The sequence below is a fragment of the Micromonospora sp. NPDC005367 genome, assembly GCF_040606825.1.
GTDB lineage: Bacteria > Actinomycetota > Actinomycetes > Mycobacteriales > Micromonosporaceae > Micromonospora.
This window is the reverse complement of sequence record NZ_JBEXFP010000034.1, coordinates 1-57671: the sequence shown is the minus strand read 5'-3', so window position 1 is coordinate 57671 and position 57671 is coordinate 1. Positions and strand designations below refer to the sequence as shown.

Below are 57671 nucleotides of genomic sequence, written 5' to 3'. Positions count from 1 at the left end.
CCTTCGCGTAGAGCTTGTCGAGTGTGAAGTCGTACGACCCCGTCACGTAGTTCGGCGCCTCGACGGTCATCGTGTAGTCGGCGACCGGCAGCTGGCGGTGCACGACGCCCGTGCCGTCGGTCGTGACGCTCTCCACGAGGCCGTGCTGGTCGGTGAAGGAGACCTTGGCCCCGGACACGGGCAGCCCGTCGTTCTTGTCGACGACGGTCGCGTCGAGGTAGCCCCAGTCCGGAAGGTCGTAGGTGACGACCATCCCGTCGTGGAGCACCGGGACGTTGTCGGAGAACCGGATGCCGTCCACGCCGGCCCAGCCCTGGATGCCGGTGATGGTGCGGGCGCCGCCGGTCACCGGGTCGTCGGTGCCGATGCCGTCGCCGTACCCGAAGATCACCTTGCCGGAGCGGGTGAGCGTGGCCGAGAAGTTGACCGGCTCCGAGTACTCGGACCGGATCGGATAGGACCAGATCTTGGCGTTGCGGTACTCGACGACGAACGCGTCCTCACCGTCGACCTTGGTGGCCGCCGTGAACACTCCGCCGCCCGGGGCGAACTCGACGGGGGACGTCACCCAGAACGGGAAGATGCCCGCACCGCCGCTGCCGGGTCCGGTGGAGGTGTCCGGGGAGATCACGCCGCGCAGGCCGATGCCGAGGGTGTCGTGGCTGCCGTTGTAGAGCGCGATCGGGAACGGCAGTTTCACCGTCGCCCAGACGCCGCTGGTGAACGCGACCTGGTCGGTGCCGCGCAGGTACTCGCCTTCGGAGACGGTGCAGCTGTAGCCGCCCTTGTCGACGACGAGCCCGACCGGGATCTCCAGCGAATTGTTCTCGGCGCCGACGGTCAGCGGGAGGGACGTCGGCGAGAAGCAGGCGTTGGGCGTGACGGCGAGACCGTACTGGCCCTCCGGCACACCGGTGATCGTGAACGCGCCGTTGGCGTCCGTGCGCACGGCGTCCAGCGGGGTGTCCTTGAGGGACACGCCGGCGTTCGGGACCGGCTGCTTCTTGTCGTCGACGACCTTGCCGCTGATGTCGTGCCTCGCGGCGGCCGTGAGCGGCAGCTTGACGGAGGTGTCCTCGCCGAGGGCGATCGTGACGTCGGCGGTAGCGGTCAGGTAGCCGAAGACCTTGGTGGTGATCCGGTAGTCGCCGACCGGAAGGTTCGTGGTGAACCGGCCGTCCTTGTCGGTCCCGATCGACCGGCTGAACGGTCCACTGATCGTCACGTCGGCGGCGGCGACCGGAGCGCCGTCGGCGGTGACGACACCGGTGAGGGTGCCGCCCTGCCGGGGCGCCAGCTCGAGCAGGCGGACGAGGTCGAGCCGCCCCTCGCCGTACTTGTTGTTGAAGTCGGCGGTGCCGCCGCACTCGGTGTCGTCGACGTCGACGGCCGAATCGGCGAGCAGACGGCGGGTCTGTTCGACCTGCCCGATGAGGGTCGGGTCGTAGCTCCACAGGTCGGCGACGGCGCCGGCCACGTGGGGAGCCGCCATCGACGTACCGGCCATCTCGACGTAACTGTTGTTCGGGTAGGACGAACGTACCGCGACACCCGGAGCGGAGATCTCGGGCTTGATCCGGCCACCCTCACCCTCACCCTTGCGGGAGAACAACGCGAGCGTGCCGTCCGAGTCGTACGCGCCTACCGAGTAGGCGCTCTCGGCGGAGCCCGGCGAGGAGACGGTGTCACAGTCCGCGTACGGCGTGGTGTTGCCCGACGACCAGACGCTGAAGATGCCCGCGGCACTCCAGGCCTCGTCGATGGCCTGGAAGAAGTCGTCGTAGCTGTGCTCGAGGGTCTGACCCCACGAGTTGTTGATGACGTGGGGGCGCTTGGACGGGTCGGGGTTGTTCCCTTGGAGGTCGGTCGGCGCGAGCAGCCACCAGCCGGACTTGAGCAGCGACTCGACGCCGGTGCTGTCGCAGCAGCCGTTCGTCGCGATCCACTGCGCGTCCGGTGCGACGCCGACGTGGTTGGTGCCGTCGTCGCCGACCATGGTGCCCATGGTGTGCGTGCCGTGTCCGTTGTCGTCGCACGGCGCAGCGGTGCACGTGCCCCGAGCGGCCATCCAGTTGTAATTGTGGTCCACCGTGCCGTCGGGCTTGGTGCCGCGGTACTGGTGCATCAGCGCGGGGTGGTCGAACTGGACGCCCGAGTCGAGGTTGGACACGGTGATGCCCGCACCGGTGGCGCCCATGGCCCACGCTTCCGGGGCGTGAATGGCGTCCAGACCCCACGAGACGACGCCGTCCTCGGCGTCGGCCTTCGGGGCGGCGGGGCGGGCGGCCTGGTCCGCCGGGGCCTTCTCGTCCACGGGCTCCACGAGCGCGACCTGCGGCGCCGCGTGGATCTCGGCGACGTGCCCGATCGAGGCGACGTCGAGCGCGAGCTGCTGCGTGCCGCCCTTGACGAGCACGGCGTTGACGAGCGGGTAGGACGTGTACTTCACGCCGGCCGCGTCGAGTTCGGCGGAGACGGACGCCGCGGAGCTCTTCGCTGCCGCCTTCAGCGCGTCGTACACGAACTGACCGCGAGCGGTCCAGTCCGCGATCTTCTTGGCGGGGGCAAGGTCGGCCTTGGTGTCGAACGTGATCAGGAAGTCGGAGACCGGCTCCGTACGGAAGCGGTCCTTCAGCTCCGACGCGACCTTGTCGGCGGCCGCGCCGGAATCCGGCTCGGCCGCCGACGCCGGTGTCGGCTGCATCACGCTCAGGCCGACCGCTGCGGCCAGCGCAGCGGTGAGGGCTTTGAGTCTCATGTGGGGTCCTTCGGCCTACAGGGGTTGGTAGGGGTCGTGACTCTCGTGCTCGTCGTGATCGTCGGTGACGCCGACGCCGGGGGTGTCGGGGGCGCTGACGCGCGGCTCGCGCGACAACTCGAGTGGCGGCTGGTCCTCGATGACGGAGTCGTCACGCTCGACAGGTCGCTCAGGCATGAACTGCCCTAGGGCCATGGATCATGAAGCCATGCTCGGGGCGACGAGCGGCCTTAGCTATCCGGCGGATACGTCAATTTTCACGATCGGTCGCCGAGAGTTTCCTCTTCGGCGAACACTCCGGCCTCCACGGCCTTGACCGCGAGCGCGGTCCGGGAGCTCACCTTCAACTTACGCATCGCCGCCCGCAGCTGTTGGTCCACGGTGGCCGGCGACTTGGCCAGAATCCGGCTGATCTCCCGGTTCGTCTTGCCGGCGACAACCAGTCGGACCACGTCGAGCTCGCGAGGCGAGAGCCGGTCACCGTACCCCCGTCGCCCGCCGCGCCACAGTCGCGGCACCTCGGCACCGTGTTCGCGAAGCCGCTGCGCTACCCGGTCCGCATCGCCGCGGGCGCCGAGCCTGAACAGCTGCTCGTACTGTGCGGCCAGCAGCTCCCGGCCCTGCTCGAGCCGGCCCTGCGCCACGAACGCCTCGGCTTGCCGCTCGCGGGCGAGCATGGCGTCGTACGGGCGTGGCAACGCGCTCCAGGCGCGCGCCGCACGGTCGTACGCCGTCGCCGCACGGGCGTGATCTCCGGCTGCGGCGGCGAGCATGGCACGGCATGCGGTGAGCGCGGCGCGAGGCGCAGGCGCCGAACGGCCACGCAGTCCCCTGGCGAACTGATCGACCAGACGGGTCGCGGCCTGGTGGTCGCCGGCGGCGAGGTGCGCCTCGATCCGGGCGGGGACGAGGTCGGTCGCCCAGACCCAGATGCCTTTTCTCCGGACCGTGTCCATCGGCTCGTTGGTGATCTGCAACGCCCGGCCGCTGTTGCCGTCCGTCAGCCAGAGTCTGGCCAGCGCGGCTGCGGCCTCCATCGTGTCGTCGACCGCGCCGAGACGGGCGGACTCCTCGAGGACCAGCCGGAACTGCTCCTCCGCGGCGCGCCGCCGGCCGGCCGCGGCCGCCAGCCGGGCCGCGAGCCGCACGGTGCCGAGGTAGAGCGCCGGCCGGTCCCGGTCGGCGTCGGCGAGTGCCGCGCTTCGCTCCGCGAGGCCCTCCCATCGACCGGTGAACCACGCCAGGTTGGCCTGTTCGAGTCGGACGTTGTATTGCAACCGGGACGCCTGCTCGGCCTCGGCAAGCCGCAGGGCCACGACGAGATGTTCCTCCGCCTCGGCGTACCGGCCCCAGATCAGTGCGCCGGTTCCGACATTCGCGTGGATGCGGGCCACGTCGAGGCGCTCCGTCGAGGTCGCTCCGTCGATCGGCAGCTCGGCGACGACGTCCCAGGCCTCCTCTTCGCCGAGCATGAGCAACGCGGCGGCCCGGTTGCCGGCCAGGTTCAGCCGCTGGGCGGGAGAATCGATTTCAGCGGTGAGCTCAGCGGCGCGATCCAGCCATCGGCGATGAGTCGACGCCGGCCACGGGCCCGCATAGGCCCAGCCCAGATAGGTCATCGCCCGAGCCGCCTCGACCGGGTCATGGTCGAGGTTGACCACCGCCTGCTCGAGCTCACTGAGTGCGGCCTGCGCCTCTCCCCCGAGAATCAGGAGCCGACCCAGGGGGTTGCGGATCTCGGCCTGCTGGCGTGCGGATAGGCCGGGGCTCTCCAGCACCGAACGCAAGGTACGGATCACGCGGTGGTAGACGTCGTCGACCGGTTCACGACGGCCCAGCGCGGCCACTCCGGCGATCCGCGCGACCCGCGCCCGATCCGACGGCGGCAACCCGGGCCACGACAACAGATCGACCAGCAAGGCGACCGCCTTGGTGTGGTCACCGGAGGCCATGGCCAGCTCGGCGCCCTGCTCGGCGTACCGCGCCCAGGACTCCGTCTCGCCCGCCTCACGGAAGTGGCGGGCAAGGCGTGCGACAGGCGGCGGCTGGATCTCCTCCAACGCCCGGCCGGCCAGCAGGTGGAAGTGTCTGCGATCGGTCAACGGAATCGCTTCGTAGACAGCCGTGGCGGCCAGCACGTGCCGGAATCGCCACTGGCCGCGGTCGTCTCCGTCGAGGATGCCGGCAGCGGCCGCCTCCGCGATGGCGCCTCGACACGCGTCTGGTGACAAGCCGGCGGTCACCGCGATCGTGGCGACCGACGACCGCTGAGCCAACGTCGCCGCGGCTCGCAGCACCTGCTGCGCCGTCGGCGACAGACGGCCCACCCGCTCCCGGGTGGAGTCACGCACCGTCGGCGGCACCTGCAGTTCGCGTAGCTTCAGCCGGACCCACTGCCCGTCGCGGAAGACGAGGTCGGCACGGTCGCACATGAGGCGAACCGACTCCTCAAGCGCCAGCGGAACACCACCGGTCCGCTCGTGCATGAACGTCGTGAACTCCTGCGATATCGGGTTACCGTCCAGCATCGAGGACACCAGCGCCGCTGTGCCGTCGGGTCGCATCGGCGCCAGGGCGATCCTCAGCTGGGTCACGCCGGCAGGCAGCCGGGACGTCAGCCGCAGCAGCAGTGATCCGGCGTCCACCTCCTCGGGGCGATAGGAGATCACCAGACTCGGCCCGTCCGACTGTTGTCGGGAGGTGACGTACAGCAGGAACTCCAAGGTCACCTCGTCGGCCCAATGCGCGTCCTCGAGTACGAGGACGTCGACACGCAGAGCCCGGAGCAGCTCGTCCAGGGCGCGGAACAGGCGGTGCCGTGCCGCCTTCGCGTCGTCCAGGGGCTCCAACGCGGGCGGCAGGTCCGAGGACCATTGCGGGAACAAGGGCCGTAACGCACCCGCAAGCTCGGTGAGCCGCAGTCGCGACGCCGGCCGGTCGATCACCCGGAACGCGTCGACGATCGGCCCCAGCGTCAGTGACTCTCGAAGCGGCGGGCACACCGAGACCAGGGCGGTGCTCTGGTGCGGCGCGGCCAACCACTCTCGCAGCAGCCGGCTCTTCCCGATCCCCGCCTCGCCCTCCACCAGCACGATCGCCGGTGGCCGGGCCAAGGCACCGGTGAGCGCCGCCATCTCGCGATCACGACCTACGAAATCCGGCGTGGAAACTGTTGGTGAAGTCCTGTCGTCCTCGGGCGAGGGGTCGAGCATGCGTGATGATCTCGTTTTTCGATGCTCGGGCGCAAGTACATCCCAACAACTCGCGTCGCGGGAGCCTCGGCCGCAGTGAGCGACGTCCACCGGCTACCGTGACGGTCGCCGCGCCCTGCGTGATCATGCCGGAGCACGGTGGCAGCGGTCATCGATCGAGCCGGGTCGGCGGCCGCGGATCGTGCGGTCGCGGCGACGCCGGCTCACCGAGGTCGACGAGATCTCTTCTGTCGTTCCCCGCTCCGACCAGCGGTCATCGAACGTGATGACGAAGGCGTTGCCGGCCGACCTCCGTCGCACCGCCGGCGAGGACGGTGAACGCGGTGGCCAGGACCGCGAATGCGGCGTACCCGATCGCGATGCGCGGCACCGAGAAGACGCCGGAGAGTTGAGCGGCGATGAGGCTGGGAACGGTCGCGCCGCTGTAGCTGAGGAGATACACGACGGCGAAGAGCGGTGCCCGGTCGCGCGGAGCGCTGCCGTAGAGCAGCCCGCGGGTGGCGGCGCTGATGGCGATGCCCTGGGCAGCTCCCGCAACGACAGTCGCGGCGATGAACAGCGGCAGCGCGCCAGTGATGATCGCTGTGATGATGCCGAGCCATCCGGCCACGAAGGCGATCATGCCGATGCGTTGAGCTGCTGCCGGTGAGAACCGGCCGCCGAGGGGGGCTCCCAGAGCGCTGGGGCCCATGTATGCGGCGAACACCAGCCCGATGACGAGCGAGCTGCTGGTGTGCAATTGTTCCTCGACCAGTGCGGGCACGAAGGCCTGGTAGAAGGCCCCGGTTGCCCAGGTGGCCAGGATCACCGCGGCCGCAACGGGGAGCAGATGCCGGATCCGGACCGGTACCCGGACGCTGGGGCGCAGCGAACGCCAACCACCCGGCGACGGAGTCACCGTCTCGGGGCTGATGGCGACGAGCGCGGCAGACAGTAGGAGCAGACCGATGACAACCAGGTAGATGAGGTCACGTGGCCAGGGGCCGAACTGGACCAGGGCGCCGGAGGTGATGGCGCCCACGGCGAGACCGAGCATGACGGTTTGGCTGGAAGCGACCGAAGCCAGCCAGGTCGGCCGGCTGGGTGCGGCGTCGACGATGTAGGCGGTGAGGCTGCTGCTGGCCAGCCCAGCGCCGAGGCCCATCAGGAGCCGACCGGCGATGAGGATGCCGATGTGGTGCACGTTCAACAGCAGCAGACAGCCCAGTACCAGCAGGCCGAGGCTGGCGATCGCCGCAGGCCGTCGGCCCACGTGGTTGGACAGTCGTCCCAGCACCAGCAGTGTGCCGAGGGTCGCGGCGGAGTAGGCGACGACGGTCAGCGAGATCCCGGCGTTGGTGAACCCGTCCTCGGCCCGGTAGATGTTGAACAGAGGGATCGTCGAGCCCACTGCGGCGAACACGGCCACCAGTGAGACCACCGCTGATAGGAACGCAAGCCGCAGCGGCCTGTCCCGGCGGCCCAGATCGGTCGCTGGGGTCACGTGTTGCATAGAGCCGTCTTTCTCTTGTTGTGGATCATGCTTGCGCTTTGCGGGCTTCGGGGTGCGCACGCGCGCGTGCCCGGCCACCCTTCACTTCGTCGCGGTGCCCTCACTGCCTCCGGGCGAGGGTCACGAGCCGTGCCGCCACCGCGGCGAGCAGGGCGGCGGCAAGGACCATGAAGCCCGCCACGAGGAACACCGTCTGCAAGGTTGCCGATGACACGAGGACCGCGCCGAGGCCGGAACCCGCCGCCAGGGCTATCTGGAGGTTCGTCACGTTCACCGCGGACGCTGCCTCTGGGGTCTCCGGGGCCGCGTCGAGTATCCAGACCAGGGTTCCCGGGTTCACGATTCCCCAGAACAGGCCCCACAGCACGAGCAACAGACCAGCCAGCCAGGGCACGGAGCCCACGCACGCCAGCCCGATGAGCAATGCGGCCACCACTGTCGCCGCCCCGGCGAAGCTGCCGATCACGCCGCGCTTGAACAGCGATCCGGCGACGATCGAGCCGACGATGCCACCGCCGCCGTAGATGACGTAGAGCAGGGAGATCACGCCGCTGGACAGTTGTGTGTGGTCCGTCAGGAACGGGGTGATGTACGTCCAGGCGGTGAATTGTCCGATGAACACGACCGCGCCCGCCGCCATCCCGAAGCGGGCGGCCCGTCGCCGCACGACGGCTACGAGATCACGCAGGTGCGTACGCCCGTCCGGGGGGACAGCCGGCAGCACGAGCGCCTGCACGACCACGACAAGCAGTGTCGCCGCCGCCGCGATGGCGAACGTGAGACGCCAGCCGACGAGGTTGCCGAGGAACTGTCCCGCAGGCAGCCCGACCACCGTCCCGCCCGAGATGCCCGCCGCGATGATGGTGATGGCGCGTGTGCCGCCGCCCCGGCCCACCAGCTTGGGTCCGACCGGTGAGACCACGGTCCAGAAGGCTCCGAGGGTCGCGCCGAAGAGCATGCGGGCGATCAGCACCAGGACGAAGTTCGGCGCCACGGCAACGACCACGTTCGACAGGAGCACCGCCAGACCCAGGACAAGGATGACCGAGCGCCGGTCGAAGCGGCCGGAACGGAGGAAGAACAACGGCGCGGACAGCGCGGCGCTAAAACCCGGTACGAGCACCATCAGCCCTGCGAGGCCCAGCGAGACATCCAGTCCGCCGGCGATCTGCGGCAGCAGCCCGACCGGGAGCGTCTCCGTCATGACGATGACGAACGCGCCGAGCGCGAGCGCGCCGACAGACGCCCAGCCTCGCCTACCGCCGGGCTCTGGGGCGGGGCGGACGGTCGCAGGCTCGATCGGGACGGCGGCGGCGCACGATGATGCCGTGACCACGCGTATCGGCGATGGGTGGTGGGTCACGACCTGTTCGTCGCGTGCCCGGGCGGAAATGTCAGACATGGCGGCGGGTCAGGCGCCCTGGGCGATCGCCCAGGCGGAAACGCCGACCCAGGTGCCCTCGCGACTCTGGTACCCGGGCGCGTACGGCGCTTCCTGCTGAATTCCTTCGGCAACCATGGTCTTGAATACCTTGACACGGCCGGCCTGACCCGAGTGGTTGTGGTCGAGGCGGAACTGTTCAAGGATCGCCAGATCTTCAACGGACTGTTTGGTGTCGTTCATTTCTTGCTCCTGCTCCGTGAAGTTCGGCTTTCGCTGAAGCTGGAAGATCGCTCCGTGCCGTACATGCGGTGCCGGCGAGCGGTTGTTCCGCTAGTTGGTGTCAGCTTCGTCGCGCCGCTTCGCCGACCACGTCGCATTCGCGGTCGATCCTCGACGCCCGCCACCCGCATTCGGTTCCGCGGCAGGTGACTCCCACCCGCTCCGTCCTCGATATGCGGCAATCCCGCCCGACGAGTTCGGCCACTCCCCCGATCATGGAATGACGGGACGATTTAGTCCAGCCTACGATGCCGCAGAACCACTCGCAAACGCGGCCGGCCATGCCAAGCCCAGGACTCGCCTCGGCCATGAGCAGGTGGAAGCGGGTATCCGGCGAGCCGACCCACTGGCGCCCGCGGCCACCCGGCGCTCTTCGGCAGCACCTCCGGGAAACCCAAACCCTGGACCCCATAGTCCTGTTGTCGGTTCGACTGTAGCAGCGCGCCCGCCCCACCTCGGCACAGCGGCGGCTACCTGCCGCCATCGGTCGCACAGGCGACGGCGGCAAGCTTCGATATTCGCTCCGGAGCCTCACCGGCTCGCGATAATCCAAGATGAGCCAATCTCCACCGTACGATCCGGCCAGATATCGCTGCGGCTGGCACCACCGACGGCCCCGCCGGCGCGGGGATCGACGACTGCGAAGGGAATCGGCCGGTCGCAACGAGCACCCGGACCGGGTCTCCAGACGCACATGGACTCTCCGGTCCAGCATGCGCGCTCTGGGGGACATACGCCAGATAGGGACACACCGTCATGATCCGCAGGTTCGCTGCTGTGTCGCAGACCACCGGCGGCCGGCCAGGCTTGGCGACCTGCGCCACGCATGTCTACGCTGGACGTAATGGTCCAGTTGATCCATCTCGGATTACGGACGACCAAATCGCCACCGTACAGAACCCCGCCCCTGGGGTACTCGCTGGCGATTACGTGACAGGCGGGTACCACGCCGACACCCACTGGCTCAGTGGAAGCACGGATGGCAGCGAGATCGCATCCGCCGGTCACACGGGAGGCGCGCATGGCAGTGATCACGCGCGGCCCCGGGTCGCTGACGAGAGGCGAGATTCAGGAGACGAAATGGCGGGCAACGCCGAGGGCATGATCACTTTGACCGGCGCGGCGCAGGATACGAGCGACTCGGATCTGTCGAGAGCCATCGCGCCCGACACCGAGGACCTGGTCATCACCGAAAACAGCGCGCTCGGCATCTACGAGGCCAAGATCAAGGACCGGACGGCCGCTGGGATCGTCTACGAAAAGGTCGGGAGCCGCGTCGTTCTGATGGCAACCTCGGTGCTTCCCGAGTTCCGGGGGAAGGGATTGGCCGCCAGGCTCGTCGGCGGCGTCCTCAACGAGCTGCGAATGCAGGGAAAGACCGCCACGATCACGTGCCCGTTCGCGGCATCATTCGTAAAGTCACACCCGGAGTATGCCGACGTTCTGGACCCGGAATTCCCCGGGTCGCACCTAGCCGGGCATGGGCGTTGAGCACCGGTCGTCGCACCTGAACCCGCGCTGTCCAGAAAAAGATGCAGGCCGCTGGACGAGGCCGCCCAGTTGGTTGCCGGACCGTTCAACCCACACGAACAGGGAGCCGACATGTCTGAGTCCTTTCCACTCGCCACTGAACCCGAAGGCGTCGTCGCATCGCTGATGGAGCGATTCAACTCCGGCAAGGTCAGCGCAATGATGGAGCAGTTCGAGCCGGGGATCGTGTTCGTCGCCCGGGACGGGCGAGCCATCACCGACCCCACTGAGATCGCTGCCCAGCTCGAGCGCGACATCAGTCTCGGCCTGCCGCTGAAGGCCAAGGCGCGCCACGTGTTCGTCGCCGGCGACATCGCCCAGATCGTCTTGGACTGGTCAATTGACGGCACCGGCCCCGACGGCGAGCACGTGCACCTCGAAGGCTCGGCGAGCGATGTCGTGCGCCGCGGCGCGGATGGACGCTGGCGATACCTGATCGACAATGCCCTTGGTACGGCCATGCGCGAGCCGGCCTGAACACTCCGCCGCCACGTGTTGAAAATGCTCGGATCACCGAAGATTGGGTCTCCGCTCCGGCCCCGGCTGAGCGGGTCACCGATCTCACCGGTCGAGAGCCCGGACCTGCGCGCATGAAATCCTCGCGAGACGACGGAATCCCAGGTGGTCCGGCGGCTCCGGCGGCTCGCGTACGACGGCGGTACCGCGACGGTGGTGCTTTCGATCGGATCCCAGCTGAAGGAACCAGGCGCGAAACGCCGTCCCCTCCGCGGGCTTCTCGCGCCGGCTCAGTTCACGACGCGGACGCCGGGCCAGCGTTCGGCGGGGCGGTGACGGGCGAGTCGCCGCCGGGAGATCTCCGGGCTGACCCTGGCCGGGTTGCGCCGCCACACCCCGTCGAGCAGGTCATCCAGGCCGTACGGTGCGCAGACCGCGACCTCCCCGTACGCGTCGAGGCGGACGGCCACGGCGGTGGCGTACTCGGGCCAGGTGGCGACCGCCTCGGCGATGGTCCGCAACGGCGGCACCTCGCCACCACCGAACTTCGCGGGGTACCAGGTGTGCACGGCGGCCTGGTTCTTCGCTTCCCACGGCGGCTCCGGCCAGGCCGCCAGCAGCCGTGCGGTGGCCCGCTCGTCGTTCTCGCGGCTCAGGTCCGCCGGGTCGAGGAAGACGACGTCGACGTCACGCACCAACGAGGGGTCGAACCCGTCGCCGTACCGCTCGCTCCAGACGAGGTCGCGGATGACGCCCGCGCCGATCCAGGCGTCCGGCAGGCCGGAGTCCCGAACGGCGCCCAGCGCCCGGAGCAGCCACGGGCTGTGCTCGACCAGGTCCCGCAGGTCGTCTTCCCTCATCGTCATCTCCGGGTCGCCACTGTTGGATTCCTGATCGGTCGAACAACCGGCCGACGAGGGCACCCCGGCCGGACCGCAGGACGTGTGCGGTCCATGAGGATATCCGGAAGCACTCGAACCGGCCCGGCCGCTGCTCGCGTCCACACCGAGCAGAAAATACCCGTCGGCGACCACAGTCGATGGCTCCGCCGGTGAACACAGCCGAAGGAACCGGCTCGCCACCGGTTCCGGTTCCGCCACCGGCGAATATTTGTTCAGGGCGCATGAGGCGGCACCCGGCAGGCGACTAATGAATGCCGATGAAATCTGCGCTCACCGCGATCATGGTCTCGACCACCACAAACATCACGCCAAGGCCGGCACGAGCTGATCGCCGCAACGTGGGTGACCGGAATCCCTGATACCGCGGTCGATTCTGACCGCCTCTCGGGACCCCTGGTTGTGATGGTGGCAACTCTTCTGAACCCCCCACTCGATGAGGCCGTTCGGCTGAACGGTGGGTTTTATCGGCACGTCGAATTTCGGTGTGCGACCACAGATTCCGATCGGAGAACAGGTGTGACTGTGGATGAACTGCGGGGCACGGTGAACGGTCCGGTGCTTCTGCCCGGCGACGATGGTTTCGCCGAGGAGGTGGCCGGGTTCAATCCGAACAATGTGATGGAGCCGGCCGTCGCGGTCGGTGTGACCAGTGCCGCCGATGTGCAGGCCGTGGTCCGCTACGCGGCTCGGAATCAGCTGCCCGTGGCGGTGCGGGCCACCGGGCATCAGGTCGTCAAGGACGCACGCGACGCCATCCTGATCAACACGTCCCGGATGCAGGACGTTCGCATCGATGCTGGCAACCGGAGCGCCCGGGTCGAGGCCGGTGTCGACTGGGCCAGGACGTTGTCCGAGACAGCCAAGCACGGGCTCGCACCGCTGAGCGGTTCCGCAGCGACGGTCAGCGTGATCGGCTACACCCTCGGCGGCGGGCAGGGCCCGGTGCTGGGGCGCTCGCAGGGGTACGCCGCCGACCATGTCCGGCGTATCGAGGTGGTGACCGCGGACGGCGAATTGCGGCAGGTCACCGCCGACAGTGAGCCGGACCTGTTCTGGGCGCTGCTCGGCGGCAAGGGCAACTTCGGCGTGGTGACCTCGATCGAGTTCGACCTGTTTCCGGTGACCGAGTTCTACGGCGGCGGACTGCACTTCGCCGGTGAGCGGATGGAAGATGTGCTGCGGGTCTGGAGCGCGTGGGCGCCCGAGCTCCCGGAGCAGGCAACCACCTCAGTCGCCGTGCAGCGGCTCCCACCCTTGCCCGAATTGCCGGAACCGTTGCGGGGTGCGTTCGTACTGCATTTCCGGTTCGCGTACCTCGGCTCGGCTGAAGACGGCGAACGCCTGCTGGCGCCGATCCGCGCGGTGGCACAGCCGCTGCTCGACGGAGTACGGATGCTGCCTTACGCGGACAGTCCGCTGATCCACCTGGACCCGCCCACACCCGTCCCGTACTACGATGCCACGACCACGCTGCGTGAGTTCTCCCCCGAAGTCCTCGACGCCCTGGTCGAGTTCGCCGGACCAGCGTCGGGCAATCCGCTGTCCAGCATCGAGATCCGCGCCCTTGGCGGCGCGTTCGACCGGGAACCCGCGGTACCGAACGCGGTGCCCACTCGTGGCGTCCCGTACGTGCTGTTCAGTGCCGGGATGGGCGGGCCCGACCAGGCTGAGCTGTTCCGGAGCTGGCTTGAGCGCATGGTTCAAACCTTCGAGCCCTGGTCGGTCGACGAGCGCCGGATGGTGAACTTCCTGTCCACGGACGAAGCCACCACGCCGGATCAGGTACGGCTCGCCTACGGTGTGGAGCGCTATGACCGGCTCGCCCGGATCAAGCGCCGCTTCGACCCGGACAACATGTTCCGGGTCAACCACAACATCCGGCCCGAGTAAGCAACCGGACGCGCGGACATGGGTCTCGATGGGCTACGGGGAACGTGGCCCATCGGGGCTCGACGTCGGCCGGGGGCTGGCGACAGCCCCCGAGGCGCGCTCCGGTACCCCGGAAGGTCCCTCCGGGGTGCGGACGGTCCCTCCGGCACCCCGGAGGGACCGTTCGGGTATCTGTCGACCGGCCCCGGTCTTCACTCAGTTGGTCACTCGCTTCCGGCCGGGACCTCGTACTCCCCACGCAAGCCGGTGACCTCGTCACCTTGCGGGTCGTAGACGACCAAGCCGTGTTGCTCCGCCAGGGTCAGGAAACATCTACGGCCGCCCCACCACGCGCCGGGTAGCTGATGCGCATGCCCATGCCCAACATCAGCTTGGGAATCAAGTTGATCTACGCACCGTGTAGCGACATCCTCAGGTCGGGCGCAAGCGGCGTGCCTACCGCGCGGTCGGGCGTCCCCCGTTGCCCCGCACCGACCGTTGGGGCGGGCACGCTACGGGCACGGTCATCGAGGAGAGTCGTCGTGGCGCTGGTCAAGAAGGGGTCCCGGCTCATCACGGTTGACGGGGTCACGTACAGATGGCGAGTGCGCGGCAGACCGACCTATGGGTCAGCATGCCCCAGGACCATCCGAGCAATTGGCTCGGCGGGTCGGCGGTGCCAGTTCTTCCGTCGACGGTCGCCGCGATTGTCCGGCAGGCGTTGGCCGAGGGATGGCAACCCACCCAGACAGGCGCGGCGTTCGACATGTCTGCTCCGGCAGGCTGATGACACGACGCTTCGGTGACCGGGCCACGTTCGCGGTGGAGATCGGCGAGGTCGAGCCGCACCAACTGCGCGTCGTCGACCTGTGGGCGGCCGGCAAACGGCTTACCACCGATGACAACTGGGCGTTCCTCCCGTTCTTCATCGGCGCCCTGCGCTCGGACGCGACGCAGGTGCGCCGACGCGACGTCAAACCCTGCCCCTTCCCCGGCCGCGCACCGGAGGAAGTCTTCCGGCTGCTCGACGCGGACGAGACGGAGTTCCGGGAGCGGTTCTGGTTCATGCAGTGGGGCGAGAGCGTCGACAACGTCTCCACGTACGCCTACCTCGACGAGGACCTGGTAATCGTCTTCGCGTTCTGGCGGGCAGACCATCCGATTCCCGGGGATCTGGGCAAGGTCTTCGTCGCCAGGATCCCGCCGGACGAATTCGTGGCCACCGTCGAGGAGGCGGCCGACCTGCTGGACGCCGAGTTCGTGAACGCCGGTCCGCCCCGGTGCGCGGGCGCGGCGGACGGTCGGCGGTCCGGCACCACCGGTTGACGAGCCGGCGGTCAGCGACTGCGCCACGCTGCGGCACCCACCGCCGCCGCGCCGACGCCGGCCGCGGTCAGTAGACGGCGATGGCGGGACAGCCACGCCTGGGGGCTGTGGCTGTGTGAGCGGCCGCTGAAGCTGCCGGACGTCCCGAAGTCCCTGCCGTGGGGCCCGTCCGCCGGCTGCCACAGGTTCGCCGGCCGGTTCGGGTCGGCCGGCTGAGCGGTCTGCTGACTGGAGTAGCCGGTACGGGCCAGGTAGCGGTCGAGCAGTGCAGGTGCGATCCGGTTGCCCAGGATGGTGAGCACGGTGCCGGCCCCTACCCAGTACTCCCTGCGGGTGGGCCGGTCGGCGGCGGCCACGATGGCGCGGGCGGCGACCACCGGCTCGTAGATCGGCGGTACCGGCTGGGCGTTGTGCGGCAGGCGGGACAGCAGCCAGTCGAACTGCGGTGTGTTGACCGCGGGCAGCTGCACCATGGTCAGCTTGACGTTGCTGCGGTCGTGCCGCAACTCGCAGCGCAGCGACTCGGTGAAACCGATGATGGCGTGCTTGGCTCCGCAGTAGGCGGCCTGCAGCGGGATGCCCCGGTACCCGAGCGCCGAGCCCACCTGCACGATGGTTCCCCGATCGCGCGGGGTCATGTGGGCCAGCGCCACCCGAGTGCCGTGTACGTAACCGAGGTAGGTGACCTCCATGGCTCGGCGGAACTCCTCGGGCCGGGTCTGCTGGAACGGCGCGAAAACGGAGCTGAACGCTGCGTTGATCCACAGGTCGATCGGGCCGAGGTCCGCCTCGACCTGCCGGCCGGCGTCGGCCACCGCCTCGTAATCGACCATGTCCACCTCGATCGGCAGGGCCCTGCCACCGGCTTCCCGCACCTCGTCGGCCGCCGCGGCGAGTCCGGTACGACCTCGGGCCAGCAGGGCGATGGCGGTCCCTCGCCGGGCGAGGAGGCGTGCCGTGGCCCGACCCACACCGGCACTGGCACCGGTGACCACGGCCACCCGTGCCCGCTCTCGGCTCCGGCTCATCATGCTGCCCCCACCGCTGTATAGGTTCCCGGCGCTGTACCCGCGCAGAGCCCGGATAATCGCCGCGGTGCCAGCCGTGCCGTCAGCCGCCACAGGCCGTCGAGGACTCGCAGTGGTGCGATTCGCGTCACCGCTGCCACCGGCCGGTCACAGGTACGACGAGGTCGCGGGAGCCGTCGACGCGAGCGGACCGGTGCCCGCCGATTCGCCTGCCGGATCGGGCGAGCTAAGTTGATCAGGCGTGGTGGCGGCCAGAACGGGAATCGAAGGGCCGCGAAGAGCACCGACGGAGGAGACGCGCCATGACGGACTCATCGCTCACCGGGTCGAACCGTGCCCACTCGTCGGATCTGCCGCCGCAGGCGCAGGACGCCACACCGGCCGGCGAGGGCTTCGCGATCGTGGAGCTGTTCACCTCCCAGGGCTGTTCGAGCTGCCCACCCGCGGAGGAGCTGCTGAGCGAGATCGAGCGCGACGCCCGGGAGCAGCGGCAGCGGATCTTCGCCCTCGGATTCCACGTCGACTACTGGGACGACCTGGGCTGGCCCGACCGGTTCGCCGACGCGGCGTACACCGCGCGGCAGCAGGCGTACGCGCGTGCCTTCGGCTCGGGGCACCTGTACACCCCGCAGATGGTCGTCAACGGCACCGTCGAGTTCGTGGGCTCCGACCGCCGACGGGCGACGAACGCGATCGCGTCCGCCCTGACGGCGGCAGCCACCACGCCGATCGCACTGTCGGTCGAGAACGCCTCCGGGGGCACGGGCGGCGGACGCCGGGTGGTGGTGGGCTACCAGACCGAGCGGCCGCTGGAGCGCGCGGTGTTGAACGTGGCGATCGTGGAACGTGGCCTGGTGAGCGAGGTTGCCCGGGGCGAGAACGCCGGGCGGACGCTGCGGCAGGACAACGTGGTACGCGCCTTCACCTCGGTGAGCCTGGACGCCGAGCGTGGGCGGGTGGAGTTGGAGGTGCCGTCAGACCTTGATCCTCGGCAGGCCTCGGTAGTCGGGTACGTGCAGAACGACGGCGACAAGGCCATCGTCGGTGCCGTGGCCATCGACGTGCCCGCCTTGGCTGGATGAGGGGTGCCGTTTCCCGGGTCGAAGCCAGGATGGTCGGGCGGGCGGCCGCGCAACGCCTCTCCCCGGCCGCCCGACGCCTCGCGCGTCAGCGATCGGAAGTGCAAGCTGCACCGAGCGTCGTCGTGACCTGGTCCCGCAGCACCGGGAGCAGATCAGTGACGAACCAGGGATTGCGTGCCTGCCAGCGGAAGTTCAGTGGGGACGGATGCACGAGCGGGATGATGTCGGGCAGGTAGTCGCGGAACGCGTACACGGTTTCGGTCAGGTTGCGTTTCGCCCGGCCGGCAAGATAGTGCTGTTGCGCGTAACTGCCGATGAGGATCGTCAGGGTGATCTCGGGCATCAGCTCGAGCAGGGGCTTGTGCCAGCGGGCGGCGAAGGACTTGCGCGGTGGCAGATCTCCACTGGCGCCCTTACCGGGGTAGTAAAAGTCCATCGGCAGGATTGCGAACAGGTTCGGGTCCCGGAACTGGGTTTCGGTGACGCCGAGCCAGTCGAACAGTTTCAGGCCGCTGGCATCGTTCCAGGCGATGCCGGATTCCTGGGCTTTGCGTCCGGGCGCTTGGCCGATGACCGCGATCCGGGCGTGCGGTCCGGCCGCGTACAACGGCAGATAGCCGAGGTCGCCGGCCCAGGCGTTGTCGGGGTCGGCGATGATTTCGGCCCGAATGGAGTTGAAGCTCACTTGCCGCCCCTGCAGTCGTCCGGCGTAGCGGACGAGCCGCTCAGGTGCTCAGGATACGGCAGCTGCCATCTGCTCAGCCGAGCAGGCCGTGGCGCCGCGGCTCACGAACGCGATCCGGGTGGCGGCCGGTGCACGTCGATCGTGGCGGTCGCGGGGTCGGCTCGCGCCCGCAGGGCCTCCTCCCCCGTCAACCACCCGGAGATGCGTAGCACGGTGGCTGCCACCCAGAGGTGACAGCCACCGTTCGACACCAGTTACCTACTCCTGAATCAGCGCCTGGACGCGGTACGCCTTCGCAGCCACCCGGTCGTACCGGCGGCGAACCCGAACGCGGCCAGGAGCAGCGCGACCTGCCACCAGAGCGGCGCTCCGTCGACCCCCGTGTACGACGCCGCCGTCCACGGTCCGGGCCCACCCGGCTTCCCAGGCTGGCCCGAATGTCCTGGCTGTCCCGGCTGAGCCGGGTGATCCGGGTGGCCCGGCTGGGCCGAGCCCGGCCTGTGGTCGTCGGCCGTACGGAAGAACGCCACCGTGTACCTGCGGCTGAACTGACCGTTCAGCGAGGTCACCGTCAGCGCCCGCGTCCCATCCTTGGCAGTCGAGACCGACACCTTCGCACCGTGCTCGGTCGGCTGCGCGACGACAGTGGGCAGGCGCCGGTTCCTGGGCCAGTCGACCATGTACGTCTGTGTGCCTGCGTCGAACCCGTCAACGGCCACCCCGCCGACCGTCAGCGACGAGGCGGTCGCCACGCTTGCCGTCGTGTCGTCGGGGTGGTTCGTGACGGTGACCGTGCCGTCATCGTTCACCTCGACCTGCGCGGTCATCGCCCTCGCGAGGTTGATGCGCTGCCAGCTGGGGTCGCCCGCAGCGGTCAGGTCGAGCGGGTACCCGGAGTCGAGCGCAGTCTGCTCCAGAATCTGCACCCGCTGCGCGTTGGTCAGGTCGGGAAACGCGGTCGTCAGCAGCGCGCCGGCCTCGTCAGGGATGTTCGCCGGAACACCGGGCTGCCCCACGCGTGGGAACCCATACGACAGCCGCTCCGTGTACAGCGACTCGGCATGGCCGGCGTCGAGCCCCCGGTACGGCTCGCCGGTGCAGGCGAGCAGGGAGTCGAAGCCCTCCTCGTGGCACTCGTCGAGCAACACGGACTCGATCTCGTCGTGCGCCTGCATCAGCAGGTCGTCGAACGCGGGATCCGCCCAGCGGTGCGCGACCGTGGCCTGCCCGGTCATCCGGGACCCCATCACGTCGAGCGGGTAGTGGAACCCGAGCACGATCCGGTTGTCGCCGTACTCCGAGGTCCGAGCGAGGATCTGTGGCGCGAGCTCCGGCAGCAGCGTGGCGAGGAAGGTGCCTGCCGTGTAGCCGCCGAAGGTGTGGCCGCTCGGGAACGACCCGTCGCCCGCGAGCCCACCGTACGAGCCGTTGCTCGAGTCGCGGACCAGACCACCCTCGCCGACGAGCCCCATCCGCACGTACGGGCGCTTGTAGGCGTAGGTGTCCTTCGCCGTGCCGGTACCGTCGAGACCCGACGTGATCCGGCCGAACAACGCGTCGGTCTTCGGCAGCTTGCCGTCGCCGCGAGCCCGCAGGTACAGCTCACCCAGGCGGGAGCCGAGCCCGTCCGCCATCGTCGTGTCCGAACCGTGGTCCGCGTCGTTCTCGGCACGCTTGACCTGTTCGCTCGAAGCCGAGCGGTTGATCTCCAGTGCCTTGGTGTCGTTGTACGCCGACACCGTGTCGAGGTCCGCGACCTTCTCGTTCGCGCCACGCACGTCGGTACCGAGCTGCGTGAAGCCGCGCAGCAGGTTGACGAAGTACGGGCTGCCGTCCGGCGTGGCCGGCCACGAGTCGGAGTCGTAGTGCGCGGACAACACGTCCGCCGGGAACGGCCCGGGCGCTGCCGCCGTCGACGCTTCGCCCGGGCTCTGCGCAGCCGCGGAAGCGGGCATCGCCGAGGTGCCTACGGCGTTGATCGCGACCACCCGCGCCGTGTGGGAGCCGCCGCCCGCGCCGGCGAACACGACCTCGCGGCCGCTGCCCGCGACGATCTGCGTGCGCTTCCGGTCGAGGGTCACGCGGTAGGCCAGGATCCGGGAGCCACCATCACCGTCCGGCGTCCACGAAACGCGTACGTCCTTGGCTGTGGCCCTGACCGCGGCCACCTTCGGTGCGGGCGGTGCGCTCGCCCCGACGATGACGGGTTCGGTGAACGGCGACCATGCGGATGCCCCGACCGTGTTCACGGCGCGTACCCGGGCACGTGCCGTGGTGCTGCGCTTGAGCAGGGTGAAGACGGCCGACGTCTGCCCGGCATCGTCGACGACGAGTTCGTGCCCGTCCTCCAGTGCGACCACGAAGCCCGTCACGGGCGAGCCGCCGTCGTCCTCGGGAGCCGACCAGCGCACGGTGACGCTGCTCGCGTCGCTGCCGAGAGAGATGGCCGCCGGTACCGCCGGGACCTCGTTCGGCTTGACCTTCAGGCCGGAGAGCGCCTTGTTCAGCGCCGCCTCCGCGTTGCTCAACGCCGCGTCGCCGGCCCCGGCGTCCGCAAGCGTGGCCTTGGCTGCGGTGAGCGCGCTGGTCAACGCCGCCCACGACGCGTCGGTGTACCGGCGTTTCTCGACCGATTCGGCCCGCCCGACGGTGTTCTCGAGCGACAGCCGGGCCCGCGGGATCAGCTGGCCGAACGCGAGCCGCAATGCCCGCGCCTGGGCGTCGACCTCGGACTGCGTCGCGGTCTCAGCCGCGGCGACTGCGCGGGCCTTCTCGAGTTCACGCTCGAACACCCCGAAGTCGATGCTGCCGTAACGAGCCTCGTCGCCGACGTAAGCCGCCGCCTCGGTGATCGCGGTGGTGAGGGCCGACTTGTCCACGGGGGTGTCGCCGCCAGGCGGTTCTTCGCTCACCGGAGCCGTCGCGAACGTCAGGTTGTCGATGTTCGCCACGTACGGGTGGCTGCCGTCGGGGGTGGTCCGCAGCCGCAGGAAGACCCGGTGCGACCCGGTCAGGCCATCAGGCAGCGCGACAGTCGTCGTCGCGGCGTTCTGCCACCCCGAGCCCGTCACCGGAAGCGGAATGGTGACGTACGGGTCACCGGGCGAGCCCGGGTCGAAGTGGTCGAGGTAGACGTCGATCGCCGAGTTCTGGCCGCACCGCGAGGAGTTGTTCACGTAGTGCGCCGAAACCTGCTCGAGCGCCTTGGACCCGAAGTCGATCGTGTCGTAGTCGAGCCACGCACCGTTGTAGGTGGCACCCAGGTTCGTGACCTGAGTTCCGTCGTCCCAGGTGCTCTGCTCACTCTTGAGACCGCTGCCGCTGTTTCCGACCCAGTTCTCCGCCTCGACCACCACGCTGCTCGGTACGGGTGCCGCCGCCGTGAACGTCAACGACGTCACGTTCGCCACGTACGGCTGCGCGTCGCTGTGGTCGGTGGAGCGGAACACCGCGACGACGTCCTGCACGCCCGCGAACACCGACGCGGGCACCCCCACCGTGGCCTTGCCCTCCGTGCCCCAGCCGTCACCGGTGTAGGGCAGCGGAATGTCGACCATGCGCTCGTCATCGGCCGCACCGAGGTGCAGTTCGATGTGCGAGTCCGACGCCGCGCGCGAGCGCGGCTTGTCGTACGACACGGTGACGCTCTCCACGCCGTTCCCGCCGAGGTCGACGCCGCTCCACCGCGCCCACGCGCCGTCGGTCACGTTCTCGAACAACCCGCGCGACAGGTTGAGGGGCAGCCGGCCGTTGCCGGTCTGAGAGGTGTTCGTCGCGGTGAGCGGCTCTAGCGTGGCACCGGGGTCGGGTGTTTCGCCGGGCGCGGTCGAGAGGAACTGGAACCAGTCGAAGTTCGACACCCAGGCCTGCCCGGCCGGGGCGTGGAGCACGAGCGTCACGTCGCGGGCCTTCATGAGCGCCTCGGGATCGGTGATCTCCGCCTGGGTGGTGACGTAGTTGCCCCAGTTACCGGTACCGGGTAGCGCCGCCGCACCGACGATCGGACCGTCCTGCGTCCCGGCGTGCACCTCGATAGCGCTGGGCGTGCCGGTGGGCGAGTACGTGCTGGCGTAACGGATCTTCAGCGTCTTCGGCGCGACACCGGCGAAGTCGAGGTTCCTGTACCGAACCCACGCGCCGTCACGCACGCCGCCGAGGTTGCCGTTGGAGGAGTTCGCCTCGTTCTTCAGCTCACCGCCCGACCACTCGTCGGACTGCTCAGCCTCCAACACGCGGTAGCCGCCCTGGTCGAGGACGAGCGCAGCGATCGCGCCGGTCAGCGACTCCGTCGCGTTGCGCAGCGTCGAGGTGGTCGACGAGGCGCCCGCGAGGACCGTCTGAGCACGCTCGAGAGCGCCGCGGAAAGCGTGGTACGAGGCGAAGGAGTAGTTCCCCTGACGTACCAGTACTGCCTCGTCGACGAGCTTGCGCAGCTTCGCGCGCTCCGCCGCGGCGACCGAGATCGACAGCGCGTTGCGCGATGACATGCCGTCGCCGGTCACCTGCCCGGCGGAGACGTGACCGGCGAACGCCGAGTCGGCGAAGGTGACGTAGAAGCGGGCACCCGCCGCGGTCGAACCCGACAGCACCACGCGGACCGTCGTCGGGTTGACGCCCACGACGTCCCCCGACACGCCGGCCGGCAGGCCGTGGATCGCAGCCGCACCGCTAGCGACGAGGCTCTTGCCGTGACCGCCGCGGAACTTGGCGCCCCCGCCGAGCGAGAGCTCGATCGTGCCGTCGACCCGGCCGTCGGCACGAGCGGCGATGGCCATCGGCGACGCGTGCACGGTGTAGCCGCTCGGGGTGCCGCCGCCGTTGTCATCGCCCGCGGTGCTCATCGAGTACGCCGGCTTGCCGTGGGCACCCCAGTCGGACGCCTTCGCGCCCATCCGCACGTCCAGCGAGCCGCCGTTGACGAGGGTGCGGTAGTCGAGCCAGGTGTTGCCGAACGCGGCGCCGTTGAGCGAGGCCGACTGGATGTAGTACGAGTCGCCGGAGACGCCGTCCGCCGAGACGGTGAACTTCCGCCCGTCGGCGTACGAGATCGTCGTGCGGTCGAAGAACGGCGAGCCGATCTGGTACTGGGACGAGCCGGCGGTCACCGGGAACAGACCGATGGCCGCGGCGACGAACATCGTCGACATCGTGCCGGCGTCGTTGTCCATCGTCGGCAGGAAGCCACGCGGGTCGAGCTGGTAGACCTTGGTCTTGACCGGCGGGCGGAGTTCACCGCTGCCACTGGGGTACTCGTCGGTGCTGCCCGTGGCGATGTAGCGGTTCCAGCTCTCCTTCGTGTAGATCGTGCGTACCCATTTCTGGGTCAGGCTCGGAAGCCCCACGTAGTTGAACAGGTACGGCGCCTGCAGGTCGATCTCGTTCGCGTTCGAGTGCAGCATGCCGAGACCGTTGTCGGGGTCGTCCTCGCCCATGAAGTGCACGGCCGCACGACGCGCGGCCTCCGGGCCGCCCATCGCCGCGACGACGCCGTCCATGTCGTACGCCGGATACCAGTTGTACTGCCAGAGCGTGCCCTGGTAGAGGTTCGCCGCCTCGAAGCGCGCGTAGTCGACGTCGCCCCAGTCACCTGCCGCGTCGCGCGGGGTGAGCAGTCCGACCTCGGTACCGTCGGCTGCCGTCCACGCACCCGGCTTGTACAGGTTCGCGATCGGCAGCGCGGCCTGCGCACGCAGCTGCTTCGCGTCGTCGGCCCGGCCGAGCGCGTCGGCGATGATCGCCAGCGCCCACTGGTCGTATCCGCGCTGCACCGAGTCACCGGGCCGGTTCTCGATGTATCCCTGGCGAAGCTGGTCGCCGTTGTAGAAGCCGACGTAGCTCTTCAGCGCCGGGTACGCCTGGTCGAGACGGTCGAAGCCGGTGAAACCCTTCGAGAGCGCGTCGGCGACGATGACCGCCGAACGCTCCCAGCGCACGGTGGGCACGGAGTGGGTGAGTCCGCCGATGCCCTTGCCGGTGCTCTGCACGTCGGCGAAGAGGTAGATGAGTGACTGGATCATGTCGCGGTACATCTCGGGGTCGACGTACGCGAAGACGGAGTACTTGCGGAAGTCGTCCCACGACGACCACGCGTCGTAGTAGGTGAAGTCGTCGACCTTGTGCACCACGCCGTCGACACCGCGGTAGGTACCGGACGTGCTCGTCGCGTTCATCGGGAGCGCGAACATGCGGTACAGGTGGGTGTAGAAGAGGCGTCGGAGCGTACCGTCGGGGTCGGCCTTCACCGAGGCCGAGACGTCGACCCGGCCGAGCCGCTCGTTCCAGACGCCCTTCGTCCCCGCTCGTACGTCGTCGAAGGAGTGGTCCCCGACCTCGACACCCTGGTCGATGCGCGCCTGGGCCGCGCTGATCGGTGACACCGTGATCCGGAGTCCGATCTGGCCCGCGTCCTCGGGTGCGAAAGTGAGGACGGCACCGGTGTCGGTGCCGCGCCGGGACGTCGCGTCGCCGAACTCGCCCGATCCCCACGTCTTGACCGACACGACCGGCTGCTCGGTCTCGGCGTAGTAGTGCAGTGCGTAGGACGCTCCGTTGAAGTTCCCGTTGATGTCGCCCGACAGCGCGACGCGGCCGTCGCCGAGACGCTCGACGTCGACGGATGAGCCGGTACGGCTCGTGAAGTTGTTGTTCAGATCGACGACGAGTTCAGGCTTGACGCCGTCGGTGAACGCGTACCGGTGCAATGCGGTACGCGTCGTCGCGGTCACCTCGGCGTTGATCGCGCCCGGACCGTTCCGCACGGCGCCGTCACGGCCCGAGATCTCACCCAGACGCACCTGGTAGTACCCCGGGCCGGCGGTCTCGTCGTCGTGGGTGAACGGATGGGAGTACGAACCCGTCGACGGCCGGGCGCTGTACTCGACCTCCGTCGGTACGACGAGGATGTCGCCGCCACCGCCGGAGCCACCGACCCCGTCAAGGTTCGTCTGCGTGAATCCGGCGATGTGGGTCTGGTGGTAGTCGTAGCCCGTGTGGTTACGACCCGGCACGGTGAGCGGGTTGACCTTCACGATGCCGTTCGGCGCCTGAGCGCCGGGCAGGTCGTTGCCGTCGTCACCCGCCGTCGACACGAACGGGTCGACGAACGACGTGTAGTCGACCGCCTTGGTCTTGTCCTCAGTCGGCTTGGCGGCAGCGGGCGTAACGACGACCCCGGTAGAGGCCGCGGCCACCAGCGCGGTGACCATGGTCGCCGCGGTGGTCCGCCACCGTCTGCGCCCGCGGTCGGCCGCACGCGCCTGCCCCGGTTGGCTTGAGATCCCGCTCCGGAGGCGTGATGAACTTGATGTCACTGAACAACTCCCAGATGCTCGGCGTGCCCGCCGAGTGCGATGTCCGCGTAGCAACGCGGCGGCAGTCTCCGTCCGGACCAGGGTGCCGTGGCAACAGGCTTCGCTGGCCGTCAGGTTGACGCCATGGCTATCGTGTTGATCTTAGTCACCGCGGGTATCGCGCCGGCGAACAGGCACACAGCCGAACGTGAACACCCGACATGGTCGGCACAGGTCGGAGCGGCCCGGCGCCCGTTGCTACGGCAACTCCAGGGACTCACGAAGCGCGGTTTCCACTGCATCCATAGTGTTTTTGTGGGAGGTGAAGCCGTGATGGCGAGCTCCTCATGCCCGGCCGACTTGGGGAATGCTGACAAGCTTTTTCAGGCAGGGGGTCGCCGGGACGTATGCCGACCGGTTACGGTCGGTGATGCCGGAGTGAGAGGCGCTGCGACGGACTGGATCCGCCACGCTCACCCGGTTCCATCTGATTGAAGGGCGCCTCCGACGAGGGAGGCGTGATGAGTGCATCCGCGACGACGTGGGCTGCGGGCGACTATCCGGCCATGGCTCGCCGGCTGATGCCGGTCGCCGAGGCGGTGGTGGCAACCGCCGCGATACAGCCGGACGACCGGGTGGTCGATGTGGCCACCGGTACGGGCAACGCGGCGATACTGGCCGCGCAGTGTGGAGCCCGTACCGTCGGGGTAGATCTGGAGCCCGCGCTGTTGGAGTTGGCCCGGCGGCGTGCCGCGGAGGACGGCCTGGCGGTCGACTGGCTGGTCGGCGACGCGAACCGGCTGCCTCTTCCAGACGACTCGGCCGACGTGGTCCTGTCCGTGTTCGGCGTCATGTACGCCGACGATCACGATGCGGCGGCCCGAGAGCTGAGCCGGGTGTGCGCCCCCTCAGGCCGGGTCCTGCTGACTGCCTGGACACCGGGCTGTCTGTTGCCGGCCATAGGGCAGGTCCTCGGCCGCTATCTACCGCCGCCTCCGGCCGCAGGCGCCCCGCCGAGCCGGTGGGGTGACCCCGAACAGGTCGGACGACTCCTGGCTGCCGCCGACCTGAAGATCACGTCGGCGGTCGTCCACCGGTTGGATCTGAGCTTCGCCGGCGCCGACGCGGCGACCAGCCTGCTCATCGACACCGCCGGACACGTCGTCGCCGAACGGGATCGGCTCGTGGCACAGCGCCGATGGGAGGCATTGCGCGCGGACCTGCGCTCGTTCGTGGCCGATCATGGGGTGGTCGATGGTGGTCGCTTCCAACTGGGGCTCGAGTACCTGCTCCTGACGGCCACGCCGGCATCAGCGGTGACAGCATGACGCGGGCGCAGCTGGACAAGCAGCCGCCAATGGTCGCCGCGATGTTCGACGGCGTCGCCGAACGGTACGACCTGGCCAACAGGATCATCTCGTTCGGTCAGGACGCCCGGTGGCGGCGAGCGACCAGAGCGGCACTGGGCCCGCCGCCCGAGCCGTCCGGGTCGTCCAGGCCTTCGGTCGTCGCCCAGGTGAACGTGTGCTCGACGTGGGCGCCGGCACCGGCGTCTCCACCGAAGAACTGGCCCGTTCCGGCGCGTTCGCAGTGGGAGTGGATCTTTCCACCGGCATGCTGAAGGTCGGCCGACGCGCCCGGCCCGCCGTGCCGCTGGCGGCAGGCGACGCGCTGCGCCTACCGTTCCCGGACGGTGCTTTCGATGCGGTAACCATCTCCTTCGCGCTGCGTAACGTGGTCGATCTCGATGCCGCGTTGCGCGAGTTCGCCCGGGTCGTCAGGCCAGGCGGCCGGCTTGTGATCTGCGAGTGCAGCCATCCGACGAACCCCGCTTTCCGTACGCTCTACCTCGCCCACCTGCTTCGGGCCGTACCCATGGTGACCCGATGGGTGTCCAGCAACCCCGACGCCTACGTCTACTTGATTGAATCCATCCGTGCCTGGCCGAATCAGCCGGATCTGGCGAAGCGGATCGCCACGTCCGGTTGGAAGCGGGTCGGTTGGCGCAACCTCAGCGGCGGTGTCGCCGCGTTGCACCGCGCCATCCGCTGTAGCAGCGCAGCGTACGCCACTTGAAGGAGCCGCAGCTGCACCTCGGCGGCCGCCGGCTGCTCGGCTGGAAGCGGGCGTTTGACGCACGCAAGCGCCTGTCCTGCAGGGAACTTCGGATCGCAGGATACCGGAAGATCCGAGGGGTCCCAGGCCGCGGACCGGCCACCCCGCCCAGTGGGTGAAGTGGCCGGTCGTGTCAGCCGGTGTGCTGGCCGGTCTAGAACCGGCGCGTGACTATAGCGAAGCGCACTGTCCATTCTTCTGACCGGTGACGATGTTGGCCCTGTCGTAGTTGGTCAGGCCCGGCTCGTTGGTCGAGCAGGACAACGAACCGCGCACGGTGTTGGCCGCCACGACGGACGCCACGCGCGTCTCGCTGCCCGTCACTGAGACCACCCCGCGCACCGAGTTCCCGGCGAGGATGAGCAACTCGTCGGCACCGGCGACGGAGAGACCACCGGCGACAGTGACTCCGGCGCAGTCGCTCGGGCCGCCGCCGATCCGGACGCGTTGCCCGTCAATGATCGCCACGTTCCCGTTGACGGAGCCTCCGCAGAGCGTGATGTCCTTCGCCCCGGTGGCCGAGACCCCGCCGTTCACCGTCGAGCCGAGGGACACGAGGCTCGCGCCCGGGTTGACGGTGATCCGCCCGTTGACCGTGGCCCCGTCGAGGCAAGTCACACCGGAGGTCACCTTCAGCGCACCCCGATGCGTGCCAGTGATCGTGCTCGAACACTCCGGCAGCGCCACTCGCATCGCCAGCGCGCGGTCGCCGTGGACATCGAGCGTCCGCTGGATCAGAGCCTGGCCTGAGGTCGCCTCAAACGTGCACGTCGCGTGCGGGAAGACCCCGACGAGACGGCCGGCCGCGTCGGTGGTGCCCACCGGTCGCCAGCCGTCGCCGCAGTTCGCCCGCACCGGTGTGTCGGACAGCTTGGCGCCGTCAGCACCAGTCGCGTTGATCGTCACGGTGTTGAGCGCGTTGTAGGCTGCGGCGCCCCCGACGATGTCGAGAGTGATCTGCAGTCGCTTCGCGCTGACGTTGTCCATCGTGTCGTCCGGCCGGTGGTACTGAGGCTCGGTCGTGTACGTGCCGCGGCTGATGCTCTCGCAGGTGGCGGGCGCCATGGGCATGTTGTAGTCGAGCCAGATGAACAGCGACGACGGAATCCCGAGGTCGAAGAACGCCTGGTGGTCACTCTGCCCGAGCTTGCAGTTCTGGAGGTTGACGTCGTCACGGCCGAGCCGGTCGATGTCCTCCGGGCTCAGCCGGGCCTGCGCGTCGTACGCCGACTGGACGACGGAGTTCGACTTCCCGTCTGGGGTCAGGGCAAAGAAGCCGGCCGGCTGGTACGTGGTGCCGACCATGTCCATCTGCCATTCGCCGACGAACCGGTTGATCTCGTCCGGGGTCAGCGTCTTGGAGTAGGCGCGCGACCCGAGCAGGCCACCTTCCTCACCACCGAAGCCGCCGATCCGGATCTCCTTGTCGAGTGGGTACTGGCTGATGACACGGGCGAATTCGAGCGAGACCCCGTTGCCGGAGGCGTCGTCGTGGGCGCCGGGTCCGCCGAGCACGGAGTCGATGTGTGCGCCGACCATGACGATCGGTGCCTTCGTACCCTGCGGGTCACCGACGGCATGCCGGGTCCCGACGACGTAGCTGCCATCGGGGTTGAGGTACTCGTGGGTTGAGATGTTCAGAGTGAGTGGCCCCTCGGCCAGCAGTCCCCGGATCCACTTGCTGTGGGCGGTGCCGCCGCCGAGCACCGGGATGGTGGGCTGCGCGGTCGTCAACGTGAAGGTCGGCGGGGCGGAGTTGCCGGTCGGGTAAGCCAGGATGACCGCCACCGCACCGGCCTTAACGGCATTGTCCACAATGGCGTTCCGGGTCGTGGCGGTCGTCGTGTAGTCCGCGAAGACGATCTTGCCGGCGGCGCCGTCGAAGGCGCCCGGGGTGAGGCCTGTCCCGGCATCGAGGACAGCGGCGCGAACGGCAGGACCAGCCTCGGTGAACTTGCCACTCGTCGAGGCGGACATCTGCCAGTTCGGTCCGCCGGGGAGCTTGGCGTTCGGCGAGGTCAGCGTGCCCACGCGCTTCGTCGAGACCGGTCCCCAGTGCCCGATCTTCGCCTCGAAGCCGTAGGAAGTGAGCACTGACCCGATGTACTCGGCGGCGAGCAGCTCCTGGGGCGTGCCGTTCAGACGCGGCCCGATGTCCTCGGCGAGGTGTCGGACGTGCTCGTAGGAGTTAGCCGAGTCGAACTTGCTGACGATCTCCTTGTCGTAGCTCGCGAGCGGTGTTGCCGGCGCCCTCGCGGGCGAGGCGGCGGCGTCGGAGGCGGCCATGGCTGGGTTCGCCACCCAGGCTGCTCCTGACATGAGCAGACCTGCAGCGGCAACCGGAGCGATCAGGCGCCGGCGCACTCTTGCGCGAGTCGACGAGTGAAGCTTGATGTCCATGCGAATGTCGCGCCTTCCGTCGGTCGGCGGACATCTCAGGCGGCGCCCCGAGATCGGTTCCGTCGAATCGTGTCGCTGAACGTATCCATCTGCGGCGCACGGGACAACGGGTTGACTCACGCGTCACGCACTGATAGTCGGGTGCGCGACGGAGCTGCCCCGGATCTCGGACGGGCTCGCAACTCCTGTATGCCGCTCACCCCGGTTCTCCAGGTCCGCTGGCTACCGTGCGCAGCAGTATGGGCTCTCAGAGCGGATGTTGCTGACGCGCGCTCCGCCTTGTCTCAGGTGGCGAAGCAGGTTCGAGACACAGGACGGTGGACGGCTCACCGATCCCAGAGTGGACAGACCTGATGCTCGATCTCCTCGAATCGCTGCCAGCCCGGCAGCTACAGCGCATCGTGCCCATGAAACCCGATGGAACGCCGTCCTGTGGAACGGTCCTCCCGTCCGTCACGTCAAGATGGCCTTGGCGCACGTACGGGCGCTGCCGGCACAGATGAAGCCGGCTCTCGTGCCACGGACCGTGCCCCCGACAGGCACCGCCGTAGCGGCGTAGATGGCCTAACCTCAACCGGCACGACCCCGGAACCCAAGGTCGGAGCTGGCCACCGGCGGCGGCCCTCCCCCTCCCAGGTGAGCAGTGGACCTAACCATGGCGGAAGCATGCGAGCCGGGGCGCTGAAAAATGCCTCTGCATCCCTGGGTTCGCCCGGCAGGGTCGCCAGGGCTGTACCGGTCGGCCAGCGTCATGACGCCGACGATCTACCCGCCGTCCTGCCTGCCGCACTAGACCGCCGGCCGACAAGGGCGCGACGCTCACCCAGATCCGGAGGATCCCGGCAATGGCCCGCAAGACATACCGAGTCATCGTGCGCGGCAAGTTCGCACCACTCGATGACGAGCAGCGGGCCGCCCTGCTCACCAAGGCTGACGAACACGACGTGTTCCGGGCGAAGTTCACCGAGGACGGCACCGTGACCTACGAGCGGTCCCTGATCGGGTTCACCTTCCGCTGCGTGGTTCCAGCCACCGAGGAGGAGAAGGAAGCAGCCGTAATCGGCAGGGCGGAGGCGCCTGCCGCGGCTGCCGTCCGGAGACTCGGTGCCGATCTCCGCGACCTTACGTCGGTGTCGACCGACCTCGACAACATCAAAATCTGCCGGCGCGGTCACTGACCACTTGCGACAAACCAGCGCGGCTCCCGGGCCGTGACGGCGTCGGCGCCCGCTGAACTCGTCGAGCCGGTTACCACTGCCCTACGCTGCCCCCAATCTGCTCTCAACGCAAGCCCCACCTGCTGCACTCGCTCGTCACGGTTTTGACCTGCCCACACTCCTCAACGTGTGGGTATAGGAAGCCGTTGACGTCCGTTCATAGCCACGAAACACATCGGGTGAGGTGCAGCTGTCCGGCCGTCATCTGGAGCACAACGCTCGCCTATGTCTGTTCCGCGCATACGCGTCCGCCCGGCTGCTCGGTGCGCCAGCGCCACTAGGCCGTGTTTCATAGCTCGGGTCAGAGCCACTCGTTGATAGCGGCGACGTGGAGTGTGGCCTGGTAGCGCACGGCGAGTTTGTCGAACCTGGTGGCCATGGCTCGGTGGCGTTTGAGCTGGTTGATGCCGCATTCGACGGCGTGACGCTGCCGGTAGGTGGTGGGGTCGAACGTCGGCGGTCGGCCGCCGTTGGAGCCCTTCCTGCGGCGACTGGCAGCTTGGTCGATCTTGATCGGGATCGTGGCCGGAATGCCACGTCGGCGCAGGTGCTGCCGGTTGGCGCGGGAGCTGTAGGCCTTGTCCGCCAGGACCCGGTCAGGTCGGGTGCGGGGTCGACCGCCGTCGGGCCGGGGCACGCGGATACGGGCCAGGACCCGGGTGAACTGCGGGCTGTCGCCGCGCTGCCCGCCGGTCAGCAGCATTGCCAGGGGCTTGCGGCCCTGCTCGCAGGCCAGGTGCAGCTTGGTGGTCCAGCCGCCCCGCGACCGGCCCAGAGCATGATCGGCCGGTTCGTCCTCCACCCCGCCGGGTGGTTCTTTCTGCAGCTCGGGTTGGGTGCGGGCGCCGGCGGCATGCTGATGCGCCCGTGTGATGGTCGAGTCGACGCTGACGTCCCAGGTGATCAGACCAGCGGCGTCGGCGCGAGTCTGCAGCCCGGTGACGATCCGCTGCCACACCCCGGCACGTTGCCACCGGCGGAACAGCCCGTAGACCGTCTGCCAGGGTCCGTAACACTCCGGCACGTCCCGCCAGGGTGAGCCCACCCGCACCCGCCACCGGATACCGTCGATGAGCTGCCGCTTGCTCCACTTCAGCGGTCGGCCTGGCTTCTTGCCCCTGGGCAGCAACGGCTCCAGCGCCGCCCACGCAGCGTCGGTCAGATCGTGCCGCCTCGTCACCGGTATGGTGGCCACGAGGTCTCCGGTTTTCAGGTTCTGCTTGGTCGCTGAACCATCTACCGGAGACCTCACTGCGTATCGATCACCGACACGCCGAGACCACTGGCCGGGCCGAGCGACCCACCCAAGCTATGAAACACGGCCTAGGACCGTCTGAAGGCGAACTTGCGGCCCACAGGATCTCGACTTCGGGTGGAAGAATTGCCGGCATGGCCGACCCGATCTCCATCGCCTATAGCCACGCCGGTCAACCACAACTTCCCAAACGATCGCCTCCGTGGTGCACCTAAGGGCACAGCATCGTGGCCTGGCACCTGGACCGGGTGACCCGCTCGATGTTGCGATCCTCGCCCGGCGCTGGCGCAGCCAGCCGCGCCCCTCGTCGATCCGGCCGGCACGGTCAACCAGGTTGCGATCCTCGCCCGGCCCGTGGGTCGAGCGCAGCAGCTCTCGAGCTAGGAATATCCATGCCGCATCGCTACTGCCGGGACAGGGCCTGGTTGTTCGTCTCCCACGGCAGCTCCGGCCAGGCCGCCACCAGCCGCCGGGTGGCCCGGTCGTCGTTGCCGCGGCTCAGGTCCGCCAAGTCGAGCAAGACAACATCGACTTCACGCACCAGCGAGGGATCGAAGCCGTCGCCGTCGCACCTGACGAGGTCGCGGATCGCGCCGGCGCCGACCCAGGCGTCCGGCAGTCCGCAGTCCCACACGACGCCGCGCTGGCGGCGGCGGTGACGAGGTCGACTCCTGCCTTGCCGTTGAGAAGCCCCTCGGGCTCGTTCGGGGTGGGGGCGGTCTGCTGGTGGAGATCTTCTACGGCAGCCAGAGGTATCGAGGTGAGGGCGTCGGAAGCGATCCGGCGGGCGGTAGCCACCAGTCCGGCGGTGCCGTGGCACAGGCTTCGGTCGGTGAGCCGCCGGAGCTGTTCGGGGTCGGTGACGCAGGTGGTGAAGGCAGTCTCGGCGAGGTGCTGGCGGGTGGTGTCATCCAGGGCTTGCGCGGCGAGTTGCTGAGCACGGGCGATGCCGGGGGTGCCGTAGCACCAGGACGGCCGCAGCGGGGCTCGCTGGGCCGGTGTTGCGCGGTGTAGGTCGGTGAGGGTGATGGTTTGCGGCCACCAGATCGTGCCGTCGGTGTGCTGCTGCCAGGTGTCCAGCCATCGGCTGATGCGGTTGATTGCCGTGGTGTGTCCGGCGACGGTGATGCCGTCGCGGAGGGTGAGGGCGAGCAGTGCCAGTGGGCCGGTGATGCCGTGGGCCATGCCGAAGTTCGCGTGACCGCCGACGGGCGGTGGCTGGCGGCGTTCGGACCCGTTCCAGCACCACCAGCCGGGCAGTTCGCCTTGCGGTTCGGTGAGCCGGACGAGGTAGTCCAGGACCTGGCGGAGCAGTTCGTGATCGCCGAGCCTGCGCAGGACGACGCCGAGTCCGGTCAGTCCGCGGATGAGGTCGTACTCGGCGTAGTGCGGCTGCTGGTGTTGGTCGATGCGGCGGTGGGCAGTGTCGAGTCGTCGGCGGGTCACCGTGGCGGTGCCGTCGGCGGTCGCCGCTCGTGCCTGGGCGAGCCCTGGATGGTCGGTGGTGGCGAGGACGAATGCGAGCGCGGGAGCGCCACGCCGCGGCTGGGCCCACATCCTGACCGGCCACGGCATCGCACGCGAACCAGCCCGCCACACACTCCGCTGCGCCCGGTTCGGGCCTGCCGGGCGTGCGGCCATCCGTGGCCCTGCGCTTCTGCCCGGCTACATCTGAAGGCCGAGTTCGCGCGTCAAGAGGCAACCCTGGCGATCTACCTTGCGGGCTTGATGTACGAGGCGATGCACGACCTGTACCACCTGAACCCCAGCGACGGACCGAGCCCACGCGATCTGTTCGCGCGCTTCGTCGCGTGGGGCTCGTTTCGGAGATCGATCGCAAAGGATCAGTAATGGTGCACCAATCCCGGCCCCGGGGGTCCTCCGCCTCGACCCCGCCGGGACCCACCCGCACCCATGATCGGTCCACGCTGGGACAGGCATAGACGCAGAGGCTCTTACCTCAGCATCCAGCGCGAAGTCAGCGCCGCTTGCCGGACAGCAGGTGCTGCTCGTGAACCTGCACGGTGTTCGTCGGAGCAAGCCACCCCACCTGCTCGCAGTGTCGCTGGAGTGGTTTGCCGTCGAGTCCCCCGCCGATGGTGCGGTAGGTGGTCAGGTGCCAATCGTCGCTGGTGGCAGTCCAGAAGGCGGCGGCGATATGCCGATGCGTCACCGGCCGGGACCACACGAGCAATCCGTCGGTCGGGGGCAGAGATCGCACCCAATGGTGACGTCGGGGAGTTGTTCCGCCGCGTGCCCGGCTTAGCGATCTCGAGCGGCGAACTCTGTCCAACTACCTATCTGTCGTGTGGGATCGCGAAGGTCTCGAGGTAGTCGAGAGCCGCTTCCAGGGCGTCCCTGAGGGGGGAGATCTCCCGGGCGACCTGTGCGAGGAGCATGCCGCCCTGGAACGCGGCGAGGAGCAGGCTCGCGAGCTTCTCGGGGTCAGCCTCGTTACTCAGACGGCCCTGCCGCTGCAGGCGGAGGAGCGCGTCGCGGAAGATCTCTCGCCACTGGGCGAACGCCCCCGCAAGCTCGTCGTGAACGTCGAGGTCGGTCTTGATGATCTCGCTGGCGAGCGACCCGAGGCTGCAGCCTTCGTGGTAGGCGCGTTCGTACCCGATATAGAAGGCTGCCCACTTTCGGAACCCCTCGAGGTTCTCGAAGCTGTCGAACTGTTCGCTGCGATGGAGCCCGAGGACGCGTTCGGCCTGCCATTCGATCACCGCCAGGACGAGGCTCTCCTTGGTCGGGAAGTAGTGGTTGATCTGCGACCCGCTGACGCCGGCGGCGCGGCGGAGCTTGTCGTTGTTCGTGGCGTGGACGCCCTCGGCGTAGATGAGCGCGGCGGCGTGCTCCAGTATCCGGGCACGCGTCGCCTGCCCCTTCTCGGTGAGCTGGCGAGGCTGTGGCGCTGCCGTCGTGGACGTCATGATTCACATCTTATCAAAAGTGGGCTTGACAGCCCAGTCCTGTGTAGTGTTCCATCTGAGGAGTGGGCCGCTCAGCCCAAAACTTGACCCAGGTCGGTTACCGACCACCACATGGACTGGAGTGGATTTCCTGTGCCACGCCTGAACGTTCTTCCTGCCGATGAGCCCTCCGCCGACGTGCGGAGCACGCTCGACCAGGTCGGTGCGCAGTTCGGCTTCGTACCGAATATGTTCACCATGCTCGCGTCGAACCCGACCGTCCTCGACCTCGTCATGACGGTGCAGACGAAGGCGGCCAGGCTCCTGGACGCGAGGACGCGCCACACGATCGCGCTGGCCGTGTCCGAAGCCGATGGCTGCGACTACTGCCTGGCGCTGCACACGGCCGGGTCCCTGAAGGGCGGCATGTCCGTGGAGGACATCGAGCTGGCGCGGGCGGGAAGCTCGGTCGATCCGAAGCGGGCCGCAGTGGCTCGCTTCGCCCAGCGGGTGATCGAGACGCGCGGACGGGTCAGTGACGCCGACCTCGCGGCCGTCCGGGGGGCCGGGTACACCGATCCGGAGATCTTGGCGATCGTCACGCTGGTCGTCCGGGCACTGCTGACCAACTACCTCAACAACGTCAACCTGACCGACGTCGACATCCCGGCCCCCGATCTGGCATGAGCTCTTACCGAACTCGCGAGAAGAGCGACCCGACCGGTCGAACCCTCGCCCTGATCAACCGCACTGGAAAGGAACGACGTGTCCGGCTCTGAGCTCTATGAGAAGTTCATGGCACTGCACACCCGAGAACAGGGCCTCGTCATGCCGAACGCCTGGGATGGCGTGTCGGCGCTGATCCTGGCAGATGCCGGCTTCGAGGCCATCGGCACGTCGTCGGCGGCCCTGGCAGCCGCGCTCGGCCGCGTCGACGGACGCCACAGCATCAGCCGCGACGAGCATCTCGACCACGCGCAGCTGCTCGGCCGGATCACGGGGTTGCCCGTCAACGGTGACTTCGAGGACGGCTACGGCGTCACCGCCGAGGACGTCGCCGTGACCGTTGACAGTGCCGTCGCGCACGGTATGGCCGGCATCGGAATCGAGGACACCACCGGGAATCCCGATGACCCGATCCGCGACTTCGACGACGCGGTGGACCGGGTCCGCAGTGCGGTCGTCGCGGCGAAGCGACGCATCGTCGTCACCGCTCGCACCGACAACTTCATCCAGGGGCGGCCCGACCTCGATGACACCATCCGACGGCTGACCGCCTTCGCCGAGGTCGGCGCCGACGTGCTCTACGCACCGTTCCCGCCCGACCTCGAATCCCTGGTCGCGATCGTCACCGCCGTCGCGCCGACACCCGTGAACGTTCTCATCTCACCGGCAGACCAGGTGCTGACCGTCTCCGAACTGCAGAAGGCCGGGGTCAAGCGCATCAGCCTGGGCCCCGCGCTCTACACCCACGCGATGGGCGCTCTCGAACAGGCGGCCGCGGCGCTCAAGGCCGGCGACATCGCCTCGGCCACGACAGGCATCAGCTTCGACCGGGTGGGCGAACTCCTCGCTCGCAAACCCTAGCTCCGACTTTCACCAGCTACGCATCCCTCGACTCATCACCACAGAAAGCACGATGACATGGATCTCGACAAGCTCATGAGCAAGCACCTCAGCCGCTACTTCGACGGCAGCAAGACGATCCCGGACGAGACTCTTCAGCAACTGCTGAAGTTCCTGCGCTCGGCGCCCACGTCGACGAACATCCAACCGAATCACTTCTACGTCCTGTCCAGCCAGGAGGGCAAGCAGCGGCTGGCGGCCAACCTCGGCGAGCGGTTCCAGGACAACGCCGAGAAGATCCTCAACGCCTCGCACACCATCATCCTCACCACTCGGGCCGATATACCCGAGCACCACCTCGAAGCGGTGTTCAGCAAGGAGCGGGCCGACGGCCGGTTCGCGGATGCGGCCAAGCAGGAGCGGTGGGAATTCATGACCCGCGACTTCTTGAACCTGCGCAAATACGGCTACAAGGACGAGTACCACTGGATGGAGAAGCAGACCTACATGGTGATGGGTCTGACGATGATGGCAGCCGCCGAGCTCGGCGTCGAGGCCATGCCGCTGGAAGGCTTCGACCCAGTCAGCGTGGACAAGGCCTTCGACATCCGCGCAACCGGATACACCACCACCGTGCTGCTCGCGCTGGGCTACCCCGACGAGGCGAAGCAGTACAAGACCCCGGTGTCGCGGTTCGCGCCCGAGCGTCTGTTCACCTTCGCCTGAGCGGCCCGCCCGGGCGAACCGAGCGTAAGAGGAGTTGATCAGCCATGGATGGACAGGAACTCCAGAAGGTCGCGAACGAGTACGCGACAGAGCTGCCGGACGTGACGTTCGAGCACCGTGTCGGCCCGAACTGGGAGCTGTACAAGGTAAGCGGCAAGGTCTTCATGCTGATGACCGACATGCCGGGGCACCCCGTTGTGATCCTGAAGGCCGATCCGGACGAGGCCGTTGCGCTGCGCGAGCAGTACGCAGAGATCACGACCGGGTACCACATGGACAAGAAGCACTGGATCACGGCAGCAGGTGGTCCAAGCCTTGATAAGAACCTTGTGAAGGAACTCGTCGCCGACTCGTACCGGCTCGTGGTCGACAAGCTCCCGAAGTCCAAGCGGCCCGTGGACCCGGGCATGAACCCGGCCGCCTAAAACGCGAAACACGCACGAACAGAATCAACACAGAAGGACAAATCATGATCGGACTCGGTGTTCGAGCCGCCAACGGCGCTCTGGAGATCCTCGACCTTCCGGACCCCCGTCAGCCTGACGCGGGCGAGCTCATCCTTGAGGTGGTCGCGGCAGGGATCGGGCCGTGGGACGCCCTGCTTCACACGGGCGGATGGGACGTCGGCCTCGTTCCGCCCGCCGCTCTGGGCGTCGAAGCCGCCGGCCGCGTGATCGCGACCGGCCCGGACGAGACCGAATTCCGCACGGGAGACCTCGTGCTGGTCCACGAGGTGCCCCTGCCGGGCGGCAGTGGCACCTGGGCAGAGCGCGTCCTGGTCCGTTCCGCGCACGTCGCACGACTGCCCGAGAACCTGGCTCCGAAGATTGCGGCGGCACTCCCGGTCGCCGGGCTCACCGCCCAGCAGGCCCTCGACGAGCTCCACGTCGACGCCACCACCCGCCTGCTCGTCGTCGGAGCCTCCGGCCCCACCGCGTCACTGGCCGTGCAACTCGCCCACCTGCGGGGCGCCGAGGTCGTTGCCGGTGCAAGGCCGGCCCGCGCCGATCAGCTCCGCGCCCTCGGCGCCAGCGAGGTCATCGACACCCACGCTGACGGTTGGGCGCGGAATAGCGACCGCCGATTCGACGCCGTTCTCATCGCCGCGAGAGGCACCGCCGAGGACGCGATCGAACTGCTCACCGACGGAGGCCGCCTCACCTCCATCACCTCGGACGCACCCGACCCGATTCGCGGAATCACCACCTCGAACCTCTACGTGCAGCCCGACGGACGGGCACTCGGCGAACTCGCGGCACTCGCCGCCTCCGGCGAACTGAGACTTGACGTCCAGACGACACCGATCAAGGACGGCGCCGCGATCGCCGACCAGGTCGCGGGCGGCCGCTCGGGTGGGGTCAAGCACGTCCTCGAGTTCTGACGTCCGCGCTAGAAGGACGTGGCAGATCGGCCGAAGTCATGGTGCTCGTCCGCCGTGAGGCCGGCTCCCTCGTGACAATGCTGTGAGAGAAGGGCGGTGGCGCCGTTGCGTTGTGGGATCGGCGGACACGAGGAACTCGTGTCCGGTGCGCGGTCTTCGTCATCGCCGGCTGGAACCACCCCGCGATGACCCGGGAACCGCAGGCCTACCCGCGCCGGCGCAACGCCAACGCCCGCCATCCCGACGTAGTGGCCGCTCAACGCCAAGAACGCGCCCGCATCCGCCGCGAACGACAACGACGCCGGGGAAAGCCAGCTACCCGCGCAGCCTGACACCAACACCGCGGGCGCTGCCCGACGTCAGGTGGGCCCGGTCGTCACGACGGCGGAGACGTCGACGACTGCGATGCAGGCAGCTCGCCCCTGCAGGTAGCCCGCGGGCGCGGTCATCCAGGGGATTTACTCAGGTTGTCCGCCGCTACTGTCGGACGCTGGCGCCGTTGAGTGGTTGACGTGGTTGTCGACTGCCCTGTCCCGTCAGGCCGCCCACGGAGGGTCATGCGGTCATAACGGCAGGAACCGCGCACGCCGCAGAGGTCGGGGTGGCCTGGATCGTCCGGCACGTCGTCGAGCCAGCCCCGTTGCTGTGCCCTGAGCGCGATCTGGAACCGGGTGCGTGCCCCGAGGAGAGCGCCGACATCGCTCACCGTCTGTTGAACGGTGCGCCGGCTGAGCCCGAGGGCCCGGGCGATCGCGTCGTCCTTCATGCCGAGTGCCATGAAGCGCAGCACCTGCAGCATCCGAGGGTCAGGCGCCGGCCTCAGATCGGGGTCGGGCGGAGCGACCGGCCCGGCCTCGCTCCACGGCTGGCCGTGCTCCCACAGCTCCTCGAAGAGGACGCGCAGCACGCGCAGGAGCGGCCGCGCATAGACGAGTAGCGAGCCGGCCGCGGGATCGTCCGGCTTGAGCGACATGATCGCAGCTAGGTCGTCGAACATCACCAGCTTCATCGGCAGATCGCTGCTCAGCCGGATCTGACCGCCGAGGTTGCCGCCCTCCCGCGCGGTCCGCAGCGAAAGTTCGTCGTCGAAGCTGCCGCTGTCGTAGACGGAGCGGAAGCGCACGCCCCGGGCCATGGCCTCGCCCTGCGCGCCCATCCGCTCCGGCAGCTGCTCTGTGGGAGCGACGTACGGCGGCATGACCAGATGCAGGACCTCACGCTGAGCCGAGCGCAGGTGGTGCTCATAGCGAGCATTGAGGCGCTGCGGGCTGTCGAGCACCTCGAACTGGTCTCTGATGAAACGGCGGTCGACGGTTTCGGTGTACAGCTCGTGCAGCCGCTCGGCCTGAAGACGGACGTTTGCGAGCCGGGCGCTGCGGCGGGTGAGCAGCGACTCGATCGCGGCGCGGGGCGGGTTCGCGCTCCACCGCGCGGGGTTCAGGCTCACTCGTACGGCGAGCAGTTCGTCGCTCAACGTCCGCAGTGCGAGGGCGACGCCCCGCGATGGGAGGCGGAGCGCTTGCGCGATCTCGGCCGGCGTCGACTCCGGGTGCGCGACGAGGTGCTCGAGGACCTGCCCCGCGGCGGGCGGCAAGCCGGCGTCGGACCACCAGGTCGTCGGCTCGTTCACCGGACCCTCCTCCGCGCGGCACTTCACACTTGCGCAACTGCCCGGAGTCGCACCGCTCGATGCCTTGTGGCGGAAGTCTACGACCCCGACGGTTCTTCTATGTCGGGTGCGTTCCACCCGACTCCGCATACCGAAGGAGCACGATGTCCGGGAGTTCTACGAGGACGGTCTCCGTCCTCGCCTCCTTCCTGCTCGTGGGTGCTCTCGGCGCCGTCGGCACACCGCCGGCCAGCGCCTCCCCCGCACCCGGAGTTCCCGTAGCCGGCGCCGATCCGGCCGCCCACCACCACACACTGGACGACGGCTCGAAGGTGACCTGGTACGACGACGGCACCGCTACCGTCACCGACCCCAAGGGCGGACAGCGCCCGTTCGTGGTGCCACCCGTCGCGGGCATGAGCGGCTACGGTACGACGTACAGCCCCAGCATCGAGACCATCGAGGCCCGGGCCGCAGGTCAGACCTACCAGGTCGGCTCCGGTGCCGTCGGCATCGGCACGATGAACACCTCGATCCACCTGCCCGAGAAGGTCGCAAAGGGTGCCCAGGCGCGCGCGAAGGCCGCGGCTGCGACCGACGCCGTCGGCGTACCCACCAACGACGCGCTCACCAGTTCATTCTCGTCCTGGCTCAACGCACAGGGCGTCAACGCGGTCGGCGCCTTCGTCGACGCGAAGCGCCACCTGAACGCACTGCCCGGCGCGGGCCAGATCATCACCAACGTCTCGATCGGTGACGTCAACGACGACACCACCGTTGTCCGGGACGGCCAGCGCTACCTCGACATTCCGTCGATGCCGCTCATCCCGACGTACACCGCCGACGACGACGGCTCCCTCGACCCCATGGGGACCACCGAGGGCCAGGATCCGGCGCTCGGCGAGGTGCTGCTCGACTTCTCGATGATGGCGCCGCTCCCTCACGACCAGCAACGACCGGAGGCGCTCGGCGAGGGCGCTACCGACCTGCTCGGCATCGCGCCCGGGGCGGACTACCGTCTCGTCGTCGCCGAGGAGGCCACGTTCGAGGGCATCAACCAGGCGTTCATCGCCGCCGCCAACCAGAACCCGCGGCCGACCGTCATCACCGCGAGCCTCGGCGCCGGCACCGACACCAACCTCGGCTTCCCCGGCCGCTGGATTGAGGACATCCCAGAGATCCGCGAGACCCTGCGCAAGATCGTCGCCTCCGGCATCGTCGTCGTGGTCAGCTCCAACGACGGCACGCGGCTGGCCCTGCCCGTCTCGGTCGGCCCGGACGGCGGCAGCACGCCGACCGAGCGCACCGGGAAGAAGTCCGACCAGACGGACCTGGACGACATCGCGCCCACCACGGTCCCGACCAAGGTCACCGACACAGGCGTGATCGCCGCGGGCTCGACGACGGTGGACGACACGCTGACGAGCCCGGACGTCCGCAAGGGAGTCTGGCCGACGACCCGCTACAACGGCGCCGCCGCCTACGCCTCGGGTTTCGGGTCCCGGATCGACCTGTCCGCCCCCGGCGACAACCTGCCCGCGTTCTTCCACGCGGAGCGCCAGGGCCCCCAGGCCGTCGGCCTGCAGCTCGGCGGCGGCACGTCCGCCTCAGCGCCGATGATCGCGGCCGCCGCGGCGGTGGTCCTGCAGGCGGGTAAGGCGACCGGCACCGGCCTCACCCCGAAGCAGGTCCGCCAGATCCTCACCGACACGGCCCGCCCTGTCGCCACCCCAATGCAGGCCGACCAGGAACTCCACGTCGGTCCGCAGATCGACGTCACCCGGGCCTTCGAGAAGGTGCTCTCGCGCGGCTTCCCCATCGCCCGCACCGCCGCCCGGCTCTCGATCGCCGAGCGTCAGGTCATCCCGAGCCTGCAGGGCATGTCGTTCGAGGAGGACACCAACCCCGACGCGATCGACCTGGCCGGACCCACCGACGCCAACGGCGACAAGACCGGACAGAACATGGTTTCCCCGATCACTTTCGGGATGGACCTCGCCGGTGACACCAAGGGGCTGACCTACCAGCTCGTCGTCGGCAGCCGCACCTTCCCGACGGCGGCGCCGAGCATCCGGGTTCTGCCGAAGGAGCTCTTCGACGCCGCCGGCCTCTCGATGACGTCGGGCTCGCCGCAGCGCATCGACGTACGCTTCCAGGCACTCGACAAGGTCAAGGGCAGGACGGCGGTCGTCGCGGAGCTGTCGCGGACGCTCACGTTCCTGCCCTCCGATGGGACCTACGAACAGGCCCTGCCGCCGACGGTCCCCGGCAAGGTGGCACTCGGCAAGCCGGTGGCGGTCTCCTACGACCTGACCGGCGTCCGCGGCGTCAGCAACCCGCGCCTGGTCGTCTCCAGCGTCGGGCACTACACCCCGTCGGCCGGCGTCGACATCTTCAACGAGGCGTGGAGCACCCCGCTCACCGAGACCAAGGGCACCGTCACCGTCCCCGCCTCCGCATTCGCCCCTGGCGGCGGCGGCCTCTACGGCGTCGGCCTCCAGACCGCCACGCTCGGCGGCTACCTGAAGATATGGGGAGACTTCCGGGCCTTCCGCGTCGGCCCCGGCGCCGACCAGCGACCCGCCCCGATCACCTTCGGACCCAACGTCCACGCGGCCGCGGTGCGCCGTGGCGACGCGCGCGTCCCGGTGAGCTGGGACGTGCGCGGCGTCAAGGGCGCGACCGGCGCGGCCGTGGAGGTGATGGCGCCGGCCCCGACCCTGGCCGGCACGCTCAACACGGCGACGAACCAGAACGGCACCAAACGCGACGACGACGGCTTCAACCACGCCTCAACGGTGTGGCGTGAGCTGGCGGCGACCAACGGAACCACCGTGCTCGACCTCGACACGCTGGACCTGACGACCGGGCTGCAGTACCCGGTTCGCGTCATCGCCACGAAGCACGGCCGGCCGATCGGCCAGGCCTCGGCCACCTCGTTCCTGCAGTACGACGACGGCGACCGCATCGACGGTGCGGTCGAGGGCTTCGTGGTCGACGGTGGCAAGGCCTACATCTCGGCCGACACGTTCGACGGGATCGGCCTGGTCGACTCCGCCACGGTGCCGTACGACCTCGCCTCCGGCACCCGCGGTACGAAGATCAACCACAGCGCCCCGGGCTCCCACCTGCAGCTCATCAAGGGCATCGACGCCGCGAGCGGGCATGCCCTGGTGCTGCATCGCCCGTTGATCGGCACTGAGGCCGAGGTCCGGGTCATCGACCCGGCCACTGACACCGTGGTGAAGTCGACGCAGGTCGACAGCCTGCCCGGCCTCACCGTCGGACAGAGCTACCTCGACGGCGGGACGGTCGACCGGGCTCGAGGACGCGGCTACATCGAGGTGTACGACAGCCTGCAGGGCTACAGCCTGCTCTACACCGTCGACATGGCCACCGGTGACGCCACCGGCCCGCTGATCCTCAACCCGAACAACCGCGGCAGGACGTTCTCGAACCTGGCCGTCGACTCCTCCAGCGGCACGGTCTTCGCGACCACCGTCGGCACGGCGGCCCCCTGCCTCACGGGCCGGGCGGGATACTGGATGGTCAAGGTGGACGTCGCTGCGCAGACGGTCAGCCCGGCCACGACAATGCCGCTCTGCACGGCGGCCGTGGCGCCCGACGGGAAGGGCGACAAGTTGTACGTCTCAGTCGGGGCCCACCAGCCGTACGGTGGCAACTTCCCGCTCAGCTCGTTCCTGACCATGGACCAGGCCACGATCACCAAGGGTCCCGAGAAGACCATCGACACCCGCGGCCCCGAGTGGCTGACCTATGACGCCACCCACCACGTGCTGGTCCAGACCAGCCTCTACGAGGCCGACCACGACACGGACAACAACCCGATGAGCGAGGTGACGCTCATCGACCCCGACACCGGGACGGTCCTGTCCCGCAAGCCGATGGTCAACCTGGTCAACTCCACGATCGGCGCGTCCAACTTCGACTTCACCGCGCGCCAGGGTCTCTACCTCGACCCGACCACCCGCACGGGGTACGTCGTCGACGCGTGGGCCGGCGGGTTGTCGCGGTTCACCTACTGAGCACCACCGACCGACTGAGGCACCCCGGCCCGTCCACCCTTACGGACGGGCCGGGGTGCTCGGTGCTCGCGGCGCCGTCCGTCACTACAGACAGCGGCGTGGCACGTGTCCGAGTTCCACCAAATCGTGCACGCCGAGGCGACCTGGTATCAGAACACCGTCAAGGCCGGACCGAATCCCTTCGCTTTTCGCGGACCAGTAGAGGAGCGTCGTCAACACCGCATCGAAGCCGCAGTCGCCGGCTTCTTCGCCTCGTGCGGTAGCGCCTTGGACGCAATCGCCGGATCCGGTATCGGTGTCCTGAGTCTCCGCACCGACCTGGTGACTGCTGCCTGGTCGATGCTGAGGCGGGCTTCCGCCGGGATAGAACCGGAGCGCAATAAACTCCTGGCAACCGATGGCAGCGAGGCACGGGCGATGCAGGAACCGTACTCAGCGGGATCATGGCCGCGGCTGAGCGGGGCCCGTACGGCTGGCTGCCCTGGACGCTCAGCATGCGGCAACACGCTCGTGCACCGTGCGCACAGACTCAGCGTGTACCAGCTCTACAAGAAGAACCCTCGCGGGAAGTTCGAACTCAGCCTCCGCTTGCCGAGGGACCCTCAGCTGACCGGCATTTAGGCGTTCGCACTCGGTACACGGATGGAGGACATGCTTCTGCCTGAGCACGCCAGCGACACGATGGCGGGTGTCCTGGACCAGTTGGTCGGCCTGGCCGCCGCCGCAGGGGTCTCCCTCGATGCGGTCTGGCAACGGCGGCGCGGTCAGCCGGACCTCCTGCGTCAGGCATCCGAGCAGTGGTCGGTGTTGTATCCCAGGAAGAGGGATCTCTCCGGGTTCGCCGGCTTCGGCGGAGCGGGCGGGTTGCGTCCACGGGAGTGGTGTACGACTTGCCCGTGATGGGCCTGTTGCGTAGATGAGAGACGGTCATCGCGTCGATCCTTCGAGACGACCAAGTCAGAGCAGGAGAAGAGAACGCGATGGCCGCATCTGAGAGTGTGAACCCTGTTGAGCTGCTGCGCGAGCAGATCGAGGGCGCGTCGCCGGACGTGTTGCAGGCGATGATCCGCACGTTCACGCAGGCGGTGATGTCCGCCGAGGCCGACGCGATCTGCGGCGCCGGCTACGGGCAACGCAGCGACGAGCGGGGCAACTCCCGTAACGGTTACCGGCAGCGGGAGTGGCACACCCGCGCGGGCACGATTGATCTGGCGATCCCGAAGCTGCGGCAGGGCAGCTACTTTCCGGACTGGCTGTTGACTCACCGGCGGCGGGCCGAGCAGGCACTCGTGTCGGTGGTGGCCACGAGTTATCTGCTCGGGGTATCGACGCGGCGGGTGGAGAAGCTGGTCGAGCAGCTCGGGATCCGGCAGTTGTCGAAGTCGCAGGTGTCGGAGATGGCCGCCCACCTGGACACCCAGGTCGAGGCGTTCCGCAACCGGCCCCTCGATTACACCCACTACACGTTCGTGTGGATGGACGCACTGACGATGAAGGTCCGCGAAGCGGGCCGAACCGTCAACGTCCACGCCCTGATCGCCGTCGGCGTCAACGCCGACGGCCAACGCGAAGTCCTCGGCCTCGATGTCGCCTCCGACGAGGACGGCGCCGGCTGGCTGGCGTTCCTGCGGTCGCTGACCGCCCGCGGCCTGACCGGCGTCCGCCTGGTCATCTCCGACGCACACGCCGGCCTCGTCGCCGCCATCGGCGCTGCCCTGCCTGGGGCCACGTGGCAGCGATGCAGGACTCACTACCTGCGCAACCTGCTGACGAAGGTCCCCAAGTCCGCCCAGCCGTGGATCGCCACCCTCGTGCGCACGATCTTCGACCAGCCCGACACCGACGCCGTCCACGCCCAGTTCCAGCGAGTCGTCGCCACGATCGAAGCGAAGTTCCCGGCCGCGGCCGAGCACCTCGACACCGCCCGCGACGACCTCCTGGCGTTCACCGGCTTCCCGCGCGATATCTGGCGCCAAATCTGGTCGAACAGCCCGCAGGAACGACTGAACAAGGAGATCCGCCGCCGCACCGACGTCGTCGGGATCTTCCCCAACAGGCCGTCGATCATCCGCCTCGTCGGCGCGGTCCTGGCCGAGCAAACCGACGAATGGACCGAAGGCCGCCGCTACATGGGCCTGGAACTCCTCGCCAAAGCCCGAACGATCATCATCCGGCCCGACCAACACGCTAGCGGCCAGGACGACCCCACCTCGATCGCCGCATAACATCAGACCGGATCCCGCGATGGCCGTCTCTTACACCACTCGCGCGGACGCGACCCCAGTGCGTGATCGGCAGGCTCGGTGAGGATCCCGCCGGGTGGTTCTTTCTGCTGGTCGCCGTCACGGCGGGCACCGGCGGCGTGATGATGGGCGCGGCTGATCGTGGAGTCGACGCTGACGGTCCAGTCGATGCGCCCGGCCGCGTCGGCGGCGGCTTGGAGCCCGGCCAGGATGCAGGCCCGGGTGCCGTCACGTTGCCAGCGGCGGAACCACCGATACAGCGTTTGCCATGGGGCGTAGTTCGCGGGCACGTCACGCCGTGGCGCACCGGTGCGTACCCGCCACCGTATGCCATCAATGATCTGTCGTCTGGTCTACTTGCACGGTCTTCCCATCGACGATTCCGCAGGCAACAACGGGTGCAGGTGCTGCCACTGGATGTCGCTCAGGTCATGCCGCGCCGACGCCGCTAGGCTGGCCACGAGGTCGCCGCTATTCAGGTTTGCTTGGTCGCTAACCCACTTACCGGAGACCTCTTCAGTTATCGATCACCGCCACGCCGTGACCTCACCCGGCCCACGCCCACTTACGAAACACGGGCTAGAAGCCACGAACCACATCGCGCCCTTCGGCTCGTGTAGTTAGCGCCGGTCGCGGTTCGTGACACGGGTCCGTCTCACCGCTTCAGCGAAACCTCGGCGGCCGCCGTTCAGGACCCGGGCGAGGCGGTGGCGGTTCCGCTCGAACCCAGGTGATTTCCCGTTCGCGCCGTCGGCGGACGGCGCGAACGGGACGCGGCTCAGCTAATCGGGCCGAAGATCTCGGTACGGTCGAAGTCGGCATCCATGCTGTCCAGCACCGCTCCCAGTTGCTTCTCCTCGTACTTGAAGTGCGTCTCCATGACCGCCTCGATCCCGTCCAGATGACGGTGTGCCACCTCCGGGTCGGTCGAGTCGGCCACCGCCTTCTGCAATCCACCGATGAGGTGCTCAATCATGTTGTGGTCCTGAGTCAGCTTCGCGACCACCGGCGCCAGGTCGGGTCGCGCCCGTACCAGTTCCGGGAACAGCGAACCGTCCTCGGCGCGATGATGGCCGGACAGGGCAGCGCAGAACCCGTGGCAGAACAACAGCAGGTCGGTGGCGGCGTCGGCGGGGTCGCCGCCGTCCAGTCCCGCCCGCGCCAGCGCCAGCGCATTGCGCAGCTTGCCGTGCACCCGCTGTAGTTCTCCGCCCCAGGCGGTGACGCGGTCAGTCGGCAAGAACGCCCTCCCGTCGCAGCCAGGCAGCGCACGCGGTCGTCCAGGACGCGGTGTGCGGCTCGCGCGCAATGAACTTATGCGGCTCGCCGCCGTATTCCACGCCGTCGGCCAAGCCGATGCCGTGGCTGCCGCCCGGGTAGACGTGCAACTCCACCGGTACCGCGGCGGCCGCCAGCGCCCGGGTCCACTCCAGGGCGTTGGGCAGGCCCGGCGGGTCCTGAGCGGTGGCCCATACGAAGGTCGGGCACACCGACGCGTCCACATGCTTGGCCGGGGATAGCTCGTCCTTGATGGGCAGCAGGTCGCCGAGCAGGTTCTCGACCACCGGCGGCGGCAGCAGGTCGAGGTCGGCCAGCGCGTAGGCCAGGATCGCGAAGTCCGGTCGGGGCGGGTTGGCGACGCCCTCCTCGATGGACAGGACCCGGCCGGTCATGAGCAGGCCGGCGAGTTGGCCGCCTGCGCTTGATCCGATGACGCCGACCCGGCCGACGTCGAGGCCGTGGTCGCCGTTGCGGATGTGGTCCAACCCGGCCCGGGCGTCTTCGAGCGGGGCCGGGAACCGGTCCGGCAGCAGCCGGTAGGACAGGACGAAGGCGTGGATGCCGAGGCCGGACAGCCAGCGCGCGTAGCCTTCGCCCTCGTGCGGTGGAAGTTCCCGGAAGCCGCCGCCGGGCAGGACGAGGACGGCGGGTCGGGGGCCGAAGAACCGGTCCTCGGCGGGGTAAAGCGTGATCTTCTGTGAAATTGGGGTGGGAATGGCCGTAGCCACCTCTCGATACGACGCCTCCATGCCTGACGATCCATCCGCCACCGGCACGCGACGCTGCTGGCACTATAACCGCGACCCCCAGATGGGCCGGCACCTGGTCGTGACCGTGCGGGCCACGAGCCGGCCGCTGGACTGGCTGATCATCGGAGCCCGCGACATGACCGCCGATGAGGCGGCCGAGTACGACCGATGGGAGGCTGATCAGCGTACTCGCCGTGCCCCGATCACTCGGACATGTCGATGACGGGCAGGCGCTCGCCGTAGCGGTGGCCCTCGCCGCTGAGAATCGACGCTCTGTGCTCCATCGCCGCCCGTACGGTCGTGGCCAGGTCAGCGCGGCCAGTGACCTCCCGCCAGTAGCTCAGCTCCTGCCAAGACTCACCCCAGGTGGGCAGCACCGCGCAGGCAGCCATGCGCAGCAGCACGTGTAGGTCGCCCCGGTCCTTCGCGTCTGTCAGCATCGCCTGGGTCTCGGCGACGGTGACGGCAGTGATCCCGAACCGCTGCCGGTCGTTAATGACCTCACCTACGGGCTAAGTGGTGTGGATGGACCCGGCCAGGTACGCCAGCACCGCCGAGCGGTCCAACATCAGCGTGACAGGCCGGTCGTCCTCGTCCTCGGCGGTCACGCGGCCGGCGCCTGCCGGCCGGGCTCATTCGAGGCGAGGTGATCAGCGACCCGCTGCTCCAGGGCGGCGTACCGCTCCTCAGGCCACGCGGCCTGCAGCTCATACCGGCGCGCCCGGGCGGCGGCCATACCCTGCTCGCTGAGTGGATAGCCCCGACGGGCCTGCTCGGCGCGGTACTCCTCCCAAGCCCGGTGACCACGCACCGCTGCGGTCACGTAGGCGCTTGCCTTGGCTGCTCGGGGCCGGGTGGGGTTGTTAGGCGGTTGCTTCGCGCAATCGGTGCCAGGCGAGGGTGGTGACCGCTGTCATCACCACGGCGGCGATCCAGAACGGTGTGGTTATCTCCCAGACGCTGGCGAACAGACCGCCGAGGAGGGAGCCCAGCGCGGCTCCGCCGAGGTCCAGCAGTGCGTACACGCTGGCGACCCGACCGCGCAGGTTTTCGGGCACCGTCCGCTGCCGGACGGAGGCGACGGTGATGCCCCAGACCATGGCGTGGATGCTGAATACGACCAGGATGACCGCGGCCACCCAGGGCGTCGTCGTGACCGCCAGGGTCACATGCGTGACGACCTCGATGACCAGGCCGGCACGTAGGACGGTAGTGGTCCCGAGGGCTCGGGTGAGTTTGGCGGCGACTGTCGTACCGAACAGGCCGCCGACCGCGAAGGCGGTCAGCAGGAAGCCGTAGCCGACGTCGGACAGGTCCAGTCGCTGCCGGCAGTAGAGGACGAACACCGCGAACGCGGCGCCGAACGCGATGTTGCCCAGTCCCATGGTGACGGCGAGGGTCCGCAGCAGCCGGTGCCGCCACAACCACCGCACACCGGCGGCGATCTCGTCGTGCAACGAGGCATCCGGCTGGGGTTGCTGCTCCAGCGTGGGACCCAACCGGATACCGGCTATCAGAGCTGCGGCCGTAGCGAACGTGAACGCGTCGAGCCCGAACGGTACGGCGGCGGAGATGACGAACAACCACGCGCCCAACGGCTTCGCGATGAACTGGTTGCCGATGGTGAAGCTCGCGTAGAGCCTCGCATTGGCGCTGGGCAGCTTCTCGGGTGCGACCACCGACGGGAGTAAGGCACCCATGGCGGTGTCCGCGAGGGTTTCTCCGGTACCGAGCAGGAAGAGCACCGTGTAGATGATGGGCACGGTGACGGTCTCGGTCGCGATGGTGGCCGCCAACCCGGCCAGGGCGGCTGCGCGTACCAGGTTGACGGCAACGACCAGCTGGCGCCGGTCGAGCCGGTCGACGTAGGCGCCGCTGATCAGGGCGAACATCAGCCAGGGCAGCTGCTGGGCGAAGGCGGCTCCGGCGACGAGGGCCGGATTGTCACTGACGGAGGCGACCAACAGCGGGCCGGCAGCCATGGTGACACCGTCGCCGATGTTGGACACCGCCGAAGCGGTCCACAGTTTGGTGAAATCCGCGCCCAGACGCGCGGATGCAAGGGCACGCAAAAGAGCTCCTCGAGCCAAGAAAGGGAAACGGTCGTAGGACCGCTCCGCGGCGAGGAGCACCACACCGCCGGCTAGGTCTTTCCGGCGGCGAACGATCAGTGTGCGGTGTGCTCTCGCGGCGAAGCGGGCACCGTGACCATGGCGAGGCGCATCTCAGCTCCTAACTGTGGATCAACAGCCTGCGCAGGGTAGCCGGGTTGCCGTTGCGGCTCAAGCTTTTACGGGCATGACCGGCCAGGCGACGGCAACCCGTGGCAGTGACTCGTTGCGCCCACATCGACAGATCCGCGCACGCATCATGGCGCGACCCGCACGGACCGTGGCGGCGATCCAGCCGTCGACGCGCGGTTCGTCCATCGGTTACGGTGCCGCGGATGAGCACCGCTGAGAAGATCCGGATTGCCGTGGCGCAGACCGAGGTCACCACGGACCCGCGTGCGAATGGCATGGCGATCCGCGCCGCGATGCGCCACGCCGCTGACCAGGGCGCGCGGCTCGTCCATCTCGGCGAGGGCGCGCTGTCCGGGTACGCCGGCGCGGCGAAACCGCATTACGCCGGATGGCGAATCGACTGGGCGCCGGTCACCGAGCAGCTGCACCGCACGATGGCACTCGCCGCGGAACTCGGCGTCTGGGTCGTGGCCGGAGGCAACCACCGGCTGTCCGGCGATCACTGGCCGCACAACTCGCTGTGGGTGATCGATGAGTGTGGTGAGCTGGTCGACCGGTATGACAAGCGGTTCCTGTCTCACGCCGAGATCAACGGCTTCTACACACCCGGGGACCACGCCTGCACCTTCGAGGTGGACGGATTCCGCTTCGGGTGCCTGGTCTGTATCGAGGTGAACTTTCCCGAGCTGTGGACGCAGCAGCGGGTCCTGGGCGTGGATTGCGTGCTGTTCTCCACCTTCTCCGAGGACCCGGTCTTCGAGGTCATCGCCCGCGGCCATGCCGCGGTGAACGGGTTCTGGGTCAGCATCGCCGTGCCCGCCCAGTGTGCGCCGACCACGCCATCGGCGGTTCTCGGCCCGCATGGCCACGCGTTGAAGCACGCCCGCTCGGATGGGCCCGACGTGATCTGCATCGACCTGGACCGCACCGATCCCGTGCTCGACATCGCGCTTAACAAAGCTCAGCCGTGGCGAGATGTCGCACGTGCTGGTCACATCTACGCCGACCGCCGGGTCAGCGATCCGCGCAGCACCGACCGGACCAGCCCCTGATCGCGCTGTACCGGGATCTTGAGGGGGCATGCTCGTCGGTGCCGCACGAGTTATTCCGCCAGATCGACTTCCCGTTCTCCGATGACCGCTTCTCTTACCAGGTATTGGCGGTCATCCAGCGGAGCGTACTCACGGGGTGACGGAGCCAGCCCGCGAGGTCGTCCACACAGAGAAGAACAGCTGGCTCGTCGGCGACGGTGTGAACGACCCGAACCTTTCAGGGACTGTCGTGGTCGCCGGCATCAGCCACGTCGCAGATGCTGATGCGTCGATCGCTGAACTGGCCACGCTATCCCTCGGCCGCATCGCCGAGCGCGCCGATGGCAGCCTGCCCTGAGTTACCGCGCCATCGGCAGTTTTAGCCCGCATCCCCACCTCGCTGAGCTCGCAGGGCGGCCATGGCCACGCCTACCGCAAGCTGCTGTCCCTGTTGGTCGCCGGGACGACCGACGAGGCGGCGGGGGCTCGCCTCGGGATGAGCCGCCGCACCGTTGTACGCCGGATGCAGCAGCTGATGAAGACCGCGGGGGCGCAATCGCGCCTGCAGCTGGGATGGCGTGCCCACGAGCGCGGCTGGCTGTCCAAGACGTAGGCCCGGGTGGTCATCGCGCGAAGGCCCACCAAGAACAGCGGCGGGACCTGGAGGACGCCGCCGCCCGTACGCGTCGCGCGAGCCGGGTACCCGATGGTGGCTGGGCTCACCTCGTGGAGAATCCGGCCGGTGCGACTTGATCTGGACGGCATCGACTGGGCATCGTTGACGCACGCGTACGGGAGTGCCGAGGACGTGCCTGGCCTCATCCGTGACCTGCGGTCATCCGACGCCGAGGTCCGTAGCGCGGCGATGTACGAGCTGTACGGCAACATCTATCACCAGGGCACCCGCTACGAGGCCACCGCATACGCGGTCCCGTTCCTGCTGGAGCTGCTGGCCGACCCCACCACGCCCGCCCGGCACGAAATCATTCAGCTGCTCTCCTGCCTCGCTGTCGGCTACCCGCCTTACGACATACCCGCCAGCGGCTTCCCCATCGCCGAAATCCGCGACGACGTGGCCCAGGTCCCCGAGGAGACCTGGCGCCGCTGGTCGCAGGCGATGAAGGATTGGTACGAGGCCGTCAGCACAGGGCAGAGGCAGCCTTTTCCGCTCACCAAGCCCGAGGGGCGCCTGATCGAGCGCCGGCACGTGCTTGCCGCGTACGACGCGGTCCGGGCCGGCGTCCCGCTGCTGTTGACCTGTCTGACTGACGCAGACGCCGAGGTAGTCGGGGAGGCGATCCATGCCTTGGCCTGGTTTTCGGAGGAGATGACGTCGATCCGCCCCCGCCTGCTCGAAATCGCCTCCGACGACAAGCGCCCGACGCAGATAGTGGGAGGGGCGCTGCTCGCGTTGGGACTGGTCGGCGGTGCGTTGACACCGCCTGTAGCGGACCTGCTCGACAGGAACCTTGCCGGTACGGATCCCGACCTGAGATGGGCGGCCGCTGTGGCGTGGGCGCAGCTGGCCCGTGAAGAGGTGCCGGACTCGGCAATAGCCGAGCTACGCGGATGGGGGGCCATTCGCCAAGAGGACACCGGGCAGACAATCTGGTCGGCGAGCCCCAACGATGTGGCACTCGAGGTACTCGACGCCTTCGCCGCGCCAGTGGCCGAGCAGGTGCGGTCGGAACTCGTTGCGGCGGTGCTCGCCGAGCAACCCACGTCGAACTGGCACAACCATTTCAACGTGGTGCTGGGACGCGCGTTTCCGCAGATGGAGGCGGATCACGGCCGCGCCTTCGAGGAACTGACGGCGGCGCAACAGACGGTGGTCGCCTGGCTCATCGAGAACCCGCATGTGTTCGGCTCATCGGGGCCTCAAGGCCCGCTCCGCCAACACGGCCTGCCGACGACTCACGAGGCGCTACGCGCTTACGCCGGCCTGGACGGCTAACGAACACAGCGGGCCGAAGGAACACGCTGGCCGCCGCCGAAATGCTTCCCGATTCGCCAGCGCCTGCTGATCGCCCTGAGCGAGGAATGGGCACCACCGGCAGTTCACTGAACCAGACCTCGACCCGGCGGACGCAGGTGCGACACGGAACGCGAGCTGATCGACGTCGGACTGACTGGTGCGCTCAGAGCCAGTGAAGCCACTTTGGAGCACTACGCGGCCCACCCGACCGTCCGGTCGGCACGCAGGTGCGAGTGCTGCCGATCCACGCGTGCGCGACGGCGGCACAGCACGACGTCTATCAGCTACGCGAGTCAGGCGCGCGGGCGGTCCGCCAGGTCTGGCCACGACTGCGCGGCTGGTAGCGCCGGCCACCGGGGCACCAAGCAGGGGTCGAGGACAGCACCGCTCAGGCCTCCCCCACCGCGCCGACACTCGACTCGACAGCGCCGCCCGGCGTACGCCCGACGGCGTACCGGAACGCGTTGACGAGGCGGTAGCCCCCGGAGGGGGTCCGGAACCGCCGGGCGGCGGCGATCACCGTGGGTGCCACGGTAGCCATGGTGGCTGGATCTTCGCCCAACAGCACGCCCTGGACGAGCGCGTCGTCATCGGGTGCGTGCCAGGGGACCTCGACGAGCCCCGCGGACACGACGTCGAGCCCCCCGGCGCCGAGCAGCTCGCCGAGACCACCAGGTTGCCATAGTCCGCCGACGGGTCTCCGCTGCTCGCCGGCGGCGTACGCGATGGCGTCCTCGATCGTGTTCAGGTCGTTGCGGTCGGTCTCCGCCCAGTTGGAGATCGCGACGAGGCCGCCGGGCGCCGCGACGCGGACGAACTCGGAGAGGGCGTCAAGGATGTCGTCGGCAAATTGCAGGGCGTTGAACGAAGTCACCAGGTCGAATTCCCCGTCCGGCCAGGGAAGCTGCTCAGCATGGCCGAGCCGGATGTCGGCCCCAGTCGCCCGGGCGCGGGCGACCTCGACCATGCCGGGCGCAGGGTCGACGCCTGCCGTCGAGGCCCCGAGCCGGTCGAGGTACGCGAGGAGTTCGCCGCTGCCGCACCCCACGTCGAGCACGCGCGAGCCCGGACCGATCCCGCTCGCCTCGACCACGGCACTCCAGGCGGGCTCGGGGAACCCGCCCCAGAGCTTCGCCCAGCCCGCGGCGACGGCCGACCAGCTGTCCAGATCCGTTCCGCCCATCCTGCTCCTCCATAAATTGACCGGGCGCATTCGGGCGGGGTGTCAGCCAAAGTTCAATCCCTGACCCGTTTCCCGCGCCGCCTTTTCGACGCCGGCCAGGTGAGAACCGCGGCTCAGCCGCCCGCCAGGATCGTCACGCACGACCCGCCGGTAGTAGTCGTCCCGATGACTTCGGTACGACCAGCAAACCTCAGATAGGCGTTCATGTCCGAGTGGTTGGCAAAGGGCTATCCGCCCGTGATCACGAAGCCCGATCCTGGCTTTCGCACGATGTTACCGGGTGGCCGAGTTGGTGATGGTCACATTCGTCTACGTTGCGCTTCCGTGAGCGCCGCTCACGGTTAATGTGCCGGTGCCCATATTGGATTCGTCGAAGGCTGCGCGCATCCCGTCAGCCGACCGCCTGTCACCCGACAAGCGAGGGACGGGCACGTCGCGAACCGGCCCCTCTACGTCGTCATGGCGGTCACCGTCGAGGGGCACCGGGACATCCTCGGGATCCGGGCCGGCGACGGTGGCGAGGGCACTAATACTTCAACGTCACTCGCCTGTCTGTGCTGGTAGTGGCTCGTCGGGCTCGGGAGGCGAGGTCGGCATCGCGCAGCCAGGTGGATTTTCTCGAGCAGAAGTTCGGACCCTCGCAATCCGGTTCCTGGCCCAACGACGAGTCTGTCCTGTAAACCCCCGTGACGGAAACACCAGCGCCTCGTCAAGGGACCCGGTGAACGTTAGTGGACACCGCGCTAGCGGGACAGGGCCTTCTCCAGCTCCGCCTTGGACATCGACGAGCGGCCCTTGACGCCGAGCTTTTTCGCCTCGTTGTAGAGCTGTTCTTCGTCCGCCCCTGGGCGCCGCTGTGCGAGCGCTTACCGCCCCGGTGCCCGGACGACACGTCCTTACTCGAGGAGCGGCTCGCTGTGTGGACCTCGCCGGAGCGCGCCCGCTCCTTGTTGACCGTACGGGCGGCGATCTCCTCGGCTCGATCGGGCGACTCGCCACGCTTCTTCGCGCTCGCCTTGATGTGCTCGTACTGCCGTTCCCTCTTGGGGCTCGATCCTGCCGGCATCGCCTGCCTCCGGTTCGTCGGTGCGGAGCGTTCACGGCGCCCGTCCGGCGAGCGCGCCGCCGACCGGGTCGCCGGGCTCACGCGACCGAGGTGCCCCGAACCCCACGCGGCGAAACCGGTCACCCAGCGGGGACGCCGGCTCAATCGGGAAGTGGCAGCTCGACCGGCTCGGCCGGGGCGCCGGCCGGCGCGGAGTGCTGCGGCGCGGGGCGGGGCGGCAGTCGCGAGTGCCGGTGGTGGCGCACCGCCACCTCGCAGGCGACGAGGCGGATCGGCGGGGGCGGCGTGGCGAAGGGGCCGGGACCCCAGCGCACCCAGAGCGCGACCCGGCCGGCGTCGCACTCGGCGAGCAGCTTCTCCACCGTACGGCGGCGGTCGGTGCGGTCCACCTCGATCACGACGGGACGAGCGCCGGTGCGCGCGCAGGCGACGTCCACGACCGAGTGCCGGTCCTGGTAGGGGGCGGGCAGCGGGACGACACTCGCGGCGCGCCGGTAGACGCGGAAGCCCTGGGCCTCGCCCCAGCCGGCGACGGCGTCGACGAGCAGCGCGGTGACCTCGTCGGTCGACCGGTCCACGAACGTGAGCCGGGCCAGGTGTGCCGCCAGCGAGGCGGCGAGCGCGTCGTCGTCCATCGTCCGCCCCGATCAGACCTGCCGTCGCGCCGAATTCTAGGCCACCAGCGGATTCTCACTCGGCGGCCTACCGGAAGCCGGCGTCGCGGGCGATGAGGGCTGCCTGGACGCGGTCGGAGACCCGGAGCTTGGCGAACACCGCGGAGTGCTGGTTGCGGGCGGTCTTCTCGCTCAGGCCGAAGCGCCGGGCGATACGGGCGGTGACTGGACAGGAGGCTGATGTGAGCCAGACCACCTCGAAGCGGCTGAAGACGCGGCAGGAACTCGCGCGGCAACTCTGGGAGACCGTGACACTGCTGGCGATCCTGATCTGCCGCCCGAGAGCGTTCGAGTGTGCCGAGTTCGACGTGATGTTGCGCGAGGCGCGCGTCCAAGGTGCACGACTGGCTCGTGAACTATGTGGTGAAGAGGAATCCGCACTCCGAGGAGCTGCGCGTGGCCTGGTTCGCCGATCCGGGTCCGGTGGTCGCGAGTGCCGGCTGGGCGCTGACCACCGAAGGCGTGGCGGCGAAGCCAGGGGCCTGGACCTCGCGGGCGTGCTGGACGTCATCGAGGCGGAGATGGAAGACGTACCGGATCATCTACAGTGGGCGATGAACCGTGCCTGGCTCGGATTGCGATCACGCATGCCGAGCAACTGCGCTCGCGCCATCGACATCGGCAACCGACCCGGCACGGTTCATCGCCCACTGTAGATGATCCGGTACGTCTTCCATCTCCGCCTCGATGACGTCCAGCACGCCCGC

44 protein-coding genes and 5 pseudogenes (1 of these 49 running past the window's edge) are annotated in these 57671 nt (G+C 68.7%); 22 read left to right on the top strand and 27 right to left on the bottom strand.

Annotated features, from left to right (window positions below):
• From ABZS42_RS22120 to ABZS42_RS22095, 6 genes are all read right to left on the bottom strand, one after another.
• On the bottom strand, positions 1–2758 hold the beginning of the coding sequence (locus tag ABZS42_RS22120) for a S8 family serine peptidase (RefSeq protein WP_355148101.1). Its footprint begins 3431 nt before the window's first position; 2758 of the gene's 6189 nt are visible here — the first part of the coding sequence; it begins with the start codon at positions 2756–2758; the stop codon falls past the left edge of the window.
• A gap of 15 nt (positions 2759–2773) precedes the next feature.
• Positions 2774–2935: a hypothetical protein gene (locus ABZS42_RS22115; protein ID WP_355148099.1), complete on the bottom strand. Its 162-nt coding sequence runs from the start codon at positions 2933–2935 to the stop codon at positions 2774–2776.
• A gap of 80 nt (positions 2936–3015) precedes the next feature.
• Entirely contained in the window at positions 3016–5970 is a 2955-nt protein-coding gene (locus ABZS42_RS22110; RefSeq protein ID WP_355148097.1) for an AAA family ATPase, read from the bottom strand.
• Between the two features lie 253 nt (positions 5971–6223).
• Positions 6224–7372, bottom strand: a complete 1149-nt coding sequence (locus tag ABZS42_RS22105) for an MFS transporter (protein ID WP_355148095.1) — start codon at positions 7370–7372, stop codon at positions 6224–6226.
• 190 nt (positions 7373–7562) lie between these two features.
• Positions 7563–8864, bottom strand: a complete 1302-nt coding sequence (locus ABZS42_RS22100; RefSeq protein ID WP_355148093.1) for an MFS transporter — start codon at positions 8862–8864, stop codon at positions 7563–7565.
• Between the two features lie 9 nt (positions 8865–8873).
• Positions 8874–9086, bottom strand: a complete 213-nt coding sequence (locus ABZS42_RS22095; protein ID WP_355148091.1) for a hypothetical protein — start codon at positions 9084–9086, stop codon at positions 8874–8876.
• Between the two features lie 1119 nt (positions 9087–10205).
• Here ABZS42_RS22095 and ABZS42_RS22090 point away from each other — a divergent pair.
• On the top strand, positions 10206–10616 hold the full coding sequence (locus ABZS42_RS22090; RefSeq protein ID WP_355148089.1) for a GNAT family N-acetyltransferase: 411 nt from the start codon (positions 10206–10208) through the stop codon (positions 10614–10616).
• A 111-nt stretch (positions 10617–10727) separates the two neighbouring features.
• Positions 10728–11132: a DUF4440 domain-containing protein gene (locus tag ABZS42_RS22085; protein ID WP_355148087.1), complete on the top strand. Its 405-nt coding sequence runs from the start codon at positions 10728–10730 to the stop codon at positions 11130–11132.
• A 269-nt stretch (positions 11133–11401) separates the two neighbouring features.
• Here the strand turns inward: ABZS42_RS22085 and ABZS42_RS22080 are convergent, their stop codons facing one another.
• Positions 11402–11971: a nucleotidyltransferase family protein gene (locus tag ABZS42_RS22080; RefSeq protein WP_355148086.1), complete on the bottom strand. Its 570-nt coding sequence runs from the start codon at positions 11969–11971 to the stop codon at positions 11402–11404.
• Positions 11972–12355: 384 nt separating this feature from the next.
• Here ABZS42_RS22080 and ABZS42_RS22075 point away from each other — a divergent pair, with 384 nt between their 5' ends.
• Positions 12356–13903, top strand: a complete 1548-nt coding sequence (locus ABZS42_RS22075; RefSeq protein ID WP_355148084.1) for an FAD-binding oxidoreductase — start codon at positions 12356–12358, stop codon at positions 13901–13903.
• Between the two features lie 765 nt (positions 13904–14668).
• Complete coding sequence (locus tag ABZS42_RS22070) at positions 14669–15208, top strand: hypothetical protein (RefSeq protein WP_355148082.1); 540 nt, start codon at positions 14669–14671, stop codon at positions 15206–15208.
• Positions 15209–15219: 11 nt separating this feature from the next.
• Here the strand turns inward: ABZS42_RS22070 and ABZS42_RS22065 are convergent, their stop codons facing one another.
• Positions 15220–16236 (bottom strand): SDR family oxidoreductase, encoded by a 1017-nt coding sequence (locus ABZS42_RS22065; RefSeq protein ID WP_355148080.1) that lies wholly within the window; start codon positions 16234–16236, stop codon positions 15220–15222.
• A 302-nt stretch (positions 16237–16538) separates the two neighbouring features.
• On the opposite strand from ABZS42_RS22065, the gene ABZS42_RS22060 reads away from it, so the two are divergent.
• Positions 16539–17318 (top strand): DUF1223 domain-containing protein, encoded by a 780-nt coding sequence (locus ABZS42_RS22060; RefSeq protein WP_355148078.1) that lies wholly within the window; start codon positions 16539–16541, stop codon positions 17316–17318.
• Between the two features lie 85 nt (positions 17319–17403).
• Here the strand turns inward: ABZS42_RS22060 and ABZS42_RS22055 are convergent, their stop codons facing one another.
• Together ABZS42_RS22055 and ABZS42_RS22050 are read right to left on the bottom strand one after the other, a co-directional pair.
• Positions 17404–18003 carry a uracil-DNA glycosylase family protein gene (locus ABZS42_RS22055; protein WP_355148076.1) on the bottom strand — a complete coding sequence of 200 codons (600 nt, stop codon included), beginning with the start codon at positions 18001–18003 and terminating at the stop codon, positions 17404–17406.
• A gap of 269 nt (positions 18004–18272) precedes the next feature.
• Positions 18273–25208, bottom strand: a complete 6936-nt coding sequence (locus ABZS42_RS22050) for a glycoside hydrolase domain-containing protein (RefSeq protein WP_355148074.1) — start codon at positions 25206–25208, stop codon at positions 18273–18275.
• Between the two features lie 605 nt (positions 25209–25813).
• Here ABZS42_RS22050 and ABZS42_RS22045 point away from each other — a divergent pair.
• On the top strand, positions 25814–26620 hold the full coding sequence (locus tag ABZS42_RS22045; protein WP_355148072.1) for a class I SAM-dependent methyltransferase: 807 nt from the start codon (positions 25814–25816) through the stop codon (positions 26618–26620).
• Positions 26617–27368, top strand: a pseudogene (locus ABZS42_RS22040) (demethylmenaquinone methyltransferase). Before ABZS42_RS22045 ends, ABZS42_RS22040 begins: the two are co-directional and overlap by 4 nt.
• A gap of 210 nt (positions 27369–27578) precedes the next feature.
• Here the strand turns inward: ABZS42_RS22040 and ABZS42_RS22035 are convergent.
• Positions 27579–29708, bottom strand: a complete 2130-nt coding sequence (locus ABZS42_RS22035) for a M28 family peptidase (RefSeq protein WP_355148070.1) — start codon at positions 29706–29708, stop codon at positions 27579–27581.
• A gap of 944 nt (positions 29709–30652) precedes the next feature.
• Here ABZS42_RS22035 and ABZS42_RS22030 point away from each other — a divergent pair.
• On the top strand, positions 30653–30985 hold the full coding sequence (locus ABZS42_RS22030; RefSeq protein ID WP_355148068.1) for a DUF6204 family protein: 333 nt from the start codon (positions 30653–30655) through the stop codon (positions 30983–30985).
• A 340-nt stretch (positions 30986–31325) separates the two neighbouring features.
• Here the strand turns inward: ABZS42_RS22030 and ABZS42_RS22025 are convergent, their stop codons facing one another.
• From ABZS42_RS22025 to ABZS42_RS22015, 3 genes and pseudogenes are all read right to left on the bottom strand, one after another.
• Positions 31326–32219 (bottom strand): IS5 family transposase, encoded by an 894-nt coding sequence (locus ABZS42_RS22025; RefSeq protein WP_355148066.1) that lies wholly within the window; start codon positions 32217–32219, stop codon positions 31326–31328.
• A 463-nt stretch (positions 32220–32682) separates the two neighbouring features.
• Complete coding sequence (locus ABZS42_RS22020; RefSeq protein WP_355148064.1) at positions 32683–32913, bottom strand: nucleotidyltransferase family protein; 231 nt, start codon at positions 32911–32913, stop codon at positions 32683–32685.
• Between the two features lie 26 nt (positions 32914–32939).
• Positions 32940–33815: pseudogene (locus ABZS42_RS22015) on the bottom strand (lanthionine synthetase C family protein); the annotation flags it as partial.
• Between ABZS42_RS22015 and ABZS42_RS22010 the strand changes: the two are divergent.
• Positions 33774–34130, top strand: a complete 357-nt coding sequence (locus tag ABZS42_RS22010) for a hypothetical protein (protein WP_355148062.1) — start codon at positions 33774–33776, stop codon at positions 34128–34130. The pseudogene ABZS42_RS22015 and the gene ABZS42_RS22010 sit on opposite strands and share 42 nt — an antisense overlap.
• Before the next feature lie 127 nt (positions 34131–34257).
• On the opposite strand, the gene ABZS42_RS22005 is transcribed toward ABZS42_RS22010, so the two are convergent.
• Together ABZS42_RS22005 and ABZS42_RS22000 are read right to left on the bottom strand one after the other, a co-directional pair.
• A complete protein-coding gene (locus ABZS42_RS22005; protein ID WP_355148060.1) occupies positions 34258–34452 on the bottom strand; it encodes a hypothetical protein in 195 nt (64 codons plus the stop codon).
• Positions 34453–34576: 124 nt separating this feature from the next.
• The gene (locus ABZS42_RS22000) at positions 34577–35212 is read right to left on the bottom strand and encodes a TetR/AcrR family transcriptional regulator (RefSeq protein ID WP_355148058.1); all 636 of its coding nucleotides are present in this window, start codon (positions 35210–35212) and stop codon (positions 34577–34579) included.
• 177 nt (positions 35213–35389) lie between these two features.
• Here ABZS42_RS22000 and ABZS42_RS21995 point away from each other — a divergent pair, with 177 nt between their 5' ends.
• The 6 genes and pseudogenes from ABZS42_RS21995 to ABZS42_RS21970 form a co-directional block, all read left to right on the top strand.
• Complete coding sequence (locus ABZS42_RS21995) at positions 35390–35878, top strand: carboxymuconolactone decarboxylase family protein (protein WP_355148056.1); 489 nt, start codon at positions 35390–35392, stop codon at positions 35876–35878.
• Positions 35879–35956: 78 nt separating this feature from the next.
• Positions 35957–36778 carry an isocitrate lyase/phosphoenolpyruvate mutase family protein gene (locus tag ABZS42_RS21990; RefSeq protein WP_355148054.1) on the top strand — a complete coding sequence of 274 codons (822 nt, stop codon included), beginning with the start codon at positions 35957–35959 and terminating at the stop codon, positions 36776–36778.
• Positions 36779–36835: 57 nt separating this feature from the next.
• Positions 36836–37483, top strand: coding sequence for a nitroreductase family protein (locus ABZS42_RS21985; RefSeq protein WP_355148052.1), 648 nt, complete (start codon positions 36836–36838; stop codon positions 37481–37483).
• Positions 37484–37527: 44 nt separating this feature from the next.
• The gene (locus ABZS42_RS21980; protein WP_355148050.1) at positions 37528–37908 is read left to right on the top strand and encodes an MmcQ/YjbR family DNA-binding protein; all 381 of its coding nucleotides are present in this window, start codon (positions 37528–37530) and stop codon (positions 37906–37908) included.
• Between the two features lie 44 nt (positions 37909–37952).
• Positions 37953–38864, top strand: coding sequence for an NADP-dependent oxidoreductase (locus ABZS42_RS21975; protein WP_355148048.1), 912 nt, complete (start codon positions 37953–37955; stop codon positions 38862–38864).
• 152 nt (positions 38865–39016) lie between these two features.
• A pseudogene (locus tag ABZS42_RS21970) lies at positions 39017–39196 on the top strand (hypothetical protein); the annotation flags it as partial.
• Positions 39197–39309: 113 nt separating this feature from the next.
• Here the strand turns inward: ABZS42_RS21970 and ABZS42_RS21965 are convergent.
• On the bottom strand, positions 39310–40494 hold the full coding sequence (locus ABZS42_RS21965; RefSeq protein WP_355148046.1) for a LuxR C-terminal-related transcriptional regulator: 1185 nt from the start codon (positions 40492–40494) through the stop codon (positions 39310–39312).
• 143 nt (positions 40495–40637) lie between these two features.
• Here ABZS42_RS21965 and ABZS42_RS21960 point away from each other — a divergent pair, with 143 nt between their 5' ends.
• The 3 genes from ABZS42_RS21960 to ABZS42_RS21950 all read left to right on the top strand — a co-directional run bounded on the left by ABZS42_RS21960 (position 40638) and on the right by ABZS42_RS21950 (position 46744).
• Positions 40638–44519, top strand: coding sequence for a S8 family serine peptidase (locus ABZS42_RS21960; RefSeq protein WP_355148044.1), 3882 nt, complete (start codon positions 40638–40640; stop codon positions 44517–44519).
• Between the two features lie 651 nt (positions 44520–45170).
• Positions 45171–45419 (top strand): hypothetical protein, encoded by a 249-nt coding sequence (locus tag ABZS42_RS21955; protein WP_355148042.1) that lies wholly within the window; start codon positions 45171–45173, stop codon positions 45417–45419.
• 80 nt (positions 45420–45499) lie between these two features.
• Positions 45500–46744, top strand: coding sequence for an IS256 family transposase (locus tag ABZS42_RS21950; protein ID WP_355148040.1), 1245 nt, complete (start codon positions 45500–45502; stop codon positions 46742–46744).
• Between the two features lie 53 nt (positions 46745–46797).
• Here ABZS42_RS21950 and ABZS42_RS21945 read toward each other — a convergent pair.
• From ABZS42_RS21945 to ABZS42_RS21920, 6 genes and pseudogenes are all read right to left on the bottom strand, one after another.
• A pseudogene (locus ABZS42_RS21945) lies at positions 46798–47223 on the bottom strand (transposase); the annotation flags it as partial.
• Between the two features lie 317 nt (positions 47224–47540).
• The gene (locus tag ABZS42_RS21940) at positions 47541–47957 is read right to left on the bottom strand and encodes a hemerythrin domain-containing protein (protein WP_355148038.1); all 417 of its coding nucleotides are present in this window, start codon (positions 47955–47957) and stop codon (positions 47541–47543) included.
• A 34-nt stretch (positions 47958–47991) separates the two neighbouring features.
• The gene (locus tag ABZS42_RS21935) at positions 47992–48771 is read right to left on the bottom strand and encodes an alpha/beta hydrolase (protein ID WP_355148036.1); all 780 of its coding nucleotides are present in this window, start codon (positions 48769–48771) and stop codon (positions 47992–47994) included.
• A 224-nt stretch (positions 48772–48995) separates the two neighbouring features.
• Positions 48996–49289 (bottom strand): hypothetical protein, encoded by a 294-nt coding sequence (locus ABZS42_RS21930; RefSeq protein ID WP_355148119.1) that lies wholly within the window; start codon positions 49287–49289, stop codon positions 48996–48998.
• A 107-nt stretch (positions 49290–49396) separates the two neighbouring features.
• Positions 49397–49615, bottom strand: a complete 219-nt coding sequence (locus ABZS42_RS21925; RefSeq protein ID WP_355148034.1) for a hypothetical protein — start codon at positions 49613–49615, stop codon at positions 49397–49399.
• Between the two features lie 40 nt (positions 49616–49655).
• Entirely contained in the window at positions 49656–50864 is a 1209-nt protein-coding gene (locus tag ABZS42_RS21920; protein ID WP_355148032.1) for an MFS transporter, read from the bottom strand.
• 404 nt (positions 50865–51268) lie between these two features.
• Between ABZS42_RS21920 and ABZS42_RS21915 the strand changes: the two genes are divergently transcribed.
• From ABZS42_RS21915 to ABZS42_RS21900, 4 genes and pseudogenes are all read left to right on the top strand, one after another.
• Positions 51269–52087 carry a carbon-nitrogen hydrolase family protein gene (locus ABZS42_RS21915; protein WP_355148030.1) on the top strand — a complete coding sequence of 273 codons (819 nt, stop codon included), beginning with the start codon at positions 51269–51271 and terminating at the stop codon, positions 52085–52087.
• A gap of 136 nt (positions 52088–52223) precedes the next feature.
• Entirely contained in the window at positions 52224–52424 is a 201-nt protein-coding gene (locus ABZS42_RS21910) for a hypothetical protein (protein WP_355148028.1), read from the top strand.
• A 384-nt stretch (positions 52425–52808) separates the two neighbouring features.
• The gene (locus tag ABZS42_RS21905; protein WP_355148026.1) at positions 52809–54020 is read left to right on the top strand and encodes a hypothetical protein; all 1212 of its coding nucleotides are present in this window, start codon (positions 52809–52811) and stop codon (positions 54018–54020) included.
• A gap of 239 nt (positions 54021–54259) precedes the next feature.
• Positions 54260–54385: pseudogene (locus tag ABZS42_RS21900) on the top strand (hypothetical protein); the annotation flags it as partial.
• A 44-nt stretch (positions 54386–54429) separates the two neighbouring features.
• Here the strand turns inward: ABZS42_RS21900 and ABZS42_RS21895 are convergent.
• The 4 genes from ABZS42_RS21895 to ABZS42_RS21880 all read right to left on the bottom strand — a co-directional run bounded on the left by ABZS42_RS21895 (position 54430) and on the right by ABZS42_RS21880 (position 57506).
• Positions 54430–55224, bottom strand: a complete 795-nt coding sequence (locus ABZS42_RS21895; protein WP_355148024.1) for a class I SAM-dependent methyltransferase — start codon at positions 55222–55224, stop codon at positions 54430–54432.
• A gap of 1206 nt (positions 55225–56430) precedes the next feature.
• Positions 56431–56925, bottom strand: coding sequence for a hypothetical protein (locus ABZS42_RS21890; RefSeq protein WP_355148022.1), 495 nt, complete (start codon positions 56923–56925; stop codon positions 56431–56433).
• 67 nt (positions 56926–56992) lie between these two features.
• The gene (locus tag ABZS42_RS21885) at positions 56993–57160 is read right to left on the bottom strand and encodes a LuxR C-terminal-related transcriptional regulator (protein WP_355148020.1); all 168 of its coding nucleotides are present in this window, start codon (positions 57158–57160) and stop codon (positions 56993–56995) included.
• Positions 57161–57320: 160 nt separating this feature from the next.
• Positions 57321–57506 (bottom strand): hypothetical protein, encoded by a 186-nt coding sequence (locus ABZS42_RS21880; RefSeq protein WP_355148018.1) that lies wholly within the window; start codon positions 57504–57506, stop codon positions 57321–57323.
• Positions 57507–57671 lie beyond the last annotated feature (165 nt).

Bases quoted from the DNA above. Each gene is read 5' to 3' on its own strand.
- ABZS42_RS22115 (WP_355148099.1), bottom strand. From the start codon at position 2,935: ATGCCTGAGCGACCTGTCGAGCGTGACGACTCCGTCATCGAGGACCAG.
- ABZS42_RS22110 (WP_355148097.1), bottom strand. From the start codon at position 5,970: ATGCTCGACCCCTCGCCCGAGGACGACAGGACTTCACCAACAGTTTCC.
- ABZS42_RS22100 (WP_355148093.1), bottom strand. From the start codon at position 8,864: ATGTCTGACATTTCCGCCCGGGCACGCGACGAACAGGTCGTGACCCAC.
- ABZS42_RS22095 (WP_355148091.1), bottom strand. From the start codon at position 9,086: ATGAACGACACCAAACAGTCCGTTGAAGATCTGGCGATCCTTGAACAG.
- ABZS42_RS22090 (WP_355148089.1), top strand. From the start codon at position 10,206: ATGGCGGGCAACGCCGAGGGCATGATCACTTTGACCGGCGCGGCGCAG.
- ABZS42_RS22085 (WP_355148087.1), top strand. From the start codon at position 10,728: ATGTCTGAGTCCTTTCCACTCGCCACTGAACCCGAAGGCGTCGTCGCA.
- ABZS42_RS22080 (WP_355148086.1), bottom strand. From the start codon at position 11,971: ATGAGGGAAGACGACCTGCGGGACCTGGTCGAGCACAGCCCGTGGCTG.
- ABZS42_RS22070 (WP_355148082.1), top strand. From the start codon at position 14,669: ATGACACGACGCTTCGGTGACCGGGCCACGTTCGCGGTGGAGATCGGC.
- ABZS42_RS22065 (WP_355148080.1), bottom strand. From the start codon at position 16,236: ATGAGCCGGAGCCGAGAGCGGGCACGGGTGGCCGTGGTCACCGGTGCC.
- ABZS42_RS22060 (WP_355148078.1), top strand. From the start codon at position 16,539: ATGACGGACTCATCGCTCACCGGGTCGAACCGTGCCCACTCGTCGGAT.
- ABZS42_RS22050 (WP_355148074.1), bottom strand. From the start codon at position 25,208: ATGGTCACCGCGCTGGTGGCCGCGGCCTCTACCGGGGTCGTCGTTACG.
- ABZS42_RS22045 (WP_355148072.1), top strand. From the start codon at position 25,814: ATGAGTGCATCCGCGACGACGTGGGCTGCGGGCGACTATCCGGCCATG.
- ABZS42_RS22030 (WP_355148068.1), top strand. From the start codon at position 30,653: ATGGCCCGCAAGACATACCGAGTCATCGTGCGCGGCAAGTTCGCACCA.
- ABZS42_RS22010 (WP_355148062.1), top strand. From the start codon at position 33,774: ATGGTCGGTGGTGGCGAGGACGAATGCGAGCGCGGGAGCGCCACGCCG.
- ABZS42_RS22000 (WP_355148058.1), bottom strand. From the start codon at position 35,212: ATGACGTCCACGACGGCAGCGCCACAGCCTCGCCAGCTCACCGAGAAG.
- ABZS42_RS21985 (WP_355148052.1), top strand. From the start codon at position 36,836: ATGGATCTCGACAAGCTCATGAGCAAGCACCTCAGCCGCTACTTCGAC.
- ABZS42_RS21980 (WP_355148050.1), top strand. From the start codon at position 37,528: ATGGATGGACAGGAACTCCAGAAGGTCGCGAACGAGTACGCGACAGAG.
- ABZS42_RS21975 (WP_355148048.1), top strand. From the start codon at position 37,953: ATGATCGGACTCGGTGTTCGAGCCGCCAACGGCGCTCTGGAGATCCTC.
- ABZS42_RS21960 (WP_355148044.1), top strand. From the start codon at position 40,638: ATGTCCGGGAGTTCTACGAGGACGGTCTCCGTCCTCGCCTCCTTCCTG.
- ABZS42_RS21955 (WP_355148042.1), top strand. From the start codon at position 45,171: ATGCTTCTGCCTGAGCACGCCAGCGACACGATGGCGGGTGTCCTGGAC.
- ABZS42_RS21950 (WP_355148040.1), top strand. From the start codon at position 45,500: ATGGCCGCATCTGAGAGTGTGAACCCTGTTGAGCTGCTGCGCGAGCAG.
- ABZS42_RS21895 (WP_355148024.1), bottom strand. From the start codon at position 55,224: ATGGGCGGAACGGATCTGGACAGCTGGTCGGCCGTCGCCGCGGGCTGG.
- ABZS42_RS21890 (WP_355148022.1), bottom strand. From the start codon at position 56,925: ATGGACGACGACGCGCTCGCCGCCTCGCTGGCGGCACACCTGGCCCGG.
- ABZS42_RS21880 (WP_355148018.1), bottom strand. From the start codon at position 57,506: ATGATCCGGTACGTCTTCCATCTCCGCCTCGATGACGTCCAGCACGCC.